48 protein-coding genes and 4 pseudogenes (2 of these 52 only partly in view) are annotated in these 57,671 nt (G+C 70.0%); 26 read left to right on the top strand and 26 right to left on the bottom strand.

Annotated features, from left to right (window positions below; genetic code table 11):
• Both AB0O76_RS14575 and AB0O76_RS14570 read right to left on the bottom strand, forming a co-directional pair.
• On the bottom strand, positions 1-710 hold the 5' portion of the coding sequence (locus AB0O76_RS14575) for an aldehyde dehydrogenase family protein (RefSeq protein WP_365489736.1). Its footprint begins 643 nt before the window's first position; 710 of the gene's 1,353 nt are visible here — the first part of the coding sequence; its start codon is at positions 708-710; its stop codon lies beyond the left edge, outside the window.
• A gap of 167 nt (positions 711-877) precedes the next feature.
• Positions 878-1,246, bottom strand: a complete 369-nt coding sequence (locus tag AB0O76_RS14570) for a hypothetical protein (protein ID WP_365489734.1) — start codon at positions 1,244-1,246, stop codon at positions 878-880.
• A gap of 1,268 nt (positions 1,247-2,514) precedes the next feature.
• Between AB0O76_RS14570 and AB0O76_RS14565 the strand changes: the two genes are divergently transcribed.
• Positions 2,515-4,527, top strand: coding sequence for a hypothetical protein (locus tag AB0O76_RS14565; protein ID WP_365489731.1), 2,013 nt, complete (start codon positions 2,515-2,517; stop codon positions 4,525-4,527).
• An 8-nt stretch (positions 4,528-4,535) separates the two neighbouring features.
• On the opposite strand, the gene AB0O76_RS14560 is transcribed toward AB0O76_RS14565, so the two are convergent.
• On the bottom strand, positions 4,536-6,113 hold the full coding sequence (locus tag AB0O76_RS14560) for a translation initiation factor 2 (RefSeq protein ID WP_365489728.1): 1,578 nt from the start codon (positions 6,111-6,113) through the stop codon (positions 4,536-4,538).
• Between the two features lie 295 nt (positions 6,114-6,408).
• On the opposite strand from AB0O76_RS14560, the gene AB0O76_RS14555 reads away from it, so the two are divergent.
• The gene (locus tag AB0O76_RS14555; RefSeq protein WP_365489725.1) at positions 6,409-6,870 is read left to right on the top strand and encodes a hypothetical protein; all 462 of its coding nucleotides are present in this window, start codon (positions 6,409-6,411) and stop codon (positions 6,868-6,870) included.
• Between the two features lie 219 nt (positions 6,871-7,089).
• Here the strand turns inward: AB0O76_RS14555 and AB0O76_RS14550 are convergent, their stop codons facing one another.
• Entirely contained in the window at positions 7,090-7,383 is a 294-nt protein-coding gene (locus AB0O76_RS14550; protein ID WP_365489722.1) for a tetratricopeptide repeat protein, read from the bottom strand.
• A 351-nt stretch (positions 7,384-7,734) separates the two neighbouring features.
• On the bottom strand, positions 7,735-8,139 hold the full coding sequence (locus AB0O76_RS14545) for a transposase family protein (protein WP_365489719.1): 405 nt from the start codon (positions 8,137-8,139) through the stop codon (positions 7,735-7,737).
• Between the two features lie 186 nt (positions 8,140-8,325).
• Here AB0O76_RS14545 and AB0O76_RS14540 point away from each other — a divergent pair, with 186 nt between their 5' ends.
• Complete coding sequence (locus AB0O76_RS14540; protein WP_365489716.1) at positions 8,326-10,308, top strand: potassium transporter TrkA; 1,983 nt, start codon at positions 8,326-8,328, stop codon at positions 10,306-10,308.
• A 273-nt stretch (positions 10,309-10,581) separates the two neighbouring features.
• Positions 10,582-10,920 carry a hypothetical protein gene (locus AB0O76_RS14535; protein ID WP_365489713.1) on the top strand — a complete coding sequence of 113 codons (339 nt, stop codon included), beginning with the start codon at positions 10,582-10,584 and terminating at the stop codon, positions 10,918-10,920.
• 82 nt (positions 10,921-11,002) lie between these two features.
• On the opposite strand, the gene AB0O76_RS14530 is transcribed toward AB0O76_RS14535, so the two are convergent.
• From AB0O76_RS14530 to AB0O76_RS14480, 11 genes and pseudogenes are all read right to left on the bottom strand, one after another.
• Positions 11,003-11,437 carry a hypothetical protein gene (locus AB0O76_RS14530; protein WP_365489710.1) on the bottom strand — a complete coding sequence of 145 codons (435 nt, stop codon included), beginning with the start codon at positions 11,435-11,437 and terminating at the stop codon, positions 11,003-11,005.
• A gap of 1,908 nt (positions 11,438-13,345) precedes the next feature.
• Positions 13,346-14,590, bottom strand: a complete 1,245-nt coding sequence (locus tag AB0O76_RS14525) for a histidine kinase (protein WP_365489707.1) — start codon at positions 14,588-14,590, stop codon at positions 13,346-13,348.
• Positions 14,587-15,477, bottom strand: a complete 891-nt coding sequence (locus tag AB0O76_RS14520) for a response regulator (protein ID WP_365489705.1) — start codon at positions 15,475-15,477, stop codon at positions 14,587-14,589. Before AB0O76_RS14520 ends, AB0O76_RS14525 begins: the two co-directional genes overlap by 4 nt.
• Positions 15,478-15,821: 344 nt before the next feature.
• Positions 15,822-16,351 (bottom strand): annotated as a pseudogene (locus AB0O76_RS14515) (transposase); the annotation flags it as partial.
• A gap of 125 nt (positions 16,352-16,476) precedes the next feature.
• The gene (locus AB0O76_RS14510) at positions 16,477-17,265 is read right to left on the bottom strand and encodes a hypothetical protein (protein WP_365489702.1); all 789 of its coding nucleotides are present in this window, start codon (positions 17,263-17,265) and stop codon (positions 16,477-16,479) included.
• Positions 17,262-18,167: an ABC transporter ATP-binding protein gene (locus tag AB0O76_RS14505; RefSeq protein ID WP_365489699.1), complete on the bottom strand. Its 906-nt coding sequence runs from the start codon at positions 18,165-18,167 to the stop codon at positions 17,262-17,264. Before AB0O76_RS14505 ends, AB0O76_RS14510 begins: the two co-directional genes overlap by 4 nt.
• Complete coding sequence (locus AB0O76_RS14500) at positions 18,164-18,295, bottom strand: hypothetical protein (protein WP_365489697.1); 132 nt, start codon at positions 18,293-18,295, stop codon at positions 18,164-18,166. Before AB0O76_RS14500 ends, AB0O76_RS14505 begins: the two co-directional genes overlap by 4 nt.
• Before the next feature lie 147 nt (positions 18,296-18,442).
• Positions 18,443-19,558 (bottom strand): sporulation-delaying protein SdpB family protein, encoded by a 1,116-nt coding sequence (locus tag AB0O76_RS14495; protein WP_365489694.1) that lies wholly within the window; start codon positions 19,556-19,558, stop codon positions 18,443-18,445.
• Positions 19,551-20,123: an SdpA family antimicrobial peptide system protein gene (locus AB0O76_RS14490; RefSeq protein ID WP_365489690.1), complete on the bottom strand. Its 573-nt coding sequence runs from the start codon at positions 20,121-20,123 to the stop codon at positions 19,551-19,553. Before AB0O76_RS14490 ends, AB0O76_RS14495 begins: the two co-directional genes overlap by 8 nt.
• A 107-nt stretch (positions 20,124-20,230) precedes the next feature.
• Entirely contained in the window at positions 20,231-20,836 is a 606-nt protein-coding gene (locus AB0O76_RS14485) for a hypothetical protein (RefSeq protein WP_365489687.1), read from the bottom strand.
• A gap of 156 nt (positions 20,837-20,992) precedes the next feature.
• Positions 20,993-21,283 carry a hypothetical protein gene (locus AB0O76_RS14480; protein ID WP_365489684.1) on the bottom strand — a complete coding sequence of 97 codons (291 nt, stop codon included), beginning with the start codon at positions 21,281-21,283 and terminating at the stop codon, positions 20,993-20,995.
• Between the two features lie 1,050 nt (positions 21,284-22,333).
• Between AB0O76_RS14480 and AB0O76_RS14475 the strand changes: the two genes are divergently transcribed.
• The 4 genes and pseudogenes from AB0O76_RS14475 to AB0O76_RS14460 all read left to right on the top strand — a co-directional run bounded on the left by AB0O76_RS14475 (position 22,334) and on the right by AB0O76_RS14460 (position 26,001).
• Positions 22,334-22,465 carry a hypothetical protein gene (locus AB0O76_RS14475; RefSeq protein WP_365489681.1) on the top strand — a complete coding sequence of 44 codons (132 nt, stop codon included), beginning with the start codon at positions 22,334-22,336 and terminating at the stop codon, positions 22,463-22,465.
• 94 nt (positions 22,466-22,559) lie between these two features.
• Positions 22,560-24,353 carry a glycoside hydrolase family 15 protein gene (locus AB0O76_RS14470; protein WP_365489678.1) on the top strand — a complete coding sequence of 598 codons (1,794 nt, stop codon included), beginning with the start codon at positions 22,560-22,562 and terminating at the stop codon, positions 24,351-24,353.
• Positions 24,354-24,403: 50 nt separating this feature from the next.
• Positions 24,404-25,233 (top strand): annotated as a pseudogene (locus AB0O76_RS14465) (ATP-dependent DNA ligase).
• A gap of 96 nt (positions 25,234-25,329) precedes the next feature.
• Positions 25,330-26,001 (top strand): DNA polymerase ligase N-terminal domain-containing protein, encoded by a 672-nt coding sequence (locus AB0O76_RS14460; RefSeq protein ID WP_365489675.1) that lies wholly within the window; start codon positions 25,330-25,332, stop codon positions 25,999-26,001.
• 249 nt (positions 26,002-26,250) lie between these two features.
• Here the strand turns inward: AB0O76_RS14460 and AB0O76_RS14455 are convergent, their stop codons facing one another.
• Positions 26,251-26,373, bottom strand: a complete 123-nt coding sequence (locus tag AB0O76_RS14455; protein WP_365489672.1) for a hypothetical protein — start codon at positions 26,371-26,373, stop codon at positions 26,251-26,253.
• Positions 26,374-26,882: 509 nt separating this feature from the next.
• Here AB0O76_RS14455 and AB0O76_RS14450 point away from each other — a divergent pair.
• Together AB0O76_RS14450 and AB0O76_RS14445 are read left to right on the top strand one after the other, a co-directional pair.
• Positions 26,883-27,683 (top strand): VOC family protein, encoded by an 801-nt coding sequence (locus AB0O76_RS14450; protein ID WP_365489669.1) that lies wholly within the window; start codon positions 26,883-26,885, stop codon positions 27,681-27,683.
• Between the two features lie 665 nt (positions 27,684-28,348).
• Positions 28,349-28,692: pseudogene (locus AB0O76_RS14445) on the top strand (DUF899 family protein).
• Between the two features lie 35 nt (positions 28,693-28,727).
• Here AB0O76_RS14445 and AB0O76_RS14440 read toward each other — a convergent pair.
• Together AB0O76_RS14440 and AB0O76_RS14435 are read right to left on the bottom strand one after the other, a co-directional pair.
• Positions 28,728-29,588, bottom strand: a complete 861-nt coding sequence (locus AB0O76_RS14440) for a hypothetical protein (RefSeq protein WP_365489666.1) — start codon at positions 29,586-29,588, stop codon at positions 28,728-28,730.
• Positions 29,585-29,944, bottom strand: coding sequence for a hypothetical protein (locus tag AB0O76_RS14435; protein ID WP_365489663.1), 360 nt, complete (start codon positions 29,942-29,944; stop codon positions 29,585-29,587). The genes AB0O76_RS14440 and AB0O76_RS14435 overlap by 4 nt, the downstream gene beginning before the upstream one ends.
• A 99-nt stretch (positions 29,945-30,043) precedes the next feature.
• Here AB0O76_RS14435 and AB0O76_RS14430 point away from each other — a divergent pair, with 99 nt between their 5' ends.
• Entirely contained in the window at positions 30,044-34,330 is a 4,287-nt protein-coding gene (locus AB0O76_RS14430) for a CHAT domain-containing protein (RefSeq protein ID WP_365489660.1), read from the top strand.
• Between the two features lie 118 nt (positions 34,331-34,448).
• Positions 34,449-35,237 (top strand): VOC family protein, encoded by a 789-nt coding sequence (locus AB0O76_RS14425; RefSeq protein ID WP_365489657.1) that lies wholly within the window; start codon positions 34,449-34,451, stop codon positions 35,235-35,237.
• Here AB0O76_RS14425 and AB0O76_RS14420 read toward each other — a convergent pair.
• Positions 35,234-37,027, bottom strand: a complete 1,794-nt coding sequence (locus tag AB0O76_RS14420; protein WP_365489654.1) for an ABC transporter ATP-binding protein — start codon at positions 37,025-37,027, stop codon at positions 35,234-35,236. The two genes, AB0O76_RS14425 and AB0O76_RS14420, sit on opposite strands and share 4 nt — an antisense overlap.
• Positions 37,024-38,718, bottom strand: a complete 1,695-nt coding sequence (locus tag AB0O76_RS14415; RefSeq protein WP_365489652.1) for an ABC transporter ATP-binding protein — start codon at positions 38,716-38,718, stop codon at positions 37,024-37,026. The genes AB0O76_RS14420 and AB0O76_RS14415 overlap by 4 nt, the downstream gene beginning before the upstream one ends.
• 373 nt (positions 38,719-39,091) lie before the next feature.
• Between AB0O76_RS14415 and AB0O76_RS14410 the strand changes: the two genes are divergently transcribed.
• The 5 genes from AB0O76_RS14410 (at position 39,092) to AB0O76_RS14390 (ending at position 45,068) form a co-directional block, all read left to right on the top strand.
• Positions 39,092-40,864, top strand: a complete 1,773-nt coding sequence (locus AB0O76_RS14410; RefSeq protein WP_365489649.1) for a tryptophan 7-halogenase — start codon at positions 39,092-39,094, stop codon at positions 40,862-40,864.
• A gap of 121 nt (positions 40,865-40,985) precedes the next feature.
• The gene (locus AB0O76_RS14405) at positions 40,986-41,969 is read left to right on the top strand and encodes a DJ-1/PfpI family protein (RefSeq protein WP_365489646.1); all 984 of its coding nucleotides are present in this window, start codon (positions 40,986-40,988) and stop codon (positions 41,967-41,969) included.
• A gap of 104 nt (positions 41,970-42,073) precedes the next feature.
• Positions 42,074-43,132: an ABC transporter substrate-binding protein gene (locus AB0O76_RS14400; protein WP_365489643.1), complete on the top strand. Its 1,059-nt coding sequence runs from the start codon at positions 42,074-42,076 to the stop codon at positions 43,130-43,132.
• Positions 43,133-44,248, top strand: a complete 1,116-nt coding sequence (locus tag AB0O76_RS14395) for an iron ABC transporter permease (protein ID WP_365489640.1) — start codon at positions 43,133-43,135, stop codon at positions 44,246-44,248.
• A complete protein-coding gene (locus tag AB0O76_RS14390; protein ID WP_365489637.1) occupies positions 44,232-45,068 on the top strand; it encodes an ABC transporter ATP-binding protein in 837 nt (278 codons plus the stop codon). Before AB0O76_RS14395 ends, AB0O76_RS14390 begins: the two co-directional genes overlap by 17 nt.
• Positions 45,069-45,084: 16 nt before the next feature.
• Here the strand turns inward: AB0O76_RS14390 and AB0O76_RS14385 are convergent, their stop codons facing one another.
• Entirely contained in the window at positions 45,085-46,515 is a 1,431-nt protein-coding gene (locus AB0O76_RS14385) for an MFS transporter (RefSeq protein ID WP_365489634.1), read from the bottom strand.
• Between the two features lie 403 nt (positions 46,516-46,918).
• Between AB0O76_RS14385 and AB0O76_RS14380 the strand changes: the two genes are divergently transcribed.
• The 3 genes from AB0O76_RS14380 to AB0O76_RS14370 are packed head-to-tail and all read left to right on the top strand — an operon-like array spanning position 46,919 to position 50,042.
• Positions 46,919-47,188, top strand: a complete 270-nt coding sequence (locus AB0O76_RS14380) for a hypothetical protein (RefSeq protein ID WP_365489631.1) — start codon at positions 46,919-46,921, stop codon at positions 47,186-47,188.
• Entirely contained in the window at positions 47,188-49,524 is a 2,337-nt protein-coding gene (locus AB0O76_RS14375; protein ID WP_365489629.1) for a heavy metal translocating P-type ATPase, read from the top strand. Before AB0O76_RS14380 ends, AB0O76_RS14375 begins: the two co-directional genes overlap by 1 nt.
• The gene (locus AB0O76_RS14370; RefSeq protein WP_365489626.1) at positions 49,521-50,042 is read left to right on the top strand and encodes a copper chaperone PCu(A)C; all 522 of its coding nucleotides are present in this window, start codon (positions 49,521-49,523) and stop codon (positions 50,040-50,042) included. The genes AB0O76_RS14375 and AB0O76_RS14370 overlap by 4 nt, the downstream gene beginning before the upstream one ends.
• A gap of 52 nt (positions 50,043-50,094) precedes the next feature.
• On the opposite strand, the gene AB0O76_RS14365 is transcribed toward AB0O76_RS14370, so the two are convergent.
• From AB0O76_RS14365 to AB0O76_RS14350, 4 genes are all read right to left on the bottom strand, one after another.
• Entirely contained in the window at positions 50,095-50,718 is a 624-nt protein-coding gene (locus tag AB0O76_RS14365) for a sigma-70 family RNA polymerase sigma factor (protein WP_365489623.1), read from the bottom strand.
• 221 nt (positions 50,719-50,939) lie between these two features.
• Positions 50,940-51,554 (bottom strand): hypothetical protein, encoded by a 615-nt coding sequence (locus tag AB0O76_RS14360; protein WP_365489620.1) that lies wholly within the window; start codon positions 51,552-51,554, stop codon positions 50,940-50,942.
• Positions 51,555-51,589: 35 nt separating this feature from the next.
• Positions 51,590-52,285 (bottom strand): permease prefix domain 1-containing protein, encoded by a 696-nt coding sequence (locus tag AB0O76_RS14355; protein ID WP_365489617.1) that lies wholly within the window; start codon positions 52,283-52,285, stop codon positions 51,590-51,592.
• On the bottom strand, positions 52,282-52,623 hold the full coding sequence (locus tag AB0O76_RS14350; protein WP_365489614.1) for a helix-turn-helix transcriptional regulator: 342 nt from the start codon (positions 52,621-52,623) through the stop codon (positions 52,282-52,284). Before AB0O76_RS14350 ends, AB0O76_RS14355 begins: the two co-directional genes overlap by 4 nt.
• 82 nt (positions 52,624-52,705) lie before the next feature.
• On the opposite strand from AB0O76_RS14350, the gene AB0O76_RS14345 reads away from it, so the two are divergent.
• The 6 genes and pseudogenes from AB0O76_RS14345 to AB0O76_RS14320 all read left to right on the top strand — a co-directional run.
• Positions 52,706-53,182 carry a hypothetical protein gene (locus AB0O76_RS14345; protein ID WP_365489611.1) on the top strand — a complete coding sequence of 159 codons (477 nt, stop codon included), beginning with the start codon at positions 52,706-52,708 and terminating at the stop codon, positions 53,180-53,182.
• 5 nt (positions 53,183-53,187) lie between these two features.
• Complete coding sequence (locus tag AB0O76_RS14340; protein WP_365489608.1) at positions 53,188-53,556, top strand: DUF3817 domain-containing protein; 369 nt, start codon at positions 53,188-53,190, stop codon at positions 53,554-53,556.
• Positions 53,553-54,593, top strand: a complete 1,041-nt coding sequence (locus AB0O76_RS14335) for an ATP-binding cassette domain-containing protein (protein WP_365489605.1) — start codon at positions 53,553-53,555, stop codon at positions 54,591-54,593. Before AB0O76_RS14340 ends, AB0O76_RS14335 begins: the two co-directional genes overlap by 4 nt.
• Positions 54,590-55,347, top strand: a pseudogene (locus tag AB0O76_RS14330) (ABC transporter permease); the annotation flags it as partial. The gene AB0O76_RS14335 and the pseudogene AB0O76_RS14330, both read left to right, overlap by 4 nt.
• Before the next feature lie 293 nt (positions 55,348-55,640).
• The gene (locus tag AB0O76_RS14325) at positions 55,641-56,633 is read left to right on the top strand and encodes a ParB/RepB/Spo0J family partition protein (RefSeq protein WP_365489602.1); all 993 of its coding nucleotides are present in this window, start codon (positions 55,641-55,643) and stop codon (positions 56,631-56,633) included.
• A gap of 403 nt (positions 56,634-57,036) precedes the next feature.
• Positions 57,037-57,671, top strand: partial view of a cytochrome P450 gene (locus AB0O76_RS14320; RefSeq protein ID WP_365489599.1) — the 5' portion only. It continues 565 nt past the right edge of the window; only the first 635 of its 1,200 coding nucleotides appear in the window; it begins with the start codon at positions 57,037-57,039; the stop codon falls past the right edge of the window.

Below are 57,671 nucleotides of genomic sequence, written 5' to 3'. Positions count from 1 at the left end.
CGGTCTACGAACACCGGTGACTTGCCTCCGAGTTCGAGGACGACGGGGGTGAGGTTCTTCGCGGCGGCGGTCATCACGATGCGGCCGACCGTGCCGTTGCCGGTGTAGAAGATGTGGTCGAAGCGCTGCTCAAGGAGCACGGTGGTCTCCCGCGAGCCGCCCTCGACGACCGCGGTCGCGTCGGTGTCGAGATAGGCGGGCAGCAGCTCGGCCAGCAGCGCCGAGGTGCGGGCGGCGTAGTTGGCGGGCTTGATGACGACCGCGTTCCCGGCGGCGAGCGCGCCCGCGACGGGCACCAGCAGCAGATTGATCGGGTAGTTCCACGCCGCGATCACCAGGGCGACGCCCAGGGGGTCGGAGACGGTGTGGGCGGTGCTGCCAGGAATGCCGGGCACTGTCACGGGGGCGGGCTGCGGGGCGGTCCACTCCTCCAGGTGCTCCAGGTACTCGTCGATCTCGACGATCGTGAGGTCGATCTCCGTGGCGTCGGCCTCGGCGCGGTTCTTGCGCAGGTCGGCGTAGAGGGCGTCGGCTATCGCCGCGCGGTTGTCGGTGAGCAGGTCGCGCAGGCGGGTCAGCTGTTGCCGGCGCCAGGCCAGGGGCTTGGTGCGGCCGGTGCGGAAGGCAGCGCGCAGCCGGTCCACCAGCGCGCCGGCTTCGGCGGCGGTGAAGGTGTCGTCGAGGGTGAAGGCTGCCTTGGTGTCAGTCACTGTTGCGTCCTGTTCGGATGGGAGGGATAGCCGGCCGGTATCCGGGGGAATGAGAGCGGCACCCCGGCAGCCACACGCTGTTGGTCACCGCAAGGTCTGCATGACTGCCGCGGCAGCGGGAGCCGACCGCCCCGAGCGGCAGGATCGCCTGGAGACGGAGGAAGTCCTCAGGCGTCAGGGCGCGCAGCCCACCTCTTCGGCCGGGCCCCGCGGGCTGCGGGTGCCTTGATGAGGACGATGTCGTCACCCTGCGCCGGCAGCCAGGTCGGCGCAGGGTGGATGATCGCGATGCCCTTGCTCTGCGCCAGAGCTGTTAGCCCTCCTTGTACCTGGACGCCGCCCGTCCGGTGCGCGATCGGGCCGTATCCCACCGCGACTGGATCCGCGCCCTCTTCGGGGAATTGCTCGCGCGGCTCGGCCACGCCGATCCGGAGTCGGCGGCCGGTGCGCTGCTGATGAATGCCGCCCGGCTCACGGCCGATGCCACTGCTGGACACTGTGGCGATCGCCGCGGCCGCCTGCAGCTTCGCAGACACTCTGCGCTCCTTCGTACATCGATGCAGCTCATGCCCTATGACCGAGCCTTCTTACGCGATGCCATTCAACCTCTGCGACCTGCGGAAGCCGTAGAACGATCCTCGCTTCCCCTTGCACGATCCTCTTCTTTTCCATGGTGGGGACCCGCGTCTGTCAAGTACGACGAGAGCGGTGGGATGACCTCCTGTATGTCCGCGCCCTCGATTGCCGCCACCCAGCTGCAGCAGCTGGGCGCCGAGCCCGGTTACAAGATCCGGGAAGCCGGGGCCGCCGTCGGCTACAACGCTGCGCCCATAGGCTGTTCACGGCCTCGCCGGGCACCGATCAACATGTAGCGGTCCGCGCAGCGCGCAGGCTCGACAAGGGCGAGCGCGCAGCCTCCTCCGCGTGTGTGATCGACGTTCACGGAGAGGAGACCTCCGGCTCCGGTTCGTCTGTGGCGCGAGGGCCTGTGGCGAAGCGATGGGTGCAGTCGGGGCAGGCGTAGAGCGTCCAGCCAGCGGCGCTCGACCGCTCGATGTGGTGCACGGGAACGGGGGCGTCTGTCCAGCGGCGGCAGTTGCAGCAGAGTTGGGCGTTCATCGGGTCATCCACCACCCGCCCCGATCGGCTCTCGTACTCCGCTTTCTGTGAGACAGCCTCGATGCCTTCGAGGCGTACGTGTCGGTTCCTGCCAACTGACGGCTCCGAAGCGGGATGGGTGGGAGGGGGATGTGAGGTTCGGATCGGCGGAGGGGGCGGCGGCCTTCTTTCGCGCAGATCGGATGCGGCAGCCAAAGCGGGGGATGAGGTGGCAGCACCATGGCTTGGGCGCGTCCCCCGCCCCGCGTCGCCCCTTGCGTGCTGTAACCGCCCTTCGTTCGGGAGCGGCGGGGCTTCTCACTGGGCCATCTGCCTTGAGGGGTGGTGACGAGGCGAAGTGGCCCCACCCTGACTCTTGCGGTGAGACCGTTCCTGAAGAAGAACGGCGAGGCCAAGTAGACCACCGCACCATCCGTGGTCGCCTGATAGGCGAAATCTGTTGGCCCGCCGCCTGCGTCCCGGCCGCAAGGCACTCGTGTGGCAGCCATTCAAAGAGCCACGGACCGTCCTCTCAGGGCCCGCGAGGCCTCGATGAGCGGCGACATGGAGAACCTTGTGGAACCGTGGTGCCCAACGGGCGGCTTGTAAAGTGCCTGACGGTATGGGCAGTTCACCTGGCGGAGGGCTCCGAGCTATTTGTGACGCCAAGTCAGACAGCCCGAACAACGGAGCTGAGAGGGAGCGAATGAGGGTTGAACTTCCGCCGGAGCCGGTGCACTTCGTCAACCGTCACGACGAGCGTGAGCGGGCGCTGCGCGCGGTGGAGGATTGGCGGGGGCGCTCCAGGCCGCTGGTCGTGTCGTTGAGCGGGCCGGCCGGCCTGGGCAAGTCGGAGCTGGCGTACCTGATCGCCCGAACCGTGCGTGATCAGTACTCCGATGGAGTGCTGACGATCGACCTGGACGACTTCCGGCTCGACGGTGTGCTGGACCCTGGTGACGTGCTGGCGCAACTCCTGCAGTCCCTCGATGTGGAACCCGGCCTGGTGGCCCGGCAGTTCCAGGCGCGTTGCCGGCAGTACTGGAGCAGGACGGCGGATCTGAGGCTGGTGTTGATCGTAGACAACGCCCGGTACGCCTCGGAGATCGTCCCGCTGCTTCCGGCCTCGGGCGCGAGCCTGGTGATCGTCGCGAGTCACGGCCCGCTGTACGACCTGGAGGATGGCGCCGCGGTCGACCTGCAGCTCACGCCCCTGGCGGAGCAGGCGGCGACCGAACTCCTGGAGCTGATCGTCCGCGACGACCGGCTCGCCGCCGACCCGGCGGCGGTGCGTGCGCTGGTGAGCCTGTGTGACGGCCTGCCCGCTGCCTTGCACGTCGCCGGCCGCTGGATCCGCTCGCACCGACTGCGGTCGCTGTCCCGTCTGATTCCGGAGCTGCAGGGCGAGTGGAACGAGAAGGGAGTACCGGGCGTCGAGCGTGTCTGGGACGCGGCGTACAACGCCCTGTCCGACGTGGCGGCACGGCTGTACCGGTTGTTGCCCCACCACCCCGTGGCGAGCTTCACGCCGAATTCGGCCACGGCTCTGTTGGGGCTCGGGCCGGACGCCTGTCGGGAAGCCCTCGAAGAGCTGGACCGGGCCGGGGTGCTGGATCTGCGCGCGACACCGGGTCGCGAGGAAGGCCGCATGCGTCTGCCCGGGCCCTTACATGCGCACGCCTTGCGCAGGTCGCATCGCGATGCGGGGACGGATGAGGTGCGCGAGGCGCAGATCCGGGTCCTGTCCTGGTACGTCCGACAGGCCCAACGGGCGGACCGCTTCGCCGCCGGGCCCCGTCTGGTGGTGACGGACCGCATCGAGCTTGCGACGGATGCCCCCGATGTGGCGCTGCCGGATCCGCAGGCGGCGCCGGACGACGCATCCCGCACTGCGGCCGCCGAACGTGCGACGCAGTGGCTGTTCGATGAACGGCATGCCGTGTTCGGCTGTGTTCGTCTCGCCCACGCACTGGGCATGGACGCGGAGACCGTGGCCTTGTCGGAGCCGGTGTGGACGTATGCCCTGGACCATCCCGGCCAGGCCGAGGTCGTCGACGTGTTCCGGCTCGCCGTCGATGCGGCGGTCCGCCACGGTGGAAGCGCGGCCTGGCTCGTGCGTACGCGGTGCCAACTCGCCCGCCCGCTCTGGGAGTCGGGTGAGTTCGCCGCGGCCGGTGACGAACTCGATGCCGCGGCGTCGGCCGCGCGGCTGCTGGGCGGAAGCGGGCAGGACCGCAAGCTCGCCGCCTCGGTGATCGAGTTCCAGGGGATGCTCAAGGGCGCGCGAGGAGACTGGGCGGCAGCCGTGGGTGACTTCGCGAACTCCCGCGACGTCCACCGCGCGATCCCCAACCCGTACGGAGTCATGCTGCAGACCTACCGGATGGGCGAGGCCAGGATGCGGCTCGGTGAGACGGACGCCGCGTACGCCCTTCTGGCGGAGGCACACGAGGCGGCGCGGGAGCAGGTCCGTGAGCGGATGACGCGGCGTACCGGGTTCGCGCTGGCCGGTGCACTGAGGCGACTCGGCCGGGGCCCCGAGGCGCAGCGTCTGTACGAGGAGGCTCTCCAGGGTGCGCGAGGCCGGGGCTCCGGGTTCGACCAGGCACGTGTGCATGATGCGATGGCCGATCTGGCCGCGGAGGAAGGGCGGTCCGGGGACGCGGAGGAGCATCGGGAGGCTGCACACGAGATCCGTCGGCGCAACGGTCTGGCCTAGCCGCTCGCCTAGATCTCCCGCTGGGCTTCTTCGGCCGTTGCCGGGCGCAGGCGAACGGGGAAGGCCCGCTCACCGATCACACATGCCAGCCGGGCCTCGGCCGTCGACTGCACTCCGTGCGCGGTCAGCCAAGTGTGTACGGCCGAAAGGGCGGCGGCCGGGTCCACGCGCGCGATGCGGCCGTTCTCCGGAAGGGGGCCGACCTCGATGGCGTAGGGCCGGTCGTGCCCGCGTGCGCGCAGCAGGCATCGCCCCGGGGAAAGAATGACCGCGGCCGTGCGACAGCCCGGGTACTCGGACAGAGCGTGCAGGGCCCACCCGTCGAAGGTCCATGCCATGTCACCACCTGACGCGGGACAGTCGATCCGGCGACGGTACAACAGGCTGGCGGAACGGATGAGTTGCTCGCTCGCCACACCGTGCTCCACGGCGAGATGGTGCCCCGGCGTGCCCATTCCCGCAGGGTGGCGGGCGATGTGGACGCCTTCGGCGGTGAACTCGGCGTGCACGTCGAAGGCGGTGGGAACGCGGGCAGGCGGTGTGGGGGAGGGCAGCGTCTTGGCGGGACTGTGGAGGGCGGGCGGGGTGAGGTCGAGCAGGGAGTAGAGCTCGGCGCGCAGCCGCCGCAGGCCGTCGCCCTGGTGGCTGAACGCGGCCTGTGCGGCTGCATGCGCGAGCCCCGGCCGGTAGGCCCGGAGGGCCTCCTCGGTTCCCTCGGCCGGCCCCAACTCCGGTATGCCGTCCAGGAGTACGTCCATGGGGCTGCCAGGGATCAGTTCGTCACCACCTCGGCAGGCGCCGATGACGGGTCTGTCGCCCGCGGCCGCGTAGTACAGGGCCGTCGAACCGTGGTCGGTGATCAGGGCATCGGCCGCGATCAGGACGGATGCCCACTCGTCACGAGGGCGTGGCAGGAGCATTCCGGCCGCAAGGGCCGGTTCGAGCCGCTGCGTCATCTCGTACGCACCCAGCCTGCTCCACTCGTTCGGATGGACGATGAGCGCCAACTGGTACTGATCCTGCGGGAGTTGAGCCGCGAGCTGTGCGGGTAGCCCAGGGCGCTGCCAGAGCAGGGACTCGGGTCCCCAGGTGGAAGTGAGGGCGAGGAGGGTGCGAGGGCCTGTGCCAAGGCCGGCGCGGTAGAGGTCGCGGCGCGAACGCGACGCGAGGACGCGTTCCAGAGTGGGGTCGCCGATGACCTTCGCGCTGCGCGCCGCCTGCGGGGCCACCGCAGTGAGGCGCGACATCTGGTCGGGATGGGCCAGCGCGTGCAGAACGATCGGCGCGGCGTCGTCGGATCGGCGCAGATATGCCGGGTCGAGGCCGGATGCCGAGTCGGCCGAACCCTCGTACGCAATGGACTTGTTGAACCCCGCTCCGTGCGGCAGGAGGACATGCGTGCCCCGCAGCTGTCCAAGCCCGCCTTTGGGGCTCGCGGCGATGACTAGATCGAAGTCGCGTTCGTAGGCTTCACTCCATGGCACGGTTCGCCCGCCCACGGCCTCGATGACGGACAACGCGTCGGCGCCGAAGGCTGAACCGGGAAGCAGCGTGAAGAGGCGGGTGATCCGTTCGTCACCGGACAAGGCGGGCAGCACATCCAGCAGACGATGGAGCGCTACGGCTGACCGTGCGGCAAGGAGCACGGTTCTCCGCCCGTCGCCCGTCGCCCGTCGCCCGTCGCCCGTCGCCCGTCGCCCGTCGCCCGTCGCCCGTCGCCCGTCGCCCGCAATTGTCAATTCTAGTGAGGGTGGTGGGGTAGCGAAGTTGTTTTCGCAGATCGGAGCTGGTTCTTGTGCGTCGTCCGGCGACATGATCCGATCCTACCTTCGGGTGTTCATCGGGAACTGGGTGAGGGGCAGGGGTGGGGAGGGCGGCGGAATGAGTGAGTGGGGAGTTGCGCTGGTCGCTGCGGGGGCGGCGATAGCGGGCAGTGTCGTCACGGGCTGGTACGGCCGAGCCGCCGGGATGCGTCAGGCCGAAGCGGCTCGTCACGCGGGAGACCGGCAGGCGGAGGCGCTGCTCGCGTCGGTTCGGATGACGCTCGGGGCGGAGGCCGAGCGACGTGTCAGTGATCTGCGGCGTCAGACGTACGCAGAATTCCTGGCAGCCGCGGAGAGCCGCTTGCTGGCCGAGCGGACAGGGCAAGGAGATGGCCATGACGAAGCGCTGCTGTACAGAGCGTTGAGCGCAGTCGCTCTGGAGGGTCCGACCGCGGTCACTGAAGCGGCGCATCGTCTTATCGACTCTCTGCGTCGGCACGAGGGGCCGGATGAGCTGCAGCGTGCGAGGGAGGCCTTCATCTCAGTTGCGAAGGCAGAGGTGAGCGGGAACGAGGGCTGAGCGGCAGTGGGTGGAAACGTTCACCGGCCTGTGAGTGGATCGGTTTGGGCGGTTGCTGAAAGCGACGCGTGATCCCATCTTGAGATGGGCGCCGCCCGCACAGTGCCATGTTCCAGGAACTGTCCGGGGGCCGGCGCAAGAAGTGGTCGTAGTCGGCCAGGGCGTCCGTGTACCGGTTGGGGGAGCGGTAGATGACGCCGCGGTCACTGATGGCCCAGGCTAGTCCGGGTTCGATCTCGATGGCTTGGTGAGGTCGCCAAGAGCCTCGGTGTGCCGCTCCATGAGGCGATACGTCTCTCCACGGTGGGCCAGGGTCCACGGGAGCTTCGGGTTGAGGTCGAGGGCTTCGTGGAAGTCCGCCAACGCCTCCTCGTATCGCCTCAGGAGCTGGTATGTCTCCCCGCGTGCGACCAATGCCTGTGTGCGCGCTGTGCGCTCGAGGCCGCAGTTGTCGATCAGCAGCGTCAGGTAGTCGGCGCCCTGGGTGCGAGGATCGGCCAGAGCCCCACGCAACTGGGCGCCCCAGCCGTGCGCCGCTTCGAACTCAGCGTCGGCACCCCCTGCTCCAGTGTCTGAGCCCAGAGCCGAGCCACGGCGTCGCCGGACCGGATCGCACGTACGGCCATGGCCAGTGCTGCCGGTGGAGCGGATGCGGGATCCGCGCACAGGGAGTGGTACGTCTCCTCCAGCAGATGTTGCCGACTGTCCGCTTCGGACCAGGCTGTCTGTTCGCTGCCCCCCCCCAATTGCCCCTGGGCTCCCCGTCGATCGGGCGGCCCTGGGGGTATGGGGCCATGCGAATGCTTGGCCGCATGTCCGATTCTCGTTGGGTGGTATGCTGGTTTTCGTCGACGGTGGTTCTCTTCAGGCTTTCGCGGTGTCGTAGTCGAGACGGGGCCAGCGTCCGTGGCCGACGTTCATGCGGACCTTGGTCAGAATGCGCCAGGTCTTCAGGTTCGCGAAGGCGTGCTCGACGGCCGTGCGTTCGCGGCTGACCAGGTGGTTCGCCTCCTTCTCGGCGTCGGTGAGGCGGTGGGAGCGGGTCGCCTTGCGGCCGGTGATGATGACCGGAGCATCGTCGGGGTCGTCGTCGAGGCTGACGAAGCCGAGGTCGGCCAGGGCGCCGAGGCCGGCCTCGCGTAGATGCCTGGTGATGTGGTCGTGGCGGGCGGCGGTGATGGGTGAACCTGTGAGGGAGGAACCCGGTGGAAGTGGTTCCGACCGGGGCGACACCCCTGCCAGATAGAACCTCTCCCCGCGGCTGTTCAAGCGCCAGAGTCAAGGTGAGAGGCGTGACGGAGGGGAGCCGTTCGGTTCGTCCCCTGCTGGGTGCACCTCTGCGCCCCCCTCGGTCTCCTGCACCCCCTGCTTCCCTGCGATTAAACGATCGTGCTGACGGTAGGAATGACGTTGCTTGGGGGAGGGCCACCGGCGGCGGAGGGATGGTCTTCGGCAGTGCGCGTGAGACTGCGGGAGCGGTTGCGGTACTGGTTCGACGGGACGATGGCCCGGGGGACACAGTCCTTGATCGGCTGGCTGGGCCTGGCCTCCGTCGTGTTGATTGTCCTGGTGTCCTCGTCGGTGGTTGTGTTCACCGACGAGGACACCGAACAGAACGGCGGCTGGCCGGGCGTGGCCTGGATGAGTCTGCTGCGTACGCTCGATCCCGGCACGATGGGCGGGGATACCGGAGGTCCGCTGTTCCTCGGCCTCATGCTCGCAGCGACTCTCGGCGGGATCTTCATCGTCAGCGCACTCATCAGTGTGCTGACCGCCGGCCTGGAGGCGAGGATCCACGAACTGCGACGGGGTAAGTCCCGGCTGATCGAGTGCGGGCACACGGTCGTGCTCGGCTGGTCGGAACAAGTCTTCACGGTGATCGCGGAGTTGGTGGAGGCCAACCAGAGTGAGCGGCGTTTGTGTGTCGTGATCCTCACCGAGCGGGACAAGGTCGAGATGGAGGACGAGATCCGCAGAAGGATCCCGGACACCGGACACACACGGGTGATCTGCCGCTGCGGCAGCCCACTTCAGCGGGCGGATCTGGAACTGGTGAGCCTGGACGCGGCCAAGTCCATCATGGTGCTGCCGCCCGGCGGGGACGACGGGGACACCGATGTCATCAAGACTCTGCTGCTCCTGAACAACCGGTCGTGGAACGGCCCGCGCCCGAACATCGTTGCGGCAGTGCGGAGGTCGCCCAACTTGGCGGCGGCCCGACTCGCCGCCGGCGAGGACGCCCTGGTGATCGACGTCGACGATATCGCCGTGCGCCTCATCGTGCAGTCGCACCGGCAGACGGGCCTGTCCACCGTCTTCAACGAAATACTCAGCTTCGTCGGCAACGAGCTGTATCCCTACCCCGTGACCGGGCTGACCGGCGCCACGTACGGGGAGGCGCTCAACAGATTCGACCTCGGGATCCCGATCGGCTTGCGCAGGAAGGAAGGTGAGTCCCTGGTCAACCCGCCTATGAACACGGTCATCGCCCACGATGACCAGGTGCTCGTCCTGGCCGAGGACGACCTGCTGATCCGCCTGGCAGACACCCGGCCCGCAATCGTCGGCTCGGCGATCACCTCCGCCCCCGGCCGGCCTCCGACACCCGACCGCACACTCATGATCGGCTGGAACTCCCGCTCGGCAAAGATCATCACGCTGCTGGACTGCCTGGTCGAGCCCGGATCGCTGATCGACATCGCGGCCACTGAACGCCCCGAGAACGAACTCCAGGAGCACTTGGAGAACCTCACCGTGGACTACAAACCCTGCGAACCCACCCTCCGGCCATCGTTGGAGGCCCTGGGACTGGACGACTACCGCAACATCATCGTCCTGGCCGATGACGACATCGACCCCGAATCGGCCGATGCCCACACCCTGGTGACGCTGCTTCACCTCCGCGACATCGCCATCCGGTACGGCAGTCCGTACTCGATCGTCACTGAGATGAACAATGACGCCAACCGCGAGATCGCCCAGGTCACCAAGGCGGACGACTTCATCGTCAGCACCAAGATAATCAGCCTCCTGCTGACCCAACTCGTTGAGGACCGCCACCTCCACGCCGCGTTCACCGATCTTTTCGATCCGGCGGGATCGGAGATCTACCTCAAGCCGGCCACCAATTACCTCCTTCCGGAAACACCGGCGAACTTCGCAACAGTCATCGAGGCGGCCCGGCAACAGGGAGAGACAGCCATCGGCTACCGGATCGCGCGGCACAGCGATGAACCTCCGACCTACGGCATCTTCCTCAACCCCGCCAAGACCGCGCCGCTGTCTCTGAGCGAGGACGATGCCATCGTGGTACTCGCCGAGGACGGCCGCCCGGCCGTCACCATGCCCGCGGCCCGAGACGGACACGGCACCGGCGGCGCGGAGGCGGTACCGCCGTTCAGCCCCGGCCCCGGGCCGTCCGCACCGGGTCCTTCCTGAACGCCCAGGGCATCTTGGGCTCCGTGCAGCCCGGATGGTCCTGCGTCAAAGTCCGCCGCCGTCCGAGCGACTTCGGCTGCGGAGAACGGGTGAATCGTGAGGTTTTGCCATTTGCTCCGGCGTTGCAGAGGTCATATCCGGGCCATGCAGACGCGATCCGACTTCCGAATCATCCGCTTCAACGAACGTCTCGGAGACCGCAGGCCCCCCAGTAATTTCAACCCTGGGTCGACTCACTATGCCGGACAGGAGACGTCCGAGAAGCGATTCGAGGTGGACCGGGAGCCCGTCGGGGAGGGCTACCTGGTGATCCAGGTGTACGGGGTGGACTTCCGCACACACCGCGTCCTGGTGAACGGCGAGGACCTTCCGCAATTCGACATTGCCAGTCAGCAGCCGGGAAGGCCGGTCTGGGAGACCTGGCTGGACCCGATCGAAGAAGGCATCCTGCGGAGGGGGCGGAACACGATCCGGGTCATGCACGGCTCGACACCCCAGCCGGACAACTTCATCGTCGGGAACGTCGTCGTCCATTGGCGCGAGGAGGTCGACGGCTCCGGAGGCGACGGGTACGACAGGTACCGGAACCGCGACGATCACGGCGATTACTGATCCACTGCCGACGGCCCGGGGCATCCGAGGGGAGCTGCCGCCGAGCCGAGGCACATGCGCGTACGGTGTTGGCCCCGCCGGATCAGGCCAGGTCGATCCCATGGACGGCGTGGAGCATCGCTCGTTGCTGCGCACCGGTGTTCAACAGGGCCAGGCCGTGCGCGGCGGTGTCGGCGGGGAGCAGGGCGTCGAGCCACAGCCTGGACGGTGTGCAGGTCGAGTCGGCCACGTGACATTGCCGCCATGCCTGGCCGGGGCGGGGAAGACGGAGGGGGATCGGGGGGGGGTAGGAGCGGTCGCTGGTGGGGCGTAGGACGTTGCCGGAGATCGCGGTGATCAGCCACCCTCGGCCGTCCTTGTGGCAGGCGGAGATGACGTCGGTCAGCACGATCGCCGCGTCGGCGAACACGAACCGGCCGTGCTCCAGCAGGAGCCGGTAGCCGCGCGGCACGGTGCGCAGTGCGTCATGGGCAGCGTCGGCGAAGTGTTCGCAGGAAGAGCCCGCCCGCTCCAGCATGTCGCGCGCCTCCTCGCACCTCCGCCCTCCCTTGCCTGTGGTGCGTCGTCGCGAAAACCGTTTGCACCGCCGCTGCCAGCGCGTCGCGATCTTTGGCGATGCACGTGTGGTGCTCATGTGATTACTGTGGGTGCATGGTGGGTCGAGGTCGCGTTTCCCGGCGGCTCCTGCTCCGGGTCGCCTGTCTGGCATGGGCGGCCCTGCTGCTGTGCGGTGCGTCGGCTGAGACGTCCGTCCAGGCCGGGCTGCCTGCCGAGACGTCGATCGCACTGACGGTGGATTCCGAAGGAGAAGCAACCTCGGCTTCCACTGTTGCGTACTGCACCGGTCGTTCAGACCGCGCCCGTCCGCGCGCACGCCGCTGCCGGGCGCCACTGCCTCCGCGCCCGCCGCGCACCGAACGGGCCGGCCCTGCCTGGGATCTCAAGGACCGGGCCGCTGCCCGCGCTCGGCACACCGCCCTGCGCTGCTGACCGGTGTCACGGCCCCGGAAGGGGCTGTTCAGGAGACTCCTCACACCATCGCAGCGAAGGCACCTGTCATGACCATGGACCTGTACAGCGCGCTGGAATCCTACGTCCGCGCACAAGTCAGCCCCTCACACACCCAGCCCTCCGACCTCACACCGCAACCGGCCGTTCCCCGCAGCGCGGCGCCGCAGGGCGCTCCCGCCCGGCCGCGCCGTCCCGCGGCGTCCTCACCGGCTGCCGCCGCTCCAGCTGCTGATCGCGGCCCGGGCGTATTCGCGCGGTTGCGGTCCCTGCGCAGAGCCTGACGACCGCCAGTTAGGCAGCAGGCGATAGGCAGCACCGATCCGGTACGCCCTCGGACAACGGACGCTCCCGGACATCGGGAGCGTCCGGCGTCGGCCTCGGCGGCCAGCAGTTCCTCACCCATATGGAGGAAGGGAACGTCAGTGTCGGGCCTGGCCTCGACCAGGCCAGCACCTGGGAGATTGAGCGCACCAACGGTGACAACTGGGTTTACCTACGTCATCGCCGCCATCGGTGGCACGGCCCACCTCACGTTGTCCATAGCCCCGGAACCGAGCGTTCCTCCCCTCATCGAGCTGTCACAGAAGAATTCCCAAGGCTGGACCTTCGAGCGCGTCAGCCAGTCGCTGCCAAGGGGAACGGCATCTGAGAGTTCGGGACGTGAGTAGTCGTCCGTTTCTCGGTTGGGTCTGAGTGAGGACTGCTGGTCAGCGGGACGCAATGCGGCTCAGGTGCCGGACTGGGCGAACAGGCCAGGCGCAGGACCAGTGCGCGGATCGAGCGGACTGTGGGTGGTCGGCCCGGCCTCTTCGGCCGGCACGTGCGGGCGTGGCGCCGCTTCATCAGGTCGCGGTGCCACCGCAGCACGGTGTCAGGCTGGATCAGTAGCCGTAGCTGGCGCAGGACCTGGCGGGGAAGGGGCACCGGCAGAGCGGCAAGGAATGCCGGTCTTCCGCAGTGAACTTCACCCGGTCCGCGCCGAGCTGCCGTTCGATGACGGTGAGTTGGTGGCGCAGGGCGAGGATCTCCGCGTCCTTGTAGCTGTCGCTCAGTGGCAGTAACCGCAGTGCGCGAACATCTTGGTGACGGCCAGGTAGGCGAGACGAAGCAGCACAAGTGCTCATCCTGCCGCACCACCGGCCAGGCTCCTGATCTGCATGGATGACATTTTCGGCAGACGCACAGCCGAATCGCCGCACTCCGAGCCTCGTCTCCGAGGTGCCACCCGCCATCACCGCACAGGCCGTCGGCTACACGGCTCGGTGAGCGGAGCAACATGTCAACACAATCGGCATGGCATGGGTGAACCATGCTCCTGCGCGCCGTGGTTCCGGCGAACTGACGACATCCTGATACGCGATGCCGTCGCCGATGAGGTGCAGGACTGTTTCCGCGTCCGTCCCTTCTCTTGCCCTCAAGGCTGATGGGTGGCTGCTGTCCGCGGTGCCGTCAACCGCCTCTCCGGCCCCATGAGCCCGTGCCCCGGGGCCGGGAACGCGGCCCGGAGCAGGAAGGAGCCGTCCGGCGTCGGGCCCGCGGTGAGTGCGCCGTCCAAGACGCGGGCGCGTTCGCGCAGACCAGTCAGGCCGTGCCCGCCGCTCTTTCCGGAGGCGGCCTCTCCGGTGGTCTCAGGCGCGGCTTCACCGGTGGCTCCCCGGGCCAGCGCGCTGCGGACCTCGACGACCAGACAGGTGTCGCCGTCCACGGACTCCACGCGCAGAGCGACCGGGGCGCCGACGTCACCGTGTCTCAGTACGTTGGTCAGCGCCTCCTGCACCGTGCGGTAGGCGGCCAGCTCCACTGTGGCGGGCCAATACACCCCATCCCCCGGGGTGATGGTCAGGGGCTCCACCGTGAGTCCGCTGCGCTCGACGAGGACGGGGATGTCGGCCAGGCAGGAGCCGATTGGCACGCTCGCCTCCCCTGGGTGCTGTCCCCGCAGCGCCCTGACCAGGTGCCGCACCTCGTCCAGGGCGCGCAGGCTCACCGCGCGGATCAGTTCGGCCTCCCGGCGGGTGTCCGCGTCCGGGGCCCGCCGGGCCAGCGCCGCCGCTCTGACCGAGATCAGGTTCATCTCGTGCCCCACCACGTCGTGCATCTCGCGGGCGAGCGCGGCCCGCGCGGCCTCCTCGACGGCGGCGCGCTCGCTCCTGAGGGCACGCTCCCGGCTCTGCCGCAGGGCCAGGACCTGTTCGGCTACGCGGGCCCGGGAGCGCAGCAACTGCCCGAGCGCCGCCGGTGCCGCCCCGAACACCGTGCAGTACACCAGTGCCTGGAGCACGTCACCGGGCGGGTGTGGCGATCCGCCGCGCCACAGCAGAGAGTCGAGGAGTTCGGTGACGGACACCACGACCGCGCACAGCGACGCCGCCACGAGGGGGAGTAGTCGTGCCGCTGCGACCAGGGCCACCAGGGAGGCCAGTTGCATGCCCGCCGGGAGCGCGGGCAGCGTCAGAACGAGCACGAGCACGGGTCGGCGCCGCCGCCACGGCAGGGCGGCCAGGGCGAGCACCGTCAGCACGAAGCCGTACGGGCCCGGCTGTTCCTTCTCGCCTTCGAGGAGTTCCACCAGCAGGTCGGTGCCTGCGAGGAGCAGTACGGCCACCTCTGTCGCGCAGCGGCGCAGGAAGGGCGGGAGCCTGAACGTGGCGGGAGTCATGGGGCCGGTTCCGGCGGCGTTGCGCCGTCGCGTCCCGGAGTCGGCCGAGACCCGCCGACGAGGCCGGCCTGGTAGGCGATGACCGCGGCTCGTACGCGGTTGTCCGTGCCGAGCTTGGCGAGCGTGGCGCTGACGTGCTCCTTGGCCGTACCGGGAGTGATGGCGAGCCGTTCGGCGATCTCCGGGTTGGACAGGCCGGTGCCGAGCAGCGCGAGCACCTCGTGCTCCCGGGCGGTGAGCCGGGCCAGACGCCCCCGCAGTTCGCGCGATGCGGGCTGTTGCGCCGCATGGGCCGTGCCGTGTCCCAAGACGTCGTGTTCCAAGGCCTCGCGTCCCAAGGCGTCGCGTTCCAGGACGTCGCGTTCCAGGACGTCGCGTCCCGAACCATCGCGTCCCGAGACGTCGGACGACGACAGGGTGGCATCCCACTGGCCAGGCCGCCCGGCCGTCGACTCCGGGCCAGAAGGTGTCCGGGCGCCGAGCGAGGAGGCGTACCCCTCCACGATCGCCGCGGCGATGGAGGGGGAGAGCAGCCCACCGCCCGCCGCTGCCGCGCGCACGGCGCGGATCAGGTCGTCCGGATCGCTGTCCTTGAGCAGGAAACCGTCCGCCCCGGCGCGCAGCGCGCGCACCACGTACGCGTCGGCGCTGAATGAGGTCAGCATGACCACGGCCGGCGTCGGAATGCGTCCCTTGAGGTCCTCAAGCACCGTGAGGCCATCACGTTGGGGCATCCGGATGTCGAGCAGCACCACATCGGGGGAGTGCGCGGCCACGGCCTTGAGTACGCCGTCCGCCTCGCACGCCTCGACCACGCGTATGTCCCCGGCCGTCTCCAGGACCATCCGCAATCCCGTACGGAACAGTTCCTCGTCATCGACGATCACGACGTCAATGACGTCGTCAGGTCGACCCACCGGTCTGTCTGCCACTGTCCCCGTCGCCCCCGTTGTTCCCCCTGTTGATCAGGTGTCCATCATGGGTTTTCCGTCCAGACTTGTGCAAGCCGGACGAGTGCCGAGGGCCGGCCCGTCCCTGTGACGCCCCTTCAGCTTGTCGTTTGTCGTCCGGCTGCCGGCGGTGTCGCAGGTCTTCGTGGCCGTCTTCGATGTCCAGGCCGTCGACGAAGTGCACCGTCTGGGCCCAGGTAGTGAGCTCGTCGAGTCCCACCTGGCCGTCGGCGGCCTGCTCCAGTACGCATGCGATCGCGGCGCGGTCCACGAGGGCGGTGGTCCGACCGCAGCCTGCCCAGCAGCTCGACCGGTGGATCTGCCAGCAGGAACGACAGCCGCTGAACGTCGTAACCGGCGTCCAGGACCAGGAGGATGTCCCGGTCGCCGGGCTTCCACTGCCCGGCGGCGACCAGGCCGCTCGACGACCTCGCGGACCTGGACGGCGGTGACGGCCGCGACGTCGGCACACGGCTCCAGTCGGATCGCGTCCAGCAAGGCGGTCCAGGAGGTGGGGCCCACCTCCAGTGCCGCGACGATCGAGTACGGCCAGCCGGGGATCATGCGGTGCTCGTTCTTGCCCCGGCCATGGGTATGGCAGAAGGAGCGGTCTGGGGAGGTGTTCGCGTCCGGCCTCAGCCACGGGCTGACATCCGCGGCGAGCACGACGCCCGTCCGCGGCCCGGGGCAGCGGCAGCCCAGCCAGTGTCCTGCGCAGCCGTGCGACGTCGAGGCGGCCACGGTTGAGCCCGTCGTACAACGCGCCGTGCCTACGACGGTGTTCAGGCGCAAGGGCAAGGTCGGCCACAGGATCGGGCGAAGGCCACCCATGTCCTCTGAACTGCGAAAACACGGCTCAAGTTCGAGGGTCGTTCGACGCCGGGACGATAAACGACCAGTTCAGGCACTGTCCCTGACTCACCATTCCAGGCCCCGCTATTCCAGGACCCGCTCCGCCCGGAAGACCAGCGGCATCAGCCCAAGCAGCACAGCCGTCAGCACCGCGGTGCCGCTCACGTACCAGCCCGTCATCGTCGTATAAGCGCCCGGAGCCAGGCTGCTGGCCGTTGTCGCCCCCAAGGCGGGGAGCAGGGCGACCGCCCGCGCGAGCCCCCCGCCGAGGCCTGAGGTCGGCCGCAGCCCGGCGGGCCAGCGGAAACCGATGAACACGGTGGAGGACGCGGCCCACAGCACGGAGGCGACCGGGACGAGCAGCCCCAACAGCAGGTATCCGGCGCTGAGGTGGACACTGCTGCCGCCGAACGTCAGGGCCGCCCAGGCGAGTCCGGTGAAGCTGAGTACGAGGGCGAGCCAGGACAGCGCCCCCGTGATCAGCGCGCACGCGGTGTAGGCGAGGTACACGGAGCGCAGGCGGAGCGGTGTGGCGAGCAGTGCCTCCATGGAGCCGCCCGACAGGTCTCCAGAGACGACGGCGCGGCTGACCGCCCCCGTGATCAGCGCGGCGGCCACCCCGAGCAGGGTGGGCGCGGCGAGCAACGCGGTGCTCAGCGCGCGGGCGGTGGCGGAGTGCAGACCAGCCACGGCGACCAGGTCGTTGTCGGCTGCGACGAGGTCTCCGTGGACCGCGTCGGGGAAGACGTGCGGCAGCACGAGCAGCAGGGCGACGAGGCCCGTACCGGCGGCCGCGGGGACGAGCAGGGCCTGGCGGCCCTGGTGGCGCCAGGTGCGGACGAGCAGCGCGCCGAGGAGTCCGCCAGTGGTCATGAGGGATCGTCCAGGAGTTGGTGGATGGCGGTTGCCATGGCAGTCCGCGTGGCGGTCTCAGTGCCGACTCCGGTGGTGTCGGCGCTGCTTACGGAGACGGGGCGTACGTCGGTGACCTCGACACCCCTGGCGACGAGCCCGGCGATGTGCTCACCGATCGTCGTGTCCTGCCCGAGCTCGGCCCGCTCCCAGACTCCGCCGCCGCGCGAGGTGCGCAGGTCGTACACGGACGGCGACGCGGCTTGCTCCGGGTCTTCCGCCACCGGCAATCTGGTGAGCGCCCCACCCTTGAGGATCAGCAGTTGCGAGGCGAGTGTCATCGCCTCGGGCACGCTGTGCGTGGAGTAGAGGACGGTCTTGTGCGCGCCCCAGGAACGTACGAGTGCGCGGGTGTGCTCGGCGCTGACCGGGTCGAGCCCCGTCATGGGCTCGTCGAGCAGCAGTACGTGCGGGTCGGTCAGGGTGAGCCTGGCCAGGTCGGCCCGCTGGAGCTGGCCCCTGCTGAGCCGGGCGGTACGCCGGCTCAGCAGCCCCTCGATGTCGAACCGCCCGGCCGCGTCCCGTATCCGCTCGGTGCGCCGAGCCCCGTCCAGGCCCTGCACCCGGGCCCAGAACTCCAGGTTGTCCCGCACGCTCAACTGCGGGCTGAGCGCGGCACGGTGGGTCAGCACGCCGATCGCGCGCTTCGCCTCGCGGTGGGCGGCCAGGTCGGTGCCGCCGAGGAGCACGCGGCCCGCGAGCGGCGGCAGGATGCCGGCCAGGACCCGCATGAGCGTGGTTTTCCCGGCGCCGTTGCGTCCGAGCAGGACGTGGACCCCAGGGGTGAGTTCCGTGTCGATGGGGCCGATCAGCGGGCGCCCGCGGTATCCGGCGACGACCCTGTCAAGGCGTACTCCCGTCATGGTGCGTCGAAGAGGGTGCCGCGCTGCTCGGCCGTCAGCTCGCTCTCGTCGACGCGACGGAGCAGCGCCAGATGTCGGCCCGCCTTGCACCTGCCCAGCCGGCGTGGACCGAGCCGGATGGTGGTCACTGAGGCTCCGTGAACCCAGCTTCCCCAAAAGACGTGGCCCTTGCCGCACGCGATGATGGTGTCCGCAACCATGTGTCTCTCCTTTTAACCGAGGTGGGGGGTGGACGTCTAACCGAGGTGGGGGTGGACGTCGGTTCTCTGTCGGTTTCATCGCCCGTCCTGCGGTACGGCACGACGTCCCGGCCGCCGCCCCGACGGCGGTAGGGGGTCCGCGAGCTCCACGCGGTCCGGCGTCGCGGCGACCGCGGCAGAACCGATCATGATCAGACTGAAACTCCACAGGCCGATGGTCGCGATGATGGCGCCATGCAGCAGCACATCCATCCAGAAGGCCAGCTTCCGCCAGCGCTCCGGACCGATCAGCAACGCGGCGATCACCAGTTCAATGATGATCGCACCCCACGTCATCACGCTGACCAGCAGCCCATTTCCAGACATGTGCAGCAGCGGTGCCGCGAAGGGCTCGGCGACACCGAAGACCGGGTCGCGCAACACGTAGTACTCGGCCGAACCGTTCAGCCAGTCCGGGACGCCGAACTTGCTGATGCCGGACTGGAGATAGAGGATCACGAGTTGTATGCGCAGGGCCCAGAAGGCGGCGAACGCCACCCCTCGGCGCCGCGGGCCGAGGACGGTGGTCGGCCGCTGCCAGTGCCAACGCCGGTCGTCGGCCAGGCCCATGAGGATCAGGAGCAGGCAGACGATCCGCGCGATGGCCTCGCCGCCGTCGGGCAGCGCGGTGCTGACGCCGATCGAGTAGGCGATCCAGGCGTGGATCCACGCGGTCCAGCGGGGCCGGTATCCGCTGGCGACCAGGGCGAGCAGCGCGACCATGATCCAGCGACGCCACTCCTGGGAGACCGCGTCACCGCCCACGCAGTACGTGGAGATGGCCTGCACGCCCGCACAGTGCGGGTAGGGCTGCTCGCCGAGGAGGGGGTGGAGCAGCGCGGCGGACGGCGTGAGCGCCAGGGTGATCAGATGCGCCAGGGCGATGATCGTGCGGCCGCAGCCGAACCACACCGACCGTGGGTCGAAGCGTCGCAGCGCCTGGTCCACAGCATCGGGAAGGCTCACGGGCGGGGCTGCCGTCGCTCGCGCGGTTGTCTTCTTGCTCCTGTTGTTCCTGCTGTTTCTGTCGGCCATCGACTTGTTTCGGTCGGCGATCGACGCCCCTGTTGCCTTCGGTCCGGCCTTCGTCGCCTCAGCCACCGCGCCGGTCTTCGCCGTCTCAGCCATCGCACCGGATGCCGTCTCAGCCATCGCACCGGATCCGCAGGTGCGCCGCGCGGGTCACGCGCGAGGTCTCGGGCAGCAACTCGCGATAGGCCCAGGGCACGGGCCGCTGATTGGTCACGATGACGTCTCCGCAGAGCGAGGGAAGGGGGGAGGGGTTGGTCACCGCAGTGGCGGGCCGGACCGCGGCCGCGCGCAGACAGTCGTCATTGGAGCCCTGACAGGTCTCCCAGTGACGCACCTTGGAGGCGAGCAGCGCCTCCTCGGGACCTTGGGCGCGCTGCCGCCGTGAGAGGCCGAAGAGGTTCTCGGCCTTGCCCTGCGGGGTCAGCGAGAGGTTCTCGGGCCGCGCTCCGCCGCCGCGCGGCCGGTAGGCGCCGAACTGCTCGCTCTGCGGGTCCTTGGTGAAGAAGGCCCAACCCTGCGGAACGAACGCGGAGAATGCGGTCTTCACCGGGGGCATCCATGGCTGCGTGGTCACATTGCGCGGCATGGCGAAGTAGATGGAGGCGGCCAGGACGGCGAACAGCGCTGCGGCAGCCGTGACGAAGGCCCGGCGCTCTCGTCGTACGGCCTGGGACGTGTCGCTCATGTACGTTTCCTCGGACGTGTGGGGCGCCGCCCGGCTGGGAGGGGCGGCACACCGCACACGGTGTTCACAGAGCCTCGGCGCTCACCGCGCCTTGATCACTACGACGTTTACAGAGCCTTGGCCACCGCGACGTTCAGCGCTTCGCGGGTGAACTGCGAGGTGTCGTCGGCGGGCCGGTAGGCGACCACCACGACCACGCCCACCTCGGCGACGGCCGCCACCGTGGTGGCCACCGTGCCGGTCTGGAGAACGACGTTGTCCGTCTTGACCCAGAAGGAGCCACGCGCGACGCCGTCGGGGAGCGACTTCTTGTCGGTCACCTTGTTCACGTCGGCCGCGAGGCGGGTGAGAGCGGCGTCGACCTTGTACGGGTCGCCGCTCTGCACGTTCTCGGTGACGGCCTCGTGGAACTGCGGGTCGGCCTTGCGCAGCGCCCCCGTGAAGGCGGCGGTCTTCGCCGAGCCCACCTTCTGGTGCGGTATGCCGAACTTGTCGAGTACGTCCGGGTGTTCCTGAGCGGCGCGGCCGCTGCCGAGCGTGAGGAGCCCAACGATCTCCTGGTCGTTGTACGCGACGCCTTCGGCCGCGCTGCTCTTGCCACCGTCGTGGTGAGTGGGCTCCGCCGCGAGCGCCGTGGGGGCGAGCGTGGTCAGCACAGCGGCCGCGGTGACCGCGCCAACACCGGCGATCCGGGTACGTCGGGATGCCTTCATCTGCACGTTGTCTCCTCATCGAAGATCCGGTCCGAGCGGTTGCCGGACCTGGAACTTGATCTTGGTGGCGGCGGTGCGGCGCCTCAAGAAAGAGCCCGCAAAGAGGCGGCAACGGGTCTATGTCGACTCCTCTGTCTCCTCCGCCTACCAGGGGGTTCACCCCCCCTGCCTGGGGGGTGCGTACCCGCCGATCGTGGGCTGTCGAGCGACGGCACCCATCCGGAGAACGGGGACCGGTTGCTGGAGCACGTCTTCGTCGCGCCGGAGCGACGGGTGCAGGGCGGGGCGGACGTGGCCGTCGTCGGCACCGGCCCCAATGGCCTGGCCACCGACGTGACGCTCGCCCACGCGGGCCTGCGCGCCGAGCCGTACGAGGCCGCCGACACCGTCGGCGACGGGCGGCCCTCGCGGGAAGGCGCTGTTCGACTCCGAGGTCGTGCACGACATCTGTGCGGCCGTGCACCGTATGGCCACCGCCTCCCGGTCTCCCTACGCCCACCCGCTCGACGGCGGCACGTCCGGGCCCGCAGGTCTCAGGGGGCTGCTTGTCGGAGGGCGCGGTGGGGGTGGTGGATGTTGAAGTGCGCCTCGTATGTGGCCAGGACGCTTCGCAGGTGCCGTTCGTTACCTGGATGGCCTCGGCTGCGAAGACGGCGGCGAAGGCGTCAGTGAACTTCGCATCTCGGTCCCGGATCAGGAACCCAAATCGGTCAACGCGGTCGTCCAGTGCCATGAGGAGGTTGCGGGCTTGCTGGACTGACCAGTTGCCGGTCGGGTGGGCGGTGACGCCCATGAGGTGCACCCGACGGGTAGAGATTTCCATGACCACCATGCAGTACAGGCGCCGTAGCAGCATGGTGTCGACGTGGAAGAGATCCACGGCGAGGATCCCGTAGGCCTGGGTGCGCAGAAACTGGGCCCAGGTTGGGCCCGAGCGTCGTGGCGCCGACTGGGCGGCCCAGGCCGGCGAGTTCACCGGCGATCCTGCGGGTACCCCCAATGCGGGCTCGCCGCGGCCATCCGCAGCACCAGCTCCCGCACGGTGGCGAGACCGCCGTGACCGTGCCGAGCCCTCGGTTGCTCGCGGGCGCACTCCCCACCGGCCGATCTGCGCTGTGTGTGCGTGTACAGGCGGGAGCTGTGATGATCCTCCGCTGACAACTACGGAACTTTCTGCTTCAGAGGCAGATTTTCGGGTACTGCCTGGTGCTGGTCCTGGCAGACAGCCAACGACGCGCTACGGCCTTCGAGAGCTTGAACACGGCGCGCGCACCCAACCGGGGGTCAAGGGGTCGCAGGTTCAAATCCTGTCGTCCCGACTCGAAAGAGTCGCAGGTAGGGGTCACCTTCGGGTGGCCTCTACTGTGCGGCTGTACGGGATCCGGTGTTTCCTCGGGCGTCAGGGCGGTTACCCGGCTTCCGAAGCGACGGCCGTGAAGGAGACAGCCATGCACCGGGCACTGCGCCCCGCACCCGCACGCCCACGCGGCGGCCGCCGTGCCCGTCATCCGCCACCTGGACTGGTTCCGCGACCGCGCACGCATCAAGCGGCTGCTGTTCGACGGTGTGCTCGATCCGGGAGGCGGATCGAGCCGGCCCGGCGCCGTCGGCAAACCGGTCTCGGCCTGACGTTCCGACAGGCAGCGGCAACCCAGCCCTACCGAATCTCCTGACCGCCCCTCAACTCCCGCCCCCTGACTTCGACGGAGAGGACTCCCACGTCATGCCGACGCCGGACACGATCGACACGGGGCCTGAGTTCCCTCCGCACGTGCTGAGGGAATACGCGCTGCTGGCCGACGGCGAACGGGGCGCTCTGGTCGGCCCGCACGGGGACATCGCCTGGATGTGCGCGCCGCGGTGGGACTCCGACGCCGTGTTCTCGGCGCTCGTGGGAGGCAGTGGCAGCTACGCCGTCACACCGCTCGATCCTCGGCACGTATGGGGCGGCTTCTACGAGACGGGCAGCCTGATCTGGCGCAGTCGCTTCATCACTGGCGAAGGTCCCGTCGAGTGCCGGGAAGCCCTGGCCTTTCCCGGCGAACCCGACCGCGTGGTGCTGCTGCGCCGGATCCTGGCGACGGACTGTCCGGCACGGGTACGGGTGTTGCTCGAGCCGCGCGGCGCGTTCGGTTGCGACCGCAGTGACCACGTCCGGCGGCACCATGGTGTGTGGACCGGGAAGACCGGCCCGCTGAACTGGCGCTGGGCCGGCGCGGCAGCGGCACGATCGACCCGCGCCCCGTACGGCGGGGGCGAGTTGCTCACCCTCGATCTGACCGTACCTCCGGGCGGACACCACGACCTCGTACTGGAACTGTCGCCCAACACGCTGCCCGACGAGCCGGTGCTCCCCGACACGGCATGGGCCGCCACCGAGGCATCCTGGGCACGCAGCTGCCCCACGCCCCCGGAGACCATCGCGACACACGATGCCCACCACGCACTCGCCGTCCTGCGCGGCCTGACCAGCGGCGGTGGCGGCATGGTCGCCGCCGCCACGATGTGCCTGCCCGAACGCGCGGGCGCGGGCCGCAATTACGACTACCGCTATGCGTGGATCCGCGACCAGTGCTACGCGGGCATGGCTGCGGCGAGCGTCGGCGCCACCGGCCTCCTCGATTCCGCGGTCGGCTTCGTCTCGGCCAGACTTCTGCAGGACGGGCCGGAGCTCAAGCCCGCCTACACCGCCACCGGCCGTGCGGTGCCCTCCGAGCAGACGCTTGATCTGCCCGGATACCCAGGAGGAACCGACAGAATCGGCAACCGGGTGAACCAGCAGTTCCAGCTCGACACCTACGGCGAGGCCCTGCAACTGCTGGCTGCCGCGGGCCAATCCGACCGGCTGGGCTCCGACGGCCGGTGCGCTGTGCAGACCGCCGTCGATGCGGTCGAACAGCTGTGGAACCGGCCCGATGCCGGCATCTGGGAGATCGACGACCGGCGCTGGACCCACTCCCGGCTCAGCTGCGTCGCCGGTCTGCGCGCGGTCGCCGCGCTGCCCGGCGTCGGCAGGGAACTCGCGCGCCTGACCTCACTCGCCGACACCGTCCTCGCCGAGACGTCACGTACCAGCCTGCACGCCGACGGCCACTGGCGGCGGGCACCGGACGCACCGGGGGTCGACGCGGCGCTCCTGCTGCCACCCGTCCGTGGCGCGCTGCCGGGGTCCGATCCCCGAACACTCGCCACCCTGCGCGCCGTACGGGAGGAACTGGCCCGCGACGAGTACGTCTACCGCTTCCGCCATGACTCGCGACCGCTGGCCGAGACCGAGGGCGCGTTCCTGCTGTGCGGCTTCATGATGGCGCTGGCCGAGTACCAGCAGGGACACACGGCGCGTGCCCTGCGCTTCTTCGAACGGAACCGGGCCGCCTGCGGACCTCCCGGGCTGTTCTCCGAGGAGTACGACATCATCCAGCGGCAACTGCGCGGCAACCTCCCGCAGGCCTTCGTCCACGCCCTGCTCCTGGAGTGCGCCGCACGCCTCAGCGACGATCCCCCGCCACCGGCATAGCGCGGCCGTCGCTCGCCCAGGATCGGTCGGCTTGCTCAGGGGGTGAACACGTGAGCGCCACCCTTGAACTACGGGTCGGACGACGCAAGGTGGAAGTAGATCGGCCCGAGAAGGAGCTGTTCCCGCAGGATGGCATCACCAAGGCCGATCTCACCGAGTACTACCGGCGCGTGGCGTCGCGCATGCTGCCTGAGCTGCGCGGCAGGCCCTTGATGCTGGAGCGGATGCCGGACGGGATCGACGCGGACCGCTTCTATCAGAAGGAGGTCTCCGACTACTTCCCCGACTGGATCAACCGCGCCACCGTGGCCAAGGAGGGAGGTGAAGTAACGCATGTGGTCTGCGACGACACAGCGACCCTGGTCTACCTCGCGGGCCAGGCGTGTATCACTCCGCACCGCTGGCTGAGCCGCGCCGACAAGCCGCGCAACCCCGACCGCCTGGTCTTCGACCTGGACCCGCCCGCTGACGACTTCGAGCCCGTACGCCATGCGGCTCATCGCCTGCATGAGCTGCTTGACGACCTGGACCTTCCCTCGGGCCTGATGACCACGGGCTCACGCGGTCTGCACGTCGTCGTACCACTCAACCGGCGCGATGAGGACGCCCGTAAGCCAGGCCGAGTGCCCCCGTCGCGGTTCCGTTGGCCTGAGATGAACTGGATGCACCGGGGCTCACTGCCCGCAGTTGGACGGTGACCGACCTTGGAGACCGCCTCGAGAAGAACCCTTGGTCCGGACTCTCACGGCGCGGCCCGGGCGACGTCCGCGAGGGCAACCATGCGCACGAGGCCGGTGCCGTCGATCACCGGAACACGTCGGGCTTCAGACGAGTCGGTTGTTCTCATCGCCGACGCCCGGCACGGCTTCGCGGATCATGATGAGCTGAGAGGTGCGGGCCGGTGACGATCACGGGCTCCCGGTGTTCGAACGCACCAGCGAGCTGACAGGGGTGAGCCGACAGAAGGAGGGCCGCCGTGAGTGAGAAGGATGGGCTGCGGACCTACCGCAGGAAGCGGAACTTCGACAGGACGAGCGAGCCCAGCGGCGAGCGGACGGCGCAGGGCGAAGCCGCGCCGGAGGCTGAAGGTGGGCCGACGTTCGTGGTGCAGATCCACGACGCGAGCACGATGCATTTCGACTTCCGTCTCGAGGTCGACGGTGTGCTCAAGTCCTGGTCGGTCCCCAAGGGTCCTTCCACGGATCCGCACGACAAGCGGCTCGCCATCCCCACTGAGGACCATCCCCTGGAGTACAGGGACTTCGAAGGCGTGATTCCCGAGGGCGAGTACGGTGGCGGGACCGTCATCGTCTGGGACCGCGGCACCTACCGTCCGACCAGTCACGACAAGCGCGACCGGCCGGTGTCCTTCGGCGAGGCCCTGGAAAAGGGCCATGCCACATTCGATCTGCATGGCAGGAAGCTGCACGGGCAGTTCGCCCTCACCCGGTTCCACGGCCGCGAGGAGAAGAGCGGTGGGTCCGCGGGGAAGCCGACGTGGCTGCTCGTGCGGACCGGCTCCGGGCGCGGCACGGGCGGTGGAACGCCGGACCCGCGGCGAGCCCGCTCGGCGCGCAGTGGGCGTACGCTGCGCCAGGTCGCCGAGGATCCGAACGCGCCGAGATGGGACCCGAACGGCGGTGAGTAGGGGTGACCGGCCTGCCGGACACGCTGCGGCCCGACCTGGACAGCCACACCCGCGATGCAGCGCCGGGGGCGAACTGGCGGCCTCGCCGATGCCGGCGACGCTCAGTGACGGGTGCTCGCGGTCCGCGAGAACGGCGAGGTGACGCTCCGGTCCCGTTCCGGTCGGCCGGACGGACTTCGCGCGACTCCAGAAGCGTATGGGGCTCACCCGGCCCGCCGACGTCGCGAAGAGCAAGGTCGCCGTGACGTACTACGTCTTCGAGGCGGCTTCACCGAGCCCGAAGGCACCCGCGTCGGCACCGGATTCGACGGGCGCACTCTGCTCGCTCTGCGGAAGGAACTCGACGAACTCCGGGTGACCCGGAGCGGACACGCGACGGCATGCTGCGCCAGGCGTTCGGAACCGGGAAGGTGCCCTACTGGGCGACTACGTCGCCGTCGCATGGCTTCTCGCGGGTACAGCTCTCCTCGGTGCCCTGGCCCTTCCGGAATTCTTACGGGCTGACCGCAGGCCCAGGAGGAGGCGGCCGACGCGGCCCGCCGGGCGAAGCGGGGCGGCCGGTAGGAGAGGCCGCCGGGCTGCGCGGGATGGTTGTGCCGGCTGCTCTTCCGGTCGCGTTAGCGCGGGGCTCACGTCCCCGAATTCGATGCCCCCGCATAAAGGCGGACAAAAGAAATCCGAACCCTTTACCGTGCTGAAATTCTCTGGCTGGCTGCCGGAGGGAGGGACGACTCTCGCATCAGCTCTGCACGACGCGCGGAACGAAGTCGGGGAGGATGATGGAAGGAGATCGCGGTCCTCTGGTGGTATAGGCCTGCACAAGTCCAGGCGAGACCGCAAAGGGCTCGCGGGTGACCATCGACCTGAGAACGGGTACGCAGATGAACAGCGATAGGGCAGCCGGAAGCGAGGTCGTGGACAGTCGTTCTGTGTTCGGTGCGCCCTGCTGGGTCAGTTTGACCACGCGTGATCTGTCGGCTGCGGAGAAGTTCTACACCGCCGTCATGGGGTGGGACTGGCGCAGCGGCAAGCTTGGGGAGCAGTACAGGTTCGCGAGTGTGGGGGGCGTGCCGGTGGCAGGCGTGTCCGCCGTGGAGGCCACGGCGCAGCAGGCCTTCGCGTGGACTCCGTTCTTCGCCGTGGCCAACGCGGACCAGACCGTGGCCCGCAGCCAGGAGCGCGGCGGGACGACCGCCGTGGGGCCCATCTCGTTCCCGCCGGGCCGGGCAGCTCTGCTGGCGGATCGTGACGGAGCGGTCTTCGGCGTCTGGGAGGGTGAACTGGTCGCCGACTGGGAGGAATGGCGCCGGGCGGCTCCGGTCTTCGTGGAGCTCCACACGCGGGATGCCTTCGACGCGGCCATCTTCTACGCGGAGGTCCTCGGCTGGGCGTCCCAGGCGGAAGGATGCTGCGAAGTCCGCTACGAGAACGAAAAGGTTGTGCTGCGCAGCCGGGCCGACACCGTGGTGGCCCACATTCATTCCGGTGCGGTCGAATCCGCGCGTGATCCCGCGATGCGGCCCCGCTGGCAGATCCACTTCGCGGTGGCCGACGTAGCGGCGTGCGTCGAGGCCGCGAGGGGCCACGGCGGCAGCCTCGTGCAGCAGGCACCTGACGGGGGAGAGGCTGTGCTGAGCGATCCGGACGGGGCACGGTTCGTGGTGAATTCAACAAGCTGCTGAGTGAGTGTTCGGCGAGAGGCTGTGGCCAGCGGCAAAAGGCGACGATCCATCGCCGCACGCATATTCCTGGCGGTACGGCGGTGGCGCCGTCCGGTCCGCGGCGACGGGCAGCATGCCCTGCAGGTCGGCCGTCGATGGCTTCTGCACCGGTTCGGCGATTGGGCTCAGGGATCGCCACTTCGCCCGTACCGCGGGCGCGGGCCCCGGCTTGCTCCGGGCAGGCCGCAGGCCGGGTCAGCCATCATGAGGTGGCTTTGTGCTGCCGAGCGCCGCGGAGGGCGTCCAGGAGCTCTTCCCGATTCATGGAGGAGCGGCCTTGGACAGCGGCGTCGGTGGCTCGTTGGTAGAGCTCGGCCTTGGTGAGGGAGTCGAGGGAGGGACCTCTCGTCTTCCCTTTGCGTTTCCCGGTGCCGCCGGAGCGGCGCCTTGGAGCGGCGTCGAAGCCTCTCGATCGTTCTTGGGGGCCCGTTCCGTGGAGCCGCAATAGACTCAGAGAACCGGTTCGGGAACGCGGGAGCCGGGAGCTTCCTCAGGGGCCATCCGTCGACGACTACGTATTCGTCGAGGGCCCCGCCGACCTCGACGCCGGAGACTCACCGGTCCGTGAGGTCGCCTTGAGTGAGCTGTTCACCGCCGCGGACCGCCCGCTGATCGTCTACCACTTCATGTACGGCAAGCTGCAGACCGACCCCTGCCCGATGTGCACCCTGTGGATCGACGGCTTCAGCACGCCCGCAACCGCGGCTGGCACCGGCTGCGGCTCTTGAGCTGCGGCGGCAGCACGTTCAAGTACGACCTGGGCAGCGAGGACAAGGACGGGGAGCAGGACTCCACCGTCTCCGTGTTCACCCGCGACGGCGACGGCACGGTACGCCATTTCCACTCCGCCCACCCACGCATGGCCGACGACATCGATGAGCGCGGCATCGACCTCCTGGCCCCCGTCTGGCACCTCCTCGACCTGACCACGCAGGGCCGCGACGACTGGTATCCGAGCCTCGACTATTGACGCTCGTGTTCACACCGAAGCCCGGCCACGACAGGTCACGCCCCCTTGCGTACCGTGCGATTGATCTCGCGGCCGATCTCCGGTGTGACGCGGCTGTCCGGAACGGGGATGCCGAGCGAGGCGGCGAGGCTCGCTCCATGGAGGTCGACCGCCGATTCCATCAGTTGGGCCAGGTTCGTGATGGCGGACCGGCCACGGACAATGGCCGTGAGGAGCGTTCCGAGACCAGCAAGACCCAGTGGCCACCAGACGGTTCCCGCGCACGTGTAGAGCGCGCCCCAACCGGCCAGCGCGGCGGATCTGTCGAACGCGTCCCTGCTCTCGTCCAGTACCGCTCGGGTTTCCTCGGGCAACACCAACCACAGCCGAGGCCAGCCGTACTCGAGGTCGAGGCCGTATTCGATCCTGACGCGGGTGCTCAGCGCCGCGATGTTGTCACCCATATGGGTCGGCCTTGCCGGAGGTGCCAGCGCGATGCGATTGCGCCGGTACGCCAGCTGGGCCAGGGCCTCGTCCGACTGCCCCTGGCGGTAAGCCTGTTCATAGCGCTCCTGGGCGCGATCCCAGCGGCGACGACGGCGACCGGCCAGTGCCTCGCCGGTACGTCCGGGCCACTGTCCGAGCCACAGCCGATGGAGGGCTCTCCCCGAACCCTGCGCAAGGAGCCCCGCCCAGGCCGACAACAGCAGGGCGCCCAGCACGGCGGCGGCCATTTCACCACCCGAGGCCGTGCCCTGCTGGAGCTCGGTCACCAACCGTTCGTCGCCGGGCCACCCTCCGAAGCGCAGCCGCCAGCCCACGGCAACGGAGGCGACGAAGAGGGCCCCGGGTATGACGAGGAGGGAAACCCACTTGCCGGCCAGCTGCTTGGCGAGCTCGTTGAGGAAGGGGTTCACCGGGGGCGCCTGTCCGGCGTCGCCCGTGCCAACGGCTCCTCGAACAGGTGACATTCGGGCGTCGCCACACCCGGCGCCCGTACCCAGTCCCGGTCGCACCGGCCCGAGGGGCAGACGAACAGTCCGTCGTCCGGAACCCCCGGAGTGACACCGGGCACCCCGATCACCGACCTGGGTCCGACGCCCGGGATGCCGAACTGCCGTCCCAGTTCGTCGAGTTGAGTTACCGCGCTGCTGTCGGTCCGCATCCGGCGCGTCAGCTCCGCGACCTCGTCCGCGCGGCCCTGCGCCGCGGCGAGACGGCGTAGAAGAGGGAGTGCCTCACACCAGGCCGCGACCCCTCCCCGACGTTCCATGCTGCTCCTTGTCGCTCCTGGAGAAAACGGGTCAGCGTCGCCGCATGATGTTACGGGCACCACGCGCCGAGCAGCCACCACGGTGGAACGATGGAGAACATGAGGAACTCGTCACTCACCGCTGTGCAGGCCCGGCTCGAACGTTTCGCGTCCACCACCGATCCGCAGACGGTGCTCGGGCCGGAGGCCGACGCGGCGGCCCGGCTCCTCGCCGAGTCCCTGCGCACGTCCTGGAGCGCCGAGGCGGCCCACGCCCTGGGCTGGTTCCACTGGTTCCGCTGCATGGCCCAACAGACGTACGAAGGCCCGGACTTCCACCACGCTCTGGAACTGTTCCGCCCCCTGTGGGCGCGAAGGCCGGATGCGGTTCCGCCCGCGATCGACGCCGTACTCGAGCGAGAGTCCGCCACACCTCGACTGCTCGACGAAGCCCTGCGGCTCGGCAACGAGGCGAGCGACCGTGCCACGGCCTATCGGAGCACGGGCGACCCGGAGCAGTTGACCGAGGCGATCGCTCTGCTCCGGCGCGGCATCGGCATGTTGCGGGAGATCGGCGCCCTCCCGGAGATGCTGCAGATCAACCTGGTGGAAGCCCTCCTGCAGCAGCAGGCGAGAGACGGGGATCCCGACTCGCTGGAGGAGGCGCTCAGTTGGGCTTCGCGCACGATCGACTCCCTCGCGTCGGTCGCCGACGAACAGGCCGTACCGCTGCTCGGCCCGTTGGGGGGAAACCTGCTGGACGGATACCGCGACCGTGCGGGCAGCCGTACGGGATGCGATCCGCGGCTGCTCTCCCTTGCCGCGGCGGCATGGGACCGTGTCCAGGAGAAGGCGACGGACCCGGAGACACGGGTACAGGTCGGGCTGCGACTGGCGGCCGCTCTCATCGAGGGCCACCTGCGCACCCCGTCCGTCGAGTGGGCCCAACAGGCCGGCGCGTACATCGAGCGCGTGACCGAGGCCTGTGATCCGGCCGACGTCCGCGCGCGTGACATCCTCGACGCGCTGATCGTCGTCGTACCGCAGCACATCGCCCAGGGTCAGCCCGACCTGCTCCGCGCACGGGCCTCCGTGCTGCGCGCGCTCGTCGCGCACTCCGGGTCGAACGACGACCAACGGCGCGCGCATCAGGCGGACCTCGGTATGTGTCTGCGGGTGACGCACGCCGCCACGGACGACGTTGCCGCACTGGACGAGGCGGTCGCGGTCCTGCGGTCCGCGCTCCATGGCGCGAACGGGATGGGGCCGGATGACGTGAGCCGGATGGTCGGTCTCGCCAATGCCCTCAAGTCTCGTGCACACGGCGGCCGGAGAGACGATGACGTCGGCACTGCGGCCGGTGAAGGCGCCCGGGACGACATCGAAGCGGCCGAACAGTGGGCGCGCCGTGCGCATCAGCTGGCCCCGGAGGAGGTCGGCGCCCTGTCCTGCCTCGGCAATGTGCTGCGCGTGAAGGCGCTGATGCTGCACGACGTGGAGGCCATGCGGGAATCGGCAGGCCTGAACCACGCGGCCGCACGGGCGTTGGATCCGACCGCCCCGGCTTACGTGACGCTGTTGATGAACGCAGGTCTTGCCCATAAGGAGTTGGCCTCGGTCACCGGTGACCTCTCCGAGGCCCGGAACGCGGTGGCCGTGCTGCGGACGGCGGCCGAGCAGCTGGATGCCCGCCACCCCGATCACGCCCCTGTGCGCGTCGAGCTGGGTCACTCGCTGACGCTGCAGGGAAAACTGGGCCACGACAGTGAGGCTGTCGCGGCGGGCAGACAGCTCCTCGAATCGGTGGCCGCCGAACTTCCCCAGGACCATGTCGAGGCGCGCCGCGCGAAGATCAACCTCATCGACTCCTACCGCGTCGAGTTCCAACTCACCCAGGATGACGGGGCATTGGACGAGTCCCTCAGGCTGGCGCGGGGCTACCTGGAAGACCCCACGCTGGCCGACGACGAGCGTGGCCTGCTCCTGGGCAGATGTGTGGGCGCCCTCACCGCCGCATACGAGAGCACGCGTGACAGGCGGCTCCTCGACGAGCTCCTTCCTGTCTGCCGCTCCGCCGTGCGGTTCGCCCGGGACGACTCCTTCGACCGGTCCCAGTGTCTGCTGGAGCTTGGCGCCTGCCTGGTCTCGGTCTACGACGTCTCGCGGGACAGCTCGGCGCTGCTCGAGGCCATCGACGTACTCGAAGAAGCGGCGTCGGGCTCCGAGGACTGGCGCACGACGCCGGAGGCCATGGCGAGGCTGGCGGAAGCGAGGCTGCACCACACCCGGCAGTTCGCCCCGGTCATGGACCTGGCTCGCAGGGCACGCGAGAGCAGTCCCCGCGTCTTCACGGACCTCTTCGCCGCGTACGAACGTGAACTCGACGCGATCGTGGACCTCTGCCGGGAGTCCCTGGCGCTGCGCGCCCCCGGCAGCCAAGAGCGTCCGCTTTCGCTGTCCTACCTGGCGGTGGTGCTGCTGGGCCGCGCGCGGGACCGCACGTCCGTGGAGGACGCCAGGGAAGCCGCCGAGCTGCTGCGCGAAGCGATCCGCACAGGGAGTGCCGACCATCCGGATCGGCCGGTCTGGGGCGCGAACCTGGTCGGTGCGCTGCTGGAAATCCGTCAGTACGACGGGCACGCGTCGCTTCTGGACGAGGCCGAATCCGTTGCGCGCGAAGCCGTGGCCCTGACGAGCGCGGGTGATCTGCCGTACGTGCAGGCGCTGTTGCAGCTGTCCCATGTTCTGGCGCGACGCGACGGCGAGGGGCGGAACTCGGCCGCGGAGGCGCTCGAACTGAGGCGCCGGGTCTACGGGACTCCGCACTACCCCCTTCCGGAACGCATCAATGCAGCCAAGGCAGCGGGTGGTCTGGCCGCTTCCCTGGGTGACTGGGAAGGCGCGGCCGCAGATTATGAAGCCGCGGTTGACCTGCTGCCGCGTTTGGTCGGCCACCGGCTCGCACGGTCCGACGGCGAGCTGCTCCTCGCCGACGAGTTCCTGCTGGCCTCGCAGGCCGCCGCCTCCGCTCTCCAACTGGGCGATCCCCACAGGGCGTTGGACCTTCTCGAACGCGGGCGGGGCATCCTGCTCGGACAGCTCACCGAGACGCGTCGCGACCTCTCGGACCTGCGTCGGCAAGCACCGGAATTGGCAGCGGAGTTCAATCGGCTCGGCGAGGCCATGACCGCCCTCGGCGCGAACACCGACCGTACGTCGACCCAGGTCCCGGGCCCCGCGCGGGACGAGCACCGGCTGACCGTCCGCTCCTGGGAGCGCGTACGCGACGAGATCCGCGGGCTGCCCGGCTTCGAGAGCTTTCTGCGGCCGGGAGTGCCCGACCTCGGCACGCTGACCGAGGACGGGCCGGTGGTGGTCGTCAACCTCGCGACCGCACGCAGCGACGCGATCGTCCTCGTCGACGGCACGGTGACCTGTGTGTCGCTGCCCCGGGCCGACCTGAAGTCCGCGGCAGACCAGTTTCTGGCCTTCAGCTCGGCGGTCGGCGCACTGCACGACCCGATCCGGTCCGCCGAGCAGCGGTGGGAGGCGGGCACCGTCGTTCTCGACACGCTCACCTGGCTGTGGGAGGCGATCGTCGAACCCGTCGTCCGGACCCTGGGCCTCGAACCCGGCGGTGACCCGCTTCCCCGGCTCTGGTGGTGCCCCACCGGCATCCTGAGCTTCCTGCCCCTGCACGCGGCCGGTCGGTACACCGGCGGCGGCGCGCAAGGGATCGCCGACCACGTGATGTCGTCGTACACCACCACACTCAACGCACTGCGCCCCAAGGCCGCCGCGCACGACAGGGCCGGCCGCTCCCACGTCGGACGCGATCCGCGCCTTCTGGTGGTCGCCACCCCACAAGCGCCCGGGGCGGCGCCCCTGCGGCACGCGGCGGCGGACGCGCAGGCACTCGCCGAGCTGTTTCCCCGTACCACCGTTCTGACCGGTGAGGCAGCCACGAAGCAGGCCGTGCTGCGCGAACTCGCGGAACACTCCTGGGCCCACTTCGCCTGCCACACGCAGGCCGGCCTTCTCGAACGGACCGCCAACAGCCTCGTGCTGCAGGATGGTTCACTGTCGCTGCCGGACGTCACGACGCTCTCCCTCGATGCCGAGCTCGTCTTCCTCGCCTCGTGCGGATCCGCAGCCGGCCCCTACCACCTTGCCGATGAGGCCCGCCATGTCGCCTCGTCGTTCCAGCTGGCGGGCTTCACCCATGTGATCGCCACCCTGTGGGAGGTCGCCGACGGCGACGCCACCGAGTTCACCTCGACCCTCTACGGTCTCCTGGCGGAGGGCGTGCCGCCCGCCGAGGCGATGCACCGCGTGACCCGCGACCTGTGCAGGCGTTATCCGCGCAGCCCATGGCTGTGGGCCCCTTATGTGCACATGGGGTACTGACCGGGCGAGGGCCGACAGCCCCTGAGCGACGCCGGTGGGCTTTCGACGGGCGGTGGCGCCCCCCGGCGCATAGCGTGAAGTCGACAGAAATCTGCCGGAAGCCGGAGGTTCTCACGCCATGGCCGTGCAACCCGAAGGAACGCCCTGCTGGGCGGACGCGATGTTCCCGGACGTGGAAGCGGCGAAGAGCTTCTACGGCGAGCTGTTCGGCTGGACGTTCGACGTGGGGTCGGAGGAGTTCGGGGGCTATGCGCAGGCGCGCTCGGACGGGAAGGCCGTCGCAGCCGTCTCTCCGCAGATGCCGGGGGTGGACGGCCCCGCCGCCTGGAACCTCTACTTCGCCGCGCCCGATGCCGCCGCGACGGCCGCGAAGATCCGTGACAACGGCGGAACGCTGGCCATGGAGCCGATGCAGGTCGGTGACTTCGGCACGATGGTGACGGCCCAGGAGCCGAGCGGCGCGTACTTCAGCGCCTGGCAGGCCGACACCCATGAGGGGTTCGAGAAGACCGGCGAGCCGGGTGCCTACTGCTGGGCGGAAGTCAACACGCGCGATCCCGAGAAGACGGACGCGTTCTTCCCCGCAGTCTTCCCCTTCGAGGCGAAGACGATGGACGTCGACGATGTCGACTTCCGGGTCTTCGAGCTGTCCGGCGAGCCGGTGCTTGGCCGTCTCAAGATGAACGGGGACTTCCCGCCCGACGTGCCGCCGCACATCAATGTGCACTTCGGCGTGGACAACTGCGACGCCGCGATCGCCACCGTCACCAAGCTCGGCGGCCAGCTGTTGTTCGGGCCGATGGACAGCCCCTTCGGCCGGTTCGCGACGGTTGCCGACCAGCAGGGCGCCGTCTTCACCGTCATCGACCTGGCGACCACCGAGGGCGAGATGCCCACGTTCCACTAGGAGGGCGTTGCCCGGGTGTCGGACCACGCGGCCCACAGGGCGGCATACGTTCCGGCCGCTCGGCTCAGCTCGTCGTGGGTGCCGCTCTCGACGATCCGGCCGTCCTCCATGACGACGATCCGGTCCGCGGCGGCGGCCTGGGTGAGGCGGTGCGCGACGACGAGCGCGGTCCGCCCGTCGACCGCGCGGTCGGCCGCCTGTTCCAGGAGCTGGGCGCCGGTGCTCCCCGCCTCGGCCGTGGCCTCGTCGAGCACGGCCACCGGCGGATCGGCCAGGACCAGGCGGGCAAGCGCCAGTTGCTGGACCTGTGCCGGGGTGAGGCGGTGGCCGCCTTCGCCGACGACCGTGGCCAGGCCGTCGGGCAGCGCATCGACCCAGTCCGCCGCGTCCACCACCGCGAGGGCCGCGCGCAGGTGAGTGTCGGTGGCGTCCGCCCGTGCCAGGCGCAGATCGTCCGCGAGCGGGCCGGCGAAGACATGGGTCTCCTGCGTGACCAGGGCCACCGGCGGACCGTTGCCCGGCACTTCGGTGCCGGTCGTCACGCGCACCGAACCGGAGGTCGGACGGTGTACGCCCGCGATGAGCCTGGCCAGGGTGGTCTTGCCCGCACCGCTCGGGCCGACCAGGGCCACCCGTTCCCCGGTCCGCAGCGTGAGGGCCACATCCTTCAGGACGGGGCGCCCGGTCTCGTACGTGTGGTGGACGCCGGTCACGGCGACGGCTCCGTCCGGTGCCGCGCCGGGCTTCTCGGTACGGGCCCCCGGATGTCCGGGTTCGGGGTCCGGCTGGTCGGTCACCCCCACAAGACGGGCGAGCGCGGCGGTCGCCGACTGCGCGTCGTCGAGCAGCACAAGCGCGGAGTTGACCGGGGCGAACAGACTGTGGAAGTACAGGGCCGCGGCCGTCGCCGTGCCGATGGACACGGACCCGGACCGCACCAGGAAGAACCCGGTGACCAGGACCGCCGTGAGGCCGGTGTACTCCGCGATGTGGAGGCGGTTGTAGAAGTCGAGGACGAGCCGCACGCCGCGCAGCGTCAGATCGACCGCCGTCCGCGACCGCTGGTCCACCCGCGTCGTGTGCTGCTCCGCCAGTTGGAAGGCCCGCACCGTCGAAGCGCCGGCGATGGTGTCGAGCAGTTGCTGCTGCTGGGCTCCGGTGGCGATGCGCTGACGGGCGTAGAGCGGCACCGCATGACGTACGTACCAGCGCGCGGTGTGCGCCTGGACGGGCACGGCGATCAGGGCCGCGGCAAGGAACCGCCAGTCGAGGACGGCCATCGCGGCCAGCGTGAGCACGATGGCCAGCAGGGAGCGGGCCAGTTCGGGCAGGGCGCGGCGGACCGCCTCGCCCACCACCGACACGTCACGGGTCACCCGGGCGGTGAGATCTCCCGCCCCCGCCTTCTCCACCTGTTCCAGGGGCAGCCGCAAGGCCTTCTCCACGAACCGCTCGCGCAGCCGCGCCAGTACAGTCTCGCCGAGCCGGGAGACGAGTGACAGACCGAGCGCGGTGGTGGCACCCTGCGCGACGGCCACCAGGATCAGCAGGACGACCGGCCAGTTGAGGTCGGCGGGCGGCTGCCGGTCGGCCACCAGGTCGACGATGCGGCCGAGCAGCGGTTGCACGAGCAGCCCCGCGGCCGTCGCGGCGATCAGTACCGCGAAGCCGCCGATGGCCAGGGCGCGGTGCGGGCGCACCAGTTCGCGCACGGCGGAGCGGGTCCGGGCCGGGGACGCGGTGGGCAGCAGCTCACGGGTGTCCGGGGGAGTCTCTGTGGGCTCGGTCATGCGAGGACCGCCTGACGGTAGGGCTCGTGACGGTGTATCAGCTCGGCGTGCGGGGCGGTGTCCATGACCCGGCCGTCGTGTATCAGCACGACGCGGTCCGTGACGGCGAGCAGCGCGGGCCCTGTGGTGACGAGAACCGTCGTGCGGCCCTTGCGGAGTTCACGGATGCCGGCCGCGATACCGGCCTCGGTCACCGTGTCGACCGCGGTGGTCGGATCGTGGACCACGAGGACGGGCCGGTCGGCCGCCAACGCGCGGGCGAGGGCGACGCGTTGGCGCTGCCCGCCCGACAGTGAGCGGCCGCGCTCGCTGACCGCCGTGTCCGCGCCGTCCGGCAGTGTCTGTACGACCTGTGCCACGCCGGCCGCCGTCATCGCGGGCTCGGGATCGGCGGACTCGGGAGCCGCGGCCGTGACGTTGTCGCGGACGGTTCCCTCGAAGAGGTCCGCGTCGTGCGCGGCCACCAGCATCGCCGCGCGCAGCTCGCCGGGGTCCAGGTCCCGCAGCGGCACGCCGTCGAGATCGACCGTGCCGGTATCGGGGTCGGCCGCACGGGCCAGGCAGCGCAGCAGATCGGCGGCGTGCGCGGGGTCGGTGGCGACCACGCCGAGCAGCTCGCCGGGCGCTATGTCGAGATCGATCTCCCGCAGCCCGCCGTGGCTGACGCCGTTCAGCCGTACCGCGCCGCGCACCGGCCGCGGCAGACTCCCCGTCCCGGCGGTGACGGTGTTCGGCGCGGCGAGCACTTCCGCGATCCGCCCTGCCGACGCCCGGGCCTGGGCGAGTTCGGCGTTGGCCCAGGCGAGCGACTGGAGGGGCCCGATCAGGAACAGCGAGAGCCCGACCGCCGACACCAGCTCGCCCAGGCTGATGCTCTCCTGGGCGGCCAGCCTGCCGCCGACCAGCGCGACCGCGGCGATCAGGCAGCCCGTGAGCGCGAGCACCATGCCGTTCTGGAAGGCCTGTGCGTGGGCCGCCCGCAGCGTGGCCCGCAGGGAGTCGCGGCTGGTGGTGCGGTAGCGGTCGATGGCCGCCGACTCACCGCCGATGCCCTTGAGGACGCGCAGCCCGGACACCAGGTCGGCGGCGACGGCCGAGGCGTGCGCCGCGCGCTCCTGCTCGGACGCGCTGCGGGTCTCGAGGGGCTTGCTCAGGAGATGGCCGAGCCAGAGCAGCACCGGTGTGCCGAGCAGCACCACAAGACCCAGCGTCACCGACGTACGCAGCAGGACGACGGCGCAGGTGATGAGGCCGACGAGTGCCGAAGTCCCCACCATCAGCGCCATGTTGACGGCGCCGACGCGTTTGGCGTCCTCCGTCGCGACGTTGGCGAGGGCTCCGGGCAGCCTGCCGTGCTCGGCTCCGCCGCCGGGGTGCAGGACGCGGCGTACGAGCGTGCCGCGCAGGGTGTGTTCGGCCTGCGTGGCGGCGCGTTCGCCGGACCAGGCGCCGAAGCGGAAGCTCAGCGCGAGGCCGACGTAGACCACGGCGAGGACGGCGAGCCACAGGAGCAGGGCGCCCGTGTCGGATCCGGTCACTGCCCGGTCGATCACGATGCCGATCAGGACCGGTACCAGGGCCTCTCCGACCTGGTGCCCGGAGCCGAGGAGCGCGCCGAGCGCGACGTCCCTGCGCTGCCGCCCGACCGTGTCCCACAGGACGTCCCGCCCGGACACATGTGAAGGACTCACCCACGCCCCTCCGGGTCGCCGATCGACATAAACTTAGGTGAGGCTACCCTAAGGTGACTGGAGTGCCCAGGTGGCCGACGCCCGCCCGCCGGGACGGCTGAGGCGCGCGAAAGCGTCGCAGTCGTGACGACGGCACGCCTCCGCGGGGGCCTCATCGGATTCCTGCCGCTGCTGTCCGTCTTCGTCCTCGCGAAAGCGTTCATCTGCCGCTTTGGTTCACTTGAACACCGAAAGTCCTCCCGACCCACTGTTTAGCGGTTATACGGGCGTTTCAGGTCCCTTTTCCCGCTGGATGGGCTGACGCGCGTAGACGGCGGTTGTTGTCGGACATACGGTCGTTACCCGTCATACGGCGAAGGAAAGGTGACAGACCGTGCGGGAGTATTACGACGTCGTCATCATGGGAGGGGGACCTGCCGGTTCCACTCTCGGTGCCCTGCTGGCCCAGCGCACCGAATTGCGCGTCGCCATTTTCGACAAGGAGGTATTCCCTCGCGAACACATAGGTGAGTCTTTCGCTCATCCCGTGGTACCCGCCCTGCAGGAAAGCGGGGCATTACCCAAAGTCCTCGCGAGCGCCTGCTGGGTGAAGAAATTCGGCGGCATTTATGCCTGGGACCCGGAGCGGCCCAGCGTCGCCCTTTTCGACAAGAGGCCGTACGACAGCGACGGCGTGCTGCGCTGGACCATGCACGTCGACCGGGCCGAGTTCGACCACATCCTCCTCGACCACGCGGCCGACGTGGGTGTGGACGTCTTCCAGGGCCTCGCCGTCGACGCCTACGAGCCCGACTCGCGGGGTGGAGTCGTCCGCCTCGCCGACGGGTCCGAGGTGCGGGCGGGATACTTCGTGGACGCCTCCGGACGACAGAGCAGTGTCTCCGCGGCCCGCAACAAACGCGGTTGGCTCTCCCAGTTCAAGAACGTCGCCATCTGGCAGCACTTCACCAACGCCGGCCAGACGCAGAACATCGAAGCGGACTGGAACGTCTTCACCGCGGACAACCTCTCGCCCATCGGCTGTTTCGCCTTCCGCGACGGCTGGTGCTGGTACATCCCCGTGCCGAAGGTCATCGACGGCAAGCGGGTCCTGACCCACTCCATCGGGATCGTCACCAACCCGGCCGTGCTCAAGGAGCCGGGCAGCGACTTCACCGACCAGGAGACGTTCCTCGCCGCCGTGCGCCAGGTCCCGTATCTGAAGGACCTGATCGGCGACGCCGTGCCGGTGGCCGACGGCATGCTCACCGCCACCAACTACTCGCGTGTCAGTGAGGAGTTCGCGCACTACGACGAGCGGCACCTGCTCGTGGGTGACGCCGCCTTCTTCGTCGACCCCCTCTTCTCCTCCGGGGTCGCCGTCGCGCTGACCCAGGCCGCGGCCGCCGCCCTGCTCATCCAGAAGACCACCGACGGCAGCCTCGGCGAGACCGACCGGCGCCACCTGTGGCAGGACTACAACGCCAAGTGGCACGGCACGGCCGAGACCTTCGCCCTGATGATCGACCAGTGGTACCACGCCATCGCGAAGAACAACCCCGACAGCGCCTACTGGAGCACCCGCGGCACCGGAGCCGATCTCGGCATACGGGAGCAGACCTTCGACGCCCTGCTCAACACCGCTTTCCAGGACGGCCTGTTGGAGGTCATGACGCACGGCAGCCGCAAGGTGGAGGACCTGGACGCGGCAGGCCCCTATCTGGCCGCTTCGGCACTGGCGGAACCGGCCGACCTGACGGAGGACGCCGTCATCTCGCTGGCCGGCACGACGGCCATCCGGGACAGCGTCACCCTGCTCGTGCCGGGGTTCAAGGCGACCAACCCGCCCATCAATGTGCAGCTGCCGCCCGCCGTCCTCGCGGGCATGACCGACTACTGGCGCAACCCCGTCACCAACCACGCCTCCGTGCCGTCCCCGCTGCGCGACACGGTGCCGTGCCGGCGCATCTACTCCACCGACGACCCGCACGGCGTCACCATCGACGCCGATGTCCGCAGGGACGGCGTGGACGAGCTGTGGGAACTGCTCGGCGGCGGCCCTCTCAAGTACGGCGAGATCGCGGGACGTCTGACCCCCGCACAGACTCGGCTCCTCAAGCGGATGTGTGTGAGCGGCTTCCTGCAGGTGGTGCCCCCGGCTGCCTGAGCGGAGCGTCAAGTCCGGCTCCCGCAAGTGAAGTTGGGGCACGATGGTGCTGTGTCGGGCAGGGGGCCCGGGGCGGCGGCGGCCCGACCGTGTCGCCGCCCCCTGGCGGGAGGGCTGTGCGATGAAGCGGGACGTCCTTGTTGTGCTCTACGACGGGGTCCAGGGGGTGAGCTTCTCCGGCCCGATGGACGCGTTCTCCGCCGGGTCCGCCGCGGCCGGGGACGCCCCGGGCCCGGTCTACGAGATACGCACCGCGTCGTCCGGCGGCGCTCCCGTGCGTACGTCGGGCGGCCTGACCGTGCTGCCCGACGGCTCGCTCGAAGACGCCTCGCCCGCGCACACACTGGTGATACCAGGAGACGGTCAATTCCCCGACCACGGCGGCCAACTGGCCGATGTGGTCGGGGAATTGGCTATGGCGGCCGGACGTGTGGCCGCCATTTCCACGGGGGTGTTCCTGCTCGCCGAGACGGGCGCCCTGCGCGGCCGCAGGGTCACGACCCACTGGAAGTGGTGCGACCTGCTGTCCGAGCGGTACCCGGACGTTCAGGTCGACAGGGCGGCGACGGTCGTCAGGGACGGGCGGGTGACCACCGCCGGCGGCGGCACATCGGGCATCGACCTCGCCATGTCCCTGATGGCCGAGGACGTCGACCAGGAGCGGGCGGTCCGGGTGTCCCGGGAGCTCGTCTCCTATCCCCGACGCCCGGGCGGCCAGCTGCAGTTCATCCCCTGGAAGCCGCCCACGGTCGAACACGCTGTCCTTCGCGGCACCTTGCAGTGGATCTCGGACAACCTCCGTGCGGACCTCTCGGGGCGGAGCCTTGCGGAGCGTGCGGGTGTCTCCCCCCGCCACATCAACCGGCTCTTCGCGTCCCATACGGGAATGTCGCCCCGCCGCTACGTCGAGTCGGCGCGGGTGGGCGCCGCGCGCCGGATGATGGAGCGGCCCGGAAGGCCGGGCGGACTCGAGGAGATAGCGAAGGAAGCGGGGTTCAGCACCCTGGAGTCCATGCGCGTCTCGTTCCGCCGAGTGCTCCAAGTCGCCCCGGGGGAGTACCAGGAGAGGTTCGGCGTCTCTCCTGTTACTCCCCCGCCCGGGTGACAACGCGACAGTCGCGCACTTCGCGGGAACTCGGAGGCCGACTCTTCCGACTACCTCTCCGGGGCCGTGTTTGAGCCCAGAGGCAAGAGGCTCGGGAGTGTTTGATGCGTATTCGTGTGTGGTGTGGAGCGATGGCCGCCCTGGCCCTGCTCGCAACCGGCTGTGGCGGCGGTGGTTCGGAGGACCCCGGCAAGTCCGGAGGCAGCGCGGGGGATGCGGTGCGGGCGACCGACTGCAAGGGCCGGGTGACGACGTTCGACTCCACCCCGACGAAGATTGTGACCAGCAACGCGGCCGCTCTGGAGCTGCTGTTGCGGCTCGGCGTGGGTGACAAGGTGATCGGCACCGGATTCCCGCCCGGCAAGGGCGCGTTCAAGGGCGACCTTGACGCGCAGGCACGTGAGGTACCCGTGCTCAGCAAGGCCGTCATTCCCAAGGAGAAGCTGCTCGGCTCCGGCGCCGATCTGTTCATCGACGCGTTCGGGCCGATGAACATGGGCGGCGCGGGCGGCCTGCCCACCGACGAGGAGTTCAAGGCCGCCGGGATCAAGCACATCTCCCTGAAGTCCACGGCCTGTGCGTCGACGCGCAAGAAGCCCGCGACGGATCTCGACACGGTCAAGGCCGACATCACCACGTTCGGGGCGGTCACCGGCAAGAGCGACCGGGCCGCCGAGCTGGTCGTGTCCATGGACCGCAAGGTCGCATCGGTGCAGAAGGCCGTCGGAAAGGTCCCCGCGAAGGACAGGCCGAGCTACTTCTTCTTCGACTACGACGCCGGCACCAAGCAGCCCATGGCGATCTGCAACAAGCAGATCGGCAACGCCGTGATCACCCTCGCCGGTGCCCGCAACATCTTCGCGGACTGCGCGGGCACGTTCCGGCCCGTCGGCTGGGAAGACGTGGTCGCGAAGAACCCCGACTGGATCCAGCTCGCCGTACGCAACCGGGGCAGCGAGGCCGAGACGCGCAAGGCCTTCGACGACGCGCGGAAGTGGCTGGAGAACAACCCGGCGACGAAGGACCTCAAGGCCGTGAAGAACGGGAAGTTCCTGCGGATCGGCTCCGAGGAGACCACCATCGCGGGGGTCCGCAACGCCGACACCGTCGAGAAGATCGCCAACGCCCTGTACCCCGGCAAGGTGCGGGCGGCGGAGCAGTAGATGCCCCTCCTCACCCTCAACCGCAAGGCGTCCCTCAACCGCGAGGCGGACAAGACCCCGGCGGCGGATCCCGTCGCGCGCACCTTGCGTCCCGGGGTGCTCGCCGCCCTGCTCGGCGCGGCGCTGCTGCTCGCGCTCACCGGCGCCGTGTCCTGGGGATCCACGGACATCCCCCCGGACCAGGTGTTGTCCGCGGTGCTGCGCCGGCTGACCGGGCAGCCGGCGCGGCCGGGCACATCGGACCTCATCGTGTGGCAGCTGCGGCTGCCGCGCGCCCTGCTCGCCGCCGCGGTGGGCGCGGGACTCGGCCTGGTGGGCACGGCCGTTCAGGCACTGGTGCGCAACCCGCTTGCCGACCCTCATCTGCTCGGCATCTCCAACGGGGCCTCGCTCGGTGCCGTCGCCGCCATCGTGCTCGGCGCGGGCGCGGGCGGCACGCTGGGGCTCGGCCTCTCCGGGGCGGCGTTCACCGGGGCCCTTGCGACTTTCGCCCTGGTGTGGTTGATCGCTCGGCGGGGCGGCAATTTCTCGCCCCTGCGGCTCGTGCTCGCCGGTGTCGGCATCGGTCAGTTCCTCGCCGGGTTCACCAGCTATCTCGTACTCCAGGCCGGAGACGAGCAGCAGACGCAGAGCGTGCTGTTCTGGCTCATGGGCAGTCTGAGCGGGGCGAACTGGTCGACGCTCGCGGTCCCCGCCATCGCCGTGCCGGTCGCGCTGCTGCTGCTCCAGGCGCGGGCCCGCGGTCTCAACGCCGTGATGATGGGCGACGAGACGGCGGCCGGTCTCGGGGTCGACGTCACCCGGCTTCGGCGCGAACTCTTCGTGGTGACAAGCGTGTTGACCGGAATCCTGGTCGCGGTCTCGGGCGCCATCGCCTTCGTCGGCCTGATGGTGCCGCACGCCTGCCGGCTGCTCGTCGGCGGCGACCACCGCCGGCTCCTGCCCGTCTCGGCGCTGTTCGGCGCGCTGCTGCTCGTCATCGTCGACACCGTGTGCCGCACCGCCCTCGACACCCAGGAACTGCCGGTCGGTGTGGTGACCTCACTGATCGGCGCCCCCGCCCTGCTGTATCTGCTCGACCGGCGCCTGGAGGCCCGTGGTGAACATCGACATTGAGGGGTTGAATGTCTCCTACGCTCGGCGCACTGTCGTCTCGGGCGTCCACCTCATCGCCGCGGAGGGCGAGGTGGCCGGCCTGGTCGGGCCGAACGGCAGCGGAAAATCGAGCGTCCTGCGCACCGTGTACCGGCATCTTCGACCGGTCGCGGGGCGGGTACGCGTCGCGGGCCGCGACATCTGGGAGCTGACGCCCGCGGAGGCCGCGCGCAAGGTGGCGGCCCTGCCCCAGGAGCGCGGCGGCGACTTCGAGTTGACGGTGCGCGAGGTCGTGGCGATGGGCCGGACCCCGTACAAACGACTCTTCGCGGGCGACGACGACAACGACCGCGCCAAAGTGGCCGCTGTACTTGAACAGGTCGGCATGGCACAGGCAGGCGGGCGTTCCTTCTCGGCACTCTCCGGTGGTGAACGGCAGCGGGTCCTGCTCGCCAGGGCGCTCGCCCAGGATCCGGAGGTGCTCGTCCTGGACGAGCCGACCAACCACCTGGACGTGCTGCACCAGGTGGAGTTGCTCGCCCTGCTGCGTGCCCAGCGCCGCACGGCCCTGGTCTCCCTGCACGATCTGAACGCCGCGGCCTCGGTGTGCGACCGGCTGCATGTCCTGCACCAGGGAAGGGTGGTGGCCTCAGGGCCGCCGCGCGAGGTGCTGACGCCGGAACTGCTCGCGGAGGTGTTCGGTGTTCGGGCCGCTGTGGTTGAACACCCGCTGACCGGCGACCCGTTGATCGCCATCGACCACCGTGCCCCGGCGGACCCCAAGGGTACCGCCGCGGTCACGGAAGCCGCGGCATCCGTCGCGCCCGCCGGGCTGACATGAGGCAGGCCGGGAGAGGTCAGCGGGAGGCGGACGGCGCAGGCGCGGCGTCGGCGCCCGGCTTCTCGTGCTCCGGTACGGGCCGCCGCAGGCTCAGCAGCAGGACCGCGACACAGGCGGCCGCGGCCGATACGACCAGGGCGGAGCGGGCGGCGCCCGCGATGCCCCAGACCGCGGTGGCCAGGGCGGGCCCCACGGCGAAGCCGAGACTGCGGGACAGCTGCACGACGGAACCCGCCGTGCCCACCGCGCCCGGCGGGGCCGAGCTCATCACCAGGGTCTGCACCGGGCCGCCGTACAGACCCATGCCCGATCCGGCGATGGCGAGGCGCCAGGCGATGTCTCCCCAGGTCAGGCTGTCGTTGCCCAGCGGCAGGAGAAGCGCGAGGCCCAGCGCGGTGATCGCGCTGCCGGCGAGCGCGCTGGCCTGCGGCCCGTACCGGTCGGCGAGCCGTCCGCCCAGCGGACCCATGAGGCCCATGGCCAGCGGAAAGGACAGCATGGTCAGTCCGGTGGCGGTGGCGGAGAGACCGCCCTCGCGCTGCAGCCGCAGGGCCATGACGAAGTGCATGGAGGCGAAGCCGGCCGCGATGGCGAACACCGCCGTGTTGATCCGGTGTGTCCCGGATGCGCGCACCACGTCGCAGACCTGCCGGCCACCGGGGCCGCGCAGCCACCACGCCAGCGGGGGCAGCGCGGCCACCCCGAGGAGCAGCCAGCCGGGGGACTCCGATGCAAGGGACAGGGAGAGGAGGAGCGCGGCCAGGCCGCTGCCGACCAGAGCGGCGTCGGCAAGGATCCGCCCGCCGGGCGCGTGCAGCTTGCCCGACCGGGGGAGCAGACGCGAGGCCACCAGCAACGCCCCGATACAGACGGGGAGTTTGACGATGAACACCGCGCGCCAGCCGAACGCGTCCAGGAGCATGCCGCCCACGGGCGGTCCGGTGACGGCTCCCAGCGGGCCGAGCGTGGCCGGCACGCTCATCGCCCGGGCGCGCAGTTTCGGCGGCACCGCGCGCATCGCGAGCACCGGCATCAGGACGAACAGCATGGAGCCGAAGGCCCCTTGGGCGATCCGGGTCACGGTCAGCCAGGCCATCCACGGCGCGGCCGCGCTGAGCAGGCCGCACACGGCGAATCCGGTGACGGAGACAAGGATGGCGGGCCGCAGCCCGATCTTCGCGCCGGTTCCCCTGCCGTCCAGCCAGCGGCCCGCGGGCAACAGCAGGGAGACGACAGCGAGTTGATAGCCAAGGGCCGCCCACTGCGCCATCGAGGGCGAGACACGCAGGTCACGGGATATCTCGGAGAGGGAGACATTGACGACGTTCATGTCGAGCATCGCCACGAACGACAGTGACCCTGCGACGGCCACCAGCAGCCAGCGGCCGCGGCCCTCCGCGGCCGGCAACGTCGTTCCCCGCGAGGCGTCCTGCGCGTCGTGCGTCATCAACGATTCCCTTCGAGTCCCTCCGAAGCCGCCCTCCTCCGGCGGAAGGGCGCGGATCGGCGGGCTCCGTAACAGTGGTCGGCTGCTGGAGAGGATAAGTTCCCGCGGCCGTGGCCGAGTTGAGGGTGAACGCCCAGGTCGGTCGGTGACCGTTCCTTCGCGGACGGTCGGATCGAGCCACGCGGGAGTTCCCGCGCCCCGGCAGGAGATTGCTCACGTAAGGGATGCGGGCGAAGCCTGGCGGCAGCGGCGGTCTTCCGTGCCAGCATGGCTCACCGGGCCATGCGGGAGATCAGCCCATCCGGGCGCGGCCCCTTCCATGTCTGCCCGTCGGCTCGCGCCGCCCCCACCATCCCCCGCAGGGCGGCGCGAGCCGACGGGTATCCCCGTGCAGGAGCGGAACATGAACGATTCCCAGCAGGACGCGGGCGCTGAACGGACGCTCCTGCGGCGATGGAGACCAGCCGCCGCGATGACGGGCTTCGCCGCCCTCCTCGTGGTGATCTTCGCCGTCGCGTACGCCACCGGATCGGCCGTCGGACCGGTCGCGCCCGGACTGCACCCAGGCCAGGAACAGTCCGCAGGCACCGGCGACAAGGACTCCGGCGGGGGCGGCGACGACGGCCCGGACGACGACATGGAAGGCGACATGAACATGGGGGAGGGGCACTGATGGCGACGGGCCTTGCGGCGACGACCGAGACCACCACCGATCTGGTCGTCGGCGGCATGACGTGCGCGGCCTGTGTGAACCGCGTCGAGAAGAAGCTCGGCAAACTGGAAGGCGTCGTCGCGACGGTCAACCTGGCCACCGGCATGGCCCGCGTCACCCACCCCGACTCGTACGCGCCCGCAGACCTCGTCGTGGCCGTGGAGCAGGCGGGATTCACCGCGACACTTCCGGAGCCGCCCGCCGCGGAAACCGCCGAGGGAGCGGGGGCGGCGCCGCGTGACGAGGCCGCCGATGACGCGACCCGCCAGCGCGATCGCCTCGTCGTGACGGCCGTACTCGCCGTACCCGTGCTGATCCTTTCCATGGTCCCGTCCCTGCAGTTCAGCAACTGGCAGTGGCTGTGCTTCGCGCTGGCCGCACCGGTGGCCGTGTGGAGTGCGGCGCCGTGCCACCAGAAGGCCCTGCGCGGCCTTCGGCACTCCGCCGCGACCATGGACACGCTCGTCTCCCTGGGGGTGATCGCGTCCTTCGCCTGGTCGACGTACGCGCTGTTCCTCGGCGGCGCGGGCGAGCCCGACATGACCATGCCGTTCAGTCTGCTTCCTTCGGCGTCCGGCGACGTGGCGCACGTCTACCTCGAAGCAGCTGTCGCCGTACCGCTGTTCGTCCTGACCGGACGCTTCCTGGAGGCTCGCGCCAAGCACAACACCGGGGCCGCGCTGCGGTCCCTGGCCGAACTCGCGGCCAAGGACGTGTCGGTGCGCGACGAGAACGGCGGGCGCGAACGGCGGATCCCCATCGGGCAGTTGAAGACCGGCCAGCTCTTCGTCGTACGGCCGGGCGAGAAGGTCGCCACCGACGGGACCGTGGTCGAGGGCAGTTCGGCCCTCGACATGTCGCTGGTCACCGGCGAGAGCGAACCCGTCGATGCGGCGCCCGGCTCGACGGTGGTCGGCGCCGCGGTCAACGCCGGAGGGCTCCTGGTCGTGCGGGCCACCGCGGTGGGCGATGACACCCGCCTCGCCCGCATCACCCGCCTGGTCACCGAGGCACAGGCGGGCAAGGCCAGGGCGCAGCGGGTCGCGGACCAGGTGGCCGGGGTGTTCGTGCCCGTGGTGCTCGCCCTTGCCGTCACCGTGCTCGGCTTCTGGCTCGGCGCGGGTGCCGACCCGCAGGCCGCGGTGACCGTGGCCGTGGCGGTGCTCGTCGTCGCCTGCCCCTGCGCGCTGGGGCTCGCCACACCCACCGCCCTGCTCGCCGCGACCGGACGTGGCGCCCAACTCGGCATCCTGGTCAAGGGACCGCGCGCCCTGGAGACGCTGCGGGGGATCGACACCGTCGTACTCGACAAGACCGGCACCCTCACCACCGGCCGTATGCGCGTGGCCCGGGTGACGGCCGAACCCGGCGGCATCGGGGACCGGGCGGCGCTGCGTCTGGCGGGCGCGGTGGAGCAGGGCTCCGAGCATCCGCTGGGCAGGGCGATCGCGGAGCACGCTGAGCACGCCGCGCAGGCGGAGTCCGGTGGGCCGCTGCCCCGGACGACGGACTTCACCGCCAGCGTCGGTGCGGGCGTGGCCGGGCGGGTCGAGGAGCGGCACGTCGAGGTGTGCGCCCCGGGCGACACCCCGCTCTCCGAACCGCTGGCCGCCGCGCTCGCCGCGGCCGAGGACGCCGCGCACACCCCGGTCCTCGTCCGGGTGGACGGCAGGCCCGAGGCCGTGATCGCCGTCGGGGACACCTTGCGGCCCGAGGCATACCGGGCGGTGGACCGGCTGCGCCGCCTGGGGCTGCGGACCGTCATCGCGACTGGTGACCGGGAGGCGACCGCCCGGGCCGTCGCCGCCGAACTCGGCATCCCCGAGAGCGATGTGCACGCGCGCTGCACCCCGGAGGACAAGGCCCTGCTCGTCAAGGAGTTGAAGGCCGAAGGGCTGCGGGTCGCCGTCGTCGGGGACGGCGTCAACGACACGGTGGCGCTGGCCGGCGCCGACCTGGGCATCGCGATGGGCGGCGGCACGGACGCCGCCATCGGAGCGGCCGACGTGACACTGGTCCGCGAGGACGTCCTGGTCGTCGCGGACGCCGTCAAGCTCGCCCGCAGAACCATGGGCACGATCCGCGCGAACCTGCTGTGGGCGTTCGGGTACAACCTTGTGACGGTGCCCCTGGCGATGACAGGGTGGCTCAACCCGATGGTCGCGGCCGCCGCGATGTCGGTCAGCTCGCTGCTCGTGGTCACCAACAGCCTGCGCCTGCGCGCCTGGCAGCCGACCGCGCCCCATGTCGTACGAGGAGGCCGCGGGCCCGCGCGTCCGCTGGAGGCCGCCGCGTGAGCGCCACCGGAACGACCGCGCAGCGGCTGCGGCTCCGGGCCTCGGCCGCCCTCCCCGCGCTCGCCGCGGCGGCGGCCAGCGCGCTGGCCCTGGGAGGACTCTCCGTCTGGACCGCCGCCGGAGCCGCCGGCTCCGCACCCGAACTCCGCATCACCGCGGCCCGGGTGCTGCTGCCGTCCGAGGGCAACGAGAGCACGGCCGCCGTGTTCCGCATCCGCAACACCGGCGGGGCCGCGGACCGTCTTGTCTCCGTGACCTCGCCGACGATGGGCGAGGCCATGCTGTCGCGCGACGCGCCCGTCGGTGAACGGGCGGCCCGCATGTCCATGGTCGATGCGGCCACGGTGCCCGCCGACGGAACGCTGACCATGACGCCGTACGGACTCGACGTGATGGTCGAGCTCCGCGAGCCGCTGCGCCTCGGGCAGCGCGTCGAGTTCAGCCTGCGCTTCGAGGACGGCGGGACGCTCAGGACGAAGGCTCTCGTCGTGCGGCCCACCGACTGGAACGCGCCCTGACCGGAGCGCCCTGACAGGGCTTGTGCCGGAGCACACCGGGCCCGGGGTGGACTCACCCCGGGCCCGCGGGGCATTCCGCCGCGTGCAGCAGTGACGTCATGACCGCCCTGGCCCGGGCCACACGGGAGCGGACGGTGCCGATCGGGCAGCCGGCCGCGTCGGCGGCGTCCGCGTAGGGAAGACCGAGGACCTGCGTGAGCACGAACGCCTGCCGCCGCGGCGCGTCCAGTGAGCTCAGCAGGTCGAGCAGCGCCACCCCCTCGTCGAAGCCGGGAAGGCCGCCGGGCTGCGATCGCTCGGCCTCCGTCCGCCAGTTGGGGCCGTCGGCGAAACGGGGGCGTGCGGCGGCCGCGCGGTAGCGGTCGGCCACCACCCGGCGGGCGATGGAAAGGAGCCACGTACGGGCGCAGGAACGTCCGGCGAACCGGGGCAGGGCCGTCAAGGTGCGTAAGTACGTCTCCTGAGTGAGGTCTTCGGCTCCTTGCACATCGGCGCCCAGATAGGCGACGAAGCGGCAGACATCGGCGCGCGTGGCGCGCACGAAGCGTTCGAGGGCGTCGGTGTCGCCGTCGCGGGCGGCAAGCGCCCACTCCGTGATCTGTGTGTCGCTCGCGGCGGCGGTTCTGCCGCTCGGCCGCTGTTTCGGGGCAGGCGGCTGTTTCAGGGCAGGGGGCATCGCGGACTGTCCTTCGGCGTGCGGACGGAACCTGCCGTGTGGTCATGGCCCCGTCGGCGGACACCCTTCGCGTCCCGGATACGGATACGGATACGGATACGGGTGCGGGTGCGGGGGCATGGGCGGTTGGGGTCAGCGCGCGCGGCGGCCGCGCGGGTGCGCACCGGCGCATGGCGCACTGCGTCACCGGCCGTGCCCCGGGCGGGCCTTGGCCGGTGGTGTCAGACGGTGCTCGGGCAGTGCGGCGGGCCGCGGCGGGAGACGACGTGGCGAAGGAGCGGCAGCTGCGGCCGGGGGAGCGGCAGTTGCAGGGCCACGGACGGCCGGCGTCCGGGCATCGGGGACGGCCCCTGGACGGCGCGGTCCAGGGGCGCGAAGACGAAGGCGGCGAGGGCCCGTCCGAGGCGGCGCGCGGCGGCTTCGCCCCGCCACAGCCACAGTCCGCACAGCAGTCCGGCGACCGCGTGGGCGGACGTCATGCCGGCCCAGGCGCCGAAGGCGGGTTCCGTGTCGCCGGTGCGCATGTGCGCCATGCCCGTACCGGAGTGCCGGGTGGCGGTGGACGGGGCGGGTCCCGCCGCCGTCTGGGAGAGGGTGAAGACCGCGTGCAGCGCGAGCTGGGTCAGCACGCTCGCGCCGCACACCGCGAGGGCGCCGCGGGCCCGGCCGGTCAGGCACCAGGCGGCCGCGGCCACGGCGGCGAACGCGGACCACACGGCCCAGGCGGGCAGCGCGTGGTCGGACATCAGGGCGTGCCCCGGCGCCGTCACCGAGACGCACACGGCGGCGAAGACCGCGGAGCGGGTCAGCCGGCCGGCCCCGCCGCGGCGGGGCACCGCCCGGGATGCCGTGTGCGTCGCGGCCGCCGGTGTCACCGCTGTCCGGGCGCGGCGGGTTCCATGATCGGTACACGTGCGACCTGGCGGCAGACGCGGACCGACTTGGCCATCACGCCGTGCGACGTGGCGGCGAGCGAGCAGGCGAGCGCGATCAGCGGCCAGTTCGTGGCCAGGACCGAGGCCGTGGCCAGGGCGAGCGTGGCGACGGCGATGGAGATGCTGGCGGTGGTGCCCGTCCACCCGACCATCCGCGGCAGCTCGTCAGGGGTGGGCAGCCAGCGGGCGAGGGTGCCGGTCGCGGCGAGGGCACCCGCAGCGAGCAGGGCCGCCGCGACCGCGGTCCCCGCCAGATACAGGGCCATCAGCTGGGCGGTCCACGGCACTGCCCAGTCCTGGGCGTCGCCCGCGTTGCGGACGAGGAACCAGCAGGCGATCAGGAAGGGCGCGGTGATGACGATGGAGCGGGCCGTGTGCCGGGCCTGAGCGATGGTCAGTTCCCGCTGGCAGCTGGCCACCAGGTCGTCCATGGTCCCGAAGTCGCGTAACGCCTGCTCGGCGGCGCGCTCGCGGGACATGCCCTGGCTCCTGAGCTCCGCGACGCAGTCGGTGAGGCCGTCGCGCACCTCCTCGAGCAGCCTTGCCTTGGCGCGGACCGGGCCGTGCAGAGCGGCCTCGAGCGAGGTGAGGTAGTCCTCGACGGGGTCGTCGCGCTGTTCCACGGCGCTCACGTGAGGAGCCCCGGCGGGGGTGCGGGATTCAGGACCGAGCCGATCGCCGTCGTGAACTCGGTCCACGCCGAGCGCTCGCTGGCCAAGGTGCGCTGCCCGGCGTCCGTGAGTTCGTAGCACCGCTTGCGGCGCTCGCCCACGGACTGCCAGCTGCTCTGCAAAAGACCCACCCGCTCCAGGCGGTTGAGGGCGGGATAGATCGTGCCCGTCCGCAGCTCCAGCGCGCCGCCGCTGCGTTCCTGCACGGCCGTGATGATCGCGTACCCGTGCAGGGGGCCTGGCTCGAGCACGGCGAGCAGCAGCCCGTCCAGATGTCCTCTGACCGCGTCCTGTCTCATGAGTAGGCAGCCTACACAATCGGGGCGTTGGTGTGCTATCTATTGGCAGCCAACATATCCATTGCCGGTGGAGGGGTCCGCAGTGACCAAGTTCTTGTTATCGGTGCATGTCATCGTGGCGATCCTGGCGGTCGGGCCGATCGCCGTGGCCGCCTCGATGTTCCCGCGCTACGCACAGCAGTTGACGACCGACGGGGAGGATCCGGACGGCAAGGCGGCCGGGGTCGCCGGCATCCTGCACAAGATCTGCCGCGGGTACGCCCTCTTCGGCATCGGCGTCCCGGTCTTCGGACTCGCCACCGCCGTCCAGCTCGACGCGCTCACCGATGTCTGGCTCATCATCTCGATCGTCCTGACCGCGGTCGCCGCTGCCGTCCTCGCGATGGCGATCCTGCCCAGCCAGCAGCGGGTGCTCGCGGTGGCCGGTGGAACGGCCGATGCCGGTGCGCCCGCCGTCCCTGCGAGCCGGCTCTCCATGCTCACGGGTGTCTTCAACCTGCTGTGGACGGTCGTCGTGGTTCTGATGATCGTCCGCCCCGGCTCCACGACGGGTGCGTGATCTCGATGCGTACGTTGCGAATCGCCGCCGCCGTCGAGGCCGCATCCCTGGTCATCCTGCTGCTCAATGTCTTCACCATCCATGCCAAGCCGATCACTTCGCTGGGCGGGCCGACCCACGGCACGGCCTATCTCGTCGCCATCGCGATGACCTGGGCGATCCCCGCCGCCGCCGGGACCAGCGCCCGGTGGCTCGCCCTGATCCCCGGTATCGGGGCGATGCTCGCGCTGCGCCGGCTCGGCCGGGAACCCGCGGCCGACGGGCCGGGTGCGTCCGTGCCGCCGCAAGACGTACGTACGTCGAACCAGTCGAACCAGTCGAACCAGTCGAACCAAGAGGCACGTACGTCGGACGAGGACAGGACCCGGTCATGAGCGGCACCGGGGCGCAGGCCGCCATCGAGGTCCGCGGCCTGGTGAAGACCTTCGGGGAGAAGCGGGCCGTCGACGGCATCGACCTCACCGTCCCGGCCGGAACCGTCTACGGCCTCCTCGGCCCCAACGGCGCCGGCAAGACCACCTTTGTGAAGACCCTCGCGACCCTGCTTCGGCCGGACGGCGGCCAGGCCCGGATCTTCGGCCGCGACGTGGTGCGGGAGGCGGACGAGGTGCGCGCCCGCGTCTCGCTCACCGGGCAGTACGCCTCGGTGGACGAGGACCTGACGGGTACCGAGAACCTGGTGCTCCTCGGCCGTCTGCTCGGCTACGGCAAGTCCGCCGCCCGCACCCGGGCCGGGCAGCTCCTGGAGGCCTTCGGTCTCACGGAGGCGGCGGCGCGGCAGGTGAAGAACTACTCCGGCGGCATGCGGCGCCGCATCGACATCGCCGCGTCCATCCTCAACACACCGGATCTGCTCTTCCTGGACGAGCCGACGACGGGCCTCGACCCGCGCAGCCGTAACCAGGTGTGGGACATCGTGCGGGCGGTCGTCACGCAGGGCACGACCGTCCTGCTGACCACGCAGTACCTCGACGAGGCCGATCAACTGGCGTCCCGCATCGCGGTGATCGACGACGGCAAGGTGATCGCGGAAGGCACCAAGGGCGAGCTCAAGTCGTCGGTGGGCGCGGGCTCCGTGCATCTGCGGCTGCGCGACGCGGCGCAACGGGACGAGGCCAAGCGGCTGTTGGCCCTGTGCCTGGACGTCCCGGTGCACCTGGAGCCCGACCCGGTCGCGCTCAGCGCCCGGGTGGGCGGCGATGCATCCGCCGTGGGGGCGGCCGAGCAGGCGTCCCGTGCGCTGGCCGAGCTGGCCCGGGCCGGCATCACCGTCGACAACTTCTCGCTGGGGCAGCCCAGCCTCGACGAGGTGTTCCTCGCGCTGACCGACAGCGCCGTGAAGCGGGACCGGGCCGAGCAGGCCGGGCAGACCGGGACGACCGCGAAGACCGAGAAGGGAGCCATGGCATGAGCGCCGTGACGCAGACGGATGTCGGCGCCGACGAACTCGCCCCGGTCGCCGCCGAGTCGCTGGCCGGGCTGCTCGGCTCCCGGCAGCGGCCGCCGCGGCCCAGCGCGCTTTCGACGTCCGTGACGTTCGGCTGGCGGGCCATGCTGAAGATCAAGCATGTGCCGGAGCAGCTCTTCGACGTGACGGCGTTCCCGATCATGATGGTGCTGATGTACACGTACCTCTTCGGAGGGGCGCTCGCGGGTTCCACCCAGGAGTACATCCAGTTCCTGCTGCCCGGGATCCTGGTGATGTCCGTCGTCATGATCACGATGTACACGGGCGTCTCGGTCAACACCGACATCGGCAAGGGTGTCTTCGACCTCCCCCAAGCTCTTAAAGAGCAGGGGGGACCCCCTCCCGGACCCTGCCGATCTGGCGGCCGTCCCCGATGGTCGGCTATCTGCTCGGCGACATGCTCCGCTACTTCTGCGCCTCGGCCGTCATCCTCGTGGTCGGCCTGATCCTGGGCTACCGGCCCGACGGAGGGATCGTCGGCGTACTGGCGGGCGTGCTGCTGCTCATCGTCTTCAGTTTCGCCTTCTCCTGGGTGTGGACGATGTTCGGCCTGCTGCTGCGCACGGAGAAGACGGTGATGGGTGTCTCGATGATGGTCATCTTCCCGCTGACATTTCTGAGCAACGTCTTCGTCGAGCCGCGCACGATGCCGGGCTGGCTGCAGGCGTTCGTGAACAACAGCCCGATCTCCCATCTGTGCAGTAGCCGCTGTTCGTCCGACTCCTCGAACACCCGGAGGTCATGCCGAGGTCATCCCGGGACGCGCCCCGACTCCTGGCCGGAATACGGGCATTCACCTGCAACGTTCAACTGAATCGGGACCTCACCGTCCGTCACTCCGAGTAAAGTACTCGTCAATAACTCTCTTGCTGCACGGTAGCGGGATTTGCTAGCGTCCCAGCGGTTGGCGCACTGAATATCGGCGGAGACACGGGGGGTACGATGTGCGACCAGGATGTCGGCTGTGCTTGGCCTCGATTGGCTGGAAGGATGCCGCAGGGCGGCCCTTATGCCGAATCGTCAGACATAGTGAAGGTGGACTGCAGGAAAGTTCCGGTCGGGTGGCTACTGCCTGCTGATTCACCTCGGACCAAAGGTGTTGATCAGGAATACGTTGCGGCCCTCAGTGAGTTAGGTGAAGAGCTTCCGCCGATCGTTGTGCACGAGTCCAGCGGGCGAGTCATAGACGGGATGCATCGCCTGGCCGCCGCCCGGCTGCGCGGCGAAGAAGTGATTCACGCCCACCTTGTCGCAGCGCCAGAGCACAAACTGTTCGAAGTATCGGTCAGATTGAATTCCGCCCATGGGAAACCCCTCTCCTATCGGGAGAAGGTCGCTGCCGGGACCCGAATTCTCATGGAGAACCAGAAACTGTCGGACCGGTACGTCGCATCCCTCACGGGTCTGTCACCCCGCACGATCGCCCGCCTGCGACGTTCGAGTGGCGAAGTTGCGCACTTGAACGCCCGGATCGGCCTGGACGGCAAGGTCCGTCGCGTCGGCGTCGCGCCCGGCCGGCAGCGGGCCAGCGAGCTGCTCGCCGAGCGTCCCGGTGCACCGCTGCGGGAGATAGCGCGCGAGGCGGGGATATCCCTCGGCACCGCTCATGACGTCAAGAAACGCGTGCTCCTCGGTGAGGATCCGGTCCCGCGGCGTTCGGAGGATTCCCCCGCGCCGGTGGCGAAAAGCACGCATGTGCTCACCGAGCCCGAATCCCCGACGCCCATCGCGGGTGGGGCGCAACCGTTGCAGAAACTGCGGAGAGATCCCGCGCTTCGTCTGTCCGAATCCGGCCGTCTCCTGCTGCGGCATCTCGCCATCCATGACGTCGACTCCCAGGTTCTGGCCGACGTCGCCGCGAATCTGCCGCCGCACACCACCGACCGGGTCGCGCAATTGGCTCGTGAATGCGCGGAGAAGTGGGCGCGGTTCGCCGAACGAGTGGAACGGGAATCCTCCGTGGGTCGTCGAACGCCCGCTTGACAAACATAATCACAGCGGTTCGAATTCCTGAACGCGGGGAGGGCCTACGGGCCCTCCCCGCGTTCTTTATTCCACCATTTCCGGTTCTTTTCCGGAGCCCGATATTCCGCTCCTGCCGGGGCGCTATTCGAGTGTCTGATGCATGCGAATTGTGCGCGCTTTGAGCCATCGAACATCGCCTTGTCTCAGCCCCTGCGTGAGAAGATCGCTGTGTTCGGCAATCGGGGCGCTCATGCCGATCGATCCCGCCCGAGGTCCGTCGTGATTCGGCCTTGCGTCCTTCTTTCTCTGCTCTGATTCCCTGTCCATGTAAATGGCAGAAATTCCGAATGCCGGCGTGCAGGCATTCACATTCCATCGATGCCCGGCTTTCTGCCGGGCAATGCACAGGAGGTGACCCGCAGTGACCGAGACATGCCCCCACGCGCCCGCCTACCCCTTCGGCCCGGTATCGCGCCTTGATCTGCACCCTCGCTATCTGGAGCTGGCCCGCACGGAACCGGTGACCCGGGTTCATATGCCCTACGGCGGCGAGGCATGGCTGCTGACCGGCTACGAGGAGATCAAGCAGTTCCTCGCCGACCCGCGCTTCAGCTCGTACGCCGCGACGACACCGGACACCGGCAGGGTGACCCCGCTGCCGCTCAGGCCCGGAAACCTGCTCACCATGGACCCGCCCGACCACAGCCGGATCCGCAAGATCGTGGCGCACGCGTTCGTGCCGAGCCGGGTGGCCCGTCTTACCGACCGGATGCGCGAGGTCGTGGCGGCCGAGATCGACGCCATGGTGGAAGCAGGACCCTCTGCCGACCTCGTGGAGCGCCTGGCGATCCCGCTGCCCGTCCGCATGATCGCCGAGCTCTTCGGCATCCCGTACGAGGAGCGCTACGCCTTCCGCAAGTACTCCGACGTCTTCGTCGCGACCTCCGCCCACACCCAGGAGGAGATCGACGAGGCGCGCGACGGGCTCGAGGACTACCTCAAGTCGCTGATCGAACTGCGCCGGCGCGAGCCCCAGGAGGACCTCGTCTCGGTGCT

Source organism: Streptomyces sp. NPDC086554 (genome assembly GCF_040686095.1).
GTDB lineage: Bacteria > Actinomycetota > Actinomycetes > Streptomycetales > Streptomycetaceae > Streptomyces.
Note: the sequence above shows the minus strand (reverse complement) of the source record. Positions and strands in the feature narration are given on the sequence as shown.

Excerpts from the sequence above, each read along its gene's own strand:
- AB0O76_RS14565 (WP_365489731.1), top strand. The coding sequence starts at position 2,515 with ATGAGGGTTGAACTTCCGCCGGAGCCGGTGCACTTCGTCAACCGTCAC.
- AB0O76_RS14555 (WP_365489725.1), top strand. The coding sequence starts at position 6,409 with ATGAGTGAGTGGGGAGTTGCGCTGGTCGCTGCGGGGGCGGCGATAGCG.
- AB0O76_RS14530 (WP_365489710.1), bottom strand. The coding sequence starts at position 11,437 with ATGCTGGAGCGGGCGGGCTCTTCCTGCGAACACTTCGCCGACGCTGCC.
- AB0O76_RS14525 (WP_365489707.1), bottom strand. The coding sequence starts at position 14,590 with ATGACTCCCGCCACGTTCAGGCTCCCGCCCTTCCTGCGCCGCTGCGCG.
- AB0O76_RS14510 (WP_365489702.1), bottom strand. The coding sequence starts at position 17,265 with ATGACCACTGGCGGACTCCTCGGCGCGCTGCTCGTCCGCACCTGGCGC.
- AB0O76_RS14505 (WP_365489699.1), bottom strand. The coding sequence starts at position 18,167 with ATGACGGGAGTACGCCTTGACAGGGTCGTCGCCGGATACCGCGGGCGC.
- AB0O76_RS14495 (WP_365489694.1), bottom strand. The coding sequence starts at position 19,558 with ATGGCTGAGACGGCATCCGGTGCGATGGCTGAGACGGCGAAGACCGGC.
- AB0O76_RS14490 (WP_365489690.1), bottom strand. The coding sequence starts at position 20,123 with ATGAGCGACACGTCCCAGGCCGTACGACGAGAGCGCCGGGCCTTCGTC.
- AB0O76_RS14485 (WP_365489687.1), bottom strand. The coding sequence starts at position 20,836 with ATGAAGGCATCCCGACGTACCCGGATCGCCGGTGTTGGCGCGGTCACC.
- AB0O76_RS14480 (WP_365489684.1), bottom strand. The coding sequence starts at position 21,283 with ATGTCGTGCACGACCTCGGAGTCGAACAGCGCCTTCCCGCGAGGGCCG.
- AB0O76_RS14470 (WP_365489678.1), top strand. The coding sequence starts at position 22,560 with ATGCCGACGCCGGACACGATCGACACGGGGCCTGAGTTCCCTCCGCAC.
- AB0O76_RS14450 (WP_365489669.1), top strand. The coding sequence starts at position 26,883 with ATGAACAGCGATAGGGCAGCCGGAAGCGAGGTCGTGGACAGTCGTTCT.
- AB0O76_RS14435 (WP_365489663.1), bottom strand. The coding sequence starts at position 29,944 with ATGGAACGTCGGGGAGGGGTCGCGGCCTGGTGTGAGGCACTCCCTCTT.
- AB0O76_RS14430 (WP_365489660.1), top strand. The coding sequence starts at position 30,044 with ATGAGGAACTCGTCACTCACCGCTGTGCAGGCCCGGCTCGAACGTTTC.
- AB0O76_RS14425 (WP_365489657.1), top strand. The coding sequence starts at position 34,449 with ATGGCCGTGCAACCCGAAGGAACGCCCTGCTGGGCGGACGCGATGTTC.
- AB0O76_RS14420 (WP_365489654.1), bottom strand. The coding sequence starts at position 37,027 with ATGACCGAGCCCACAGAGACTCCCCCGGACACCCGTGAGCTGCTGCCC.
- AB0O76_RS14405 (WP_365489646.1), top strand. The coding sequence starts at position 40,986 with ATGAAGCGGGACGTCCTTGTTGTGCTCTACGACGGGGTCCAGGGGGTG.
- AB0O76_RS14400 (WP_365489643.1), top strand. The coding sequence starts at position 42,074 with ATGCGTATTCGTGTGTGGTGTGGAGCGATGGCCGCCCTGGCCCTGCTC.
- AB0O76_RS14395 (WP_365489640.1), top strand. The coding sequence starts at position 43,133 with ATGCCCCTCCTCACCCTCAACCGCAAGGCGTCCCTCAACCGCGAGGCG.
- AB0O76_RS14385 (WP_365489634.1), bottom strand. The coding sequence starts at position 46,515 with ATGACGCACGACGCGCAGGACGCCTCGCGGGGAACGACGTTGCCGGCC.
- AB0O76_RS14380 (WP_365489631.1), top strand. The coding sequence starts at position 46,919 with ATGAACGATTCCCAGCAGGACGCGGGCGCTGAACGGACGCTCCTGCGG.
- AB0O76_RS14375 (WP_365489629.1), top strand. The coding sequence starts at position 47,188 with ATGGCGACGGGCCTTGCGGCGACGACCGAGACCACCACCGATCTGGTC.
- AB0O76_RS14365 (WP_365489623.1), bottom strand. The coding sequence starts at position 50,718 with ATGCCCCCTGCCCTGAAACAGCCGCCTGCCCCGAAACAGCGGCCGAGC.
- AB0O76_RS14350 (WP_365489614.1), bottom strand. The coding sequence starts at position 52,623 with ATGAGACAGGACGCGGTCAGAGGACATCTGGACGGGCTGCTGCTCGCC.
- AB0O76_RS14340 (WP_365489608.1), top strand. The coding sequence starts at position 53,188 with ATGCGTACGTTGCGAATCGCCGCCGCCGTCGAGGCCGCATCCCTGGTC.
- AB0O76_RS14335 (WP_365489605.1), top strand. The coding sequence starts at position 53,553 with ATGAGCGGCACCGGGGCGCAGGCCGCCATCGAGGTCCGCGGCCTGGTG.
- AB0O76_RS14325 (WP_365489602.1), top strand. The coding sequence starts at position 55,641 with ATGCCGCAGGGCGGCCCTTATGCCGAATCGTCAGACATAGTGAAGGTG.